Source organism: Nocardia salmonicida (assembly GCF_036142455.1).
Classification (GTDB): domain Bacteria; phylum Actinomycetota; class Actinomycetes; order Mycobacteriales; family Mycobacteriaceae; genus Nocardia; species Nocardia salmonicida.
The window spans coordinates 4,536,754-4,594,424 of the sequence record NZ_CP108014.1; the positions used below are offsets into that span (position 1 = coordinate 4,536,754).

Here is a 57,671-nt window from a genome sequence, read left to right on the forward strand (position 1 = left end):
GCGCCGAAGGATTGCCCGCGTTCGCGTTTGAGCCGCAGCACCGTGGACAGCAGCTTCTGGGCTGGCACCGTGCCGTCCCAGGTTTCGGGTGGGTTCAGGCACACATCGCAATTGCCGCAGGTGCCACCGGTCTGGCCGAAGTAGTTGAGCAGCCGCGCGCGACGGCAACCGACCGTTTCGCACAGGGCGAGCATGGCGTCGAGGTGTAGTTGCAGCTGCCTGCGATGCGCGGCGTCGCCCTCGCTGGAATCGATCATCTTGCGTTGCTGCACAACATCATTGAGGCCGTAGACCATCCAGGCCGTCGACGGCAGACCGTCGCGGCCCGCGCGGCCGGTCTCCTGGTAGTAGCCCTCGACCGATTTGGGCAGGTCGAGGTGGGCGACGAAACGCACGTCGGGCTTGTCGATACCCATGCCGAAGGCGATGGTGGCCACCACGATCAGGCCGTCTTCGCGCAGGAATCTGGACTGGTTGTCGGCACGGGTCCGAAAGTCCAGGCCCGCGTGATAAGGCACCGCGCGGATGCCGTTCTCGTTGAGCATGGCCGCGGTCTTCTCGACCGAGTTGCGTGAGAGGCAGTAGACGATGCCCGCGTCGCCGGGGTGCTCGGCGCGGATGAAGTCGAGCAGCTGACGGTCGGCGCGGTTCTTCGATTCGATCCGGTATTGGATATTGGGTCGGTCGAAGCTGGAGATGAACTGCTTCGCGGCGCCCAGATCGAGCCGTTCGACGATCTCAGCGGCGGTCTTCTCGGTGGCGGTCGCGGTGAGCGCGATGCGCGGGACATCGGGCCAGCGCTCGTGCACCAGCGACAGCGCGAGGTAGTCGGGCCGGAAGTCGTGGCCCCACTGCGACACACAGTGCGCCTCGTCGATCGCGAACAGCGCGATCTTTCCTCGGTCGAGTAGCCGCAGCGTCGCTTCCAGTCGTAGGCGTTCCGGCGCCAGATACAGCAGGTCCAGATCGCCTGACACGAACTGCGCCTCCACGGTCCGCCGCTGATCCGGCGACTGGGTGGAGTTGAGGAACCCGGCCCGCACGCCGAGCGCGCTCAGCGCGTCGACCTGGTCCTGCATGAGCGCGATCAGCGGAGAGACGACGACGCCGACGCCATCGCGCACCAGCGAAGGGACCTGGTAGCAGAGGGATTTGCCACCGCCGGTCGGCATCAGCACCAGCGCGTCGCCACCGCCGACGACCTGTTCGACGATGGCCGCCTGGTCGCCACGGAAGCTGTCGTAGCCGAAGACGCGGCGTAGTACTTCGTCGGCGGTCTCACCGCGGTCGGGAGCCGCGACCCGGCCGGGGGTGGCCGGGGCGAGATCGTCGAAGTGGAAGCCGCCGGTATCGGCGAAGTCGTGCTCGGAGACGTAACCGCCATCGGACGGATACGCGTCGTCGGGTGGGAAGTCTTCGGGCGGGAAGTCGTCGACATCGGGGGCTGTGGCGCCGGAATTGCTCACCGGGCCATCCTACGAGCGAGCGCCGGTACCGCAGCCCGTCGACCGGAGCCGACGGCGGCGGATGCGGAAGTTGCTCACCTGTGGATAACTCGATTCATCCACGCAAACGGGGCAGGACCTCGTCGTGGAGCAGCCCGTTCGTCGCCACGGCGTCGCCGCCGTGCGGACCGGAGCGCCCGTCCAGGGAGGTGAACGTGCCGCCCGCCTCACGGACCAGGATGTCGAGGGCTGCCAGATCCCACAGGGAGACCTCCGGCTCGGCGGCGATGTCCACCGCACCCTCCGCGACCAGGCAATAGTTGAAGAAATCGCCGTAGCCGCGAACCCGCCAGACCTCGTCTGTGAGGTCGATGAGCTTCTCGCGCAGGCCGCGCTCGTGCCAGCCGGACAAACTCGAGATGGCCAGGCTCGCGGCGTCGAGGTCGGCGACCGCGGACACCGAGATCGGCTTGGGCGCCCCCGGGTGGACCTGCACCCACGCGCCCGACCCGGCGGCGGCCCACCAGCGCCGACCCAGTGCGGGCGCACTCACCACGCCGACCACCGGAACACCGTCGTCGAGCAGGGAGATCAGGCTGGCCCACACCGGCACGCCGCGGACGAAGTTCTTGGTGCCGTCGATCGGGTCGACTACCCACTGCCTACCGCTGAACTCGGCGTCTCCACCGAATTCCTCGCCGAGAACGGCGTCGCCGGGGCGCTCCTCGGCGAGTACGCGGCGGATCAGCTGTTCTACCGCGAGATCGGCATCGGAGACCGGGGTGAGGTCGGGCTTGGAGTCGACTTTCAGGTCGACGGCGCCGAAGCGCTCCTGTGAGATGGCGTCGGCCTGGTCGGCCAGTCGCAGGGCAAGGTCCAGGTCAGCGGAGTAGGCAGCCACGCGGAGAGTGTATTCGCCGAGCTGTGCGAGAACGGTGGTCAGGCCACGACGTCGGCTGTTTTCGCCGCGACCAGGGCGCCTGTCCACCAGTGCAACTGATCGAGCAGCGCCGCGGCGGCGCCTTCGGGCTCCTGCGGGTCCCGGAGCCTGCCGTTCTCGTCGAAGAGCATGTAGTAGCGCGGGAACGAGACGTAGTTGCGCACGGTGTGGGCGTTGAGTTCGTTGAAGACCTGGCGCAGGTGCTCGATCGCCAGGAGTCCACCGGAGCCGCCGCTGTAACCGACGAAGCCGATCGCCTTGGCGTCCCACTGGGTGAAGTGCCAGTCGATGGCCGCTTTGAGAGCTGCCGGGTAGCTGCGGTTGTAGTCGGGGGTGACGATCACGTAGGCGTCGGCAGCGGCCAGGCGGTCGGTGAGGTCGCGCATGTCGGCCGGGCGCACGGGGTCGGGGTCCAGCGCGGGCGGCACGGCGGGCAAGGCTGGCAGCGCGGTGTCGGCGAGGTCGATGATGTCGACCTCGAAGCGGTCGTCGACCTGCTCGGCGAACCAGTTCGCGACCACGGGGCCGAATCGGCCTTCGCGGACACTGCCGATGATGATCGCGAGCTTCAGTGTGGACACGATGTTCTCCTCGTCGTCGAACCGGCCCGATCGGCCGGTGCGACCAAATCTCGCGGATCGCGAGCCTCGCAGGGAGACCACGCTGAGAGTGGTAGTGGCACGGCCACTCTCCGGTGCGCCGAGCTGGGTACCGTCGATGAGGTGAGCGACAACGAACTCGGGCTGTTCCTGCGGACCCGCCGCGAGGCGGTCTCCCCCGCCGAGGTCGGACTGCCGGTCGGCCAGCGCAGGCGCACGCCGGGTCTGCGCCGCGCGGAGGTCGCGATGCTCGCGGGAGTGAGATGTTGGTTACACACTCTCTAGTCAAGTAATCGAGCAGATGGCTGAGTGCTGCTGCGCAGGTGGGGCACTCACCTGGTCAGGTTCATGGCATGTGGAAATGAACCTTGCAGGATACAAAGGAGCACGAAAGTGACCGACAACGAGTTGGGCCTGTTCCTACGCAGCCGACGCGAGGCGGTCTCCCCTGCCCATGTCGGTTTGCCTGCCGGGCCGCGACGCCGCACGCCCGGTTTGCGTCGTGCCGAACTCGCCACCCTGGCTGGGGTTAGCGTCGAGTACCTCATTCGTCTCGAGCAAGGCCGTGACCGTCGCCCGTCCCCGCCAGTGCTCTCAGCCATCGCCAACGCACTACATCTCGCGCCGAGCGAACGCATTCACTTGTACCGACTGACCAAATCGGCTGACGCGGGCTTCAGCTGCATGGGCACCGCAAGACCGGCCCGGACCGTTCGTCCCACGGTCCGCGCCATCCTCGACCATCTGGAACCAGCGGTCGCGGTGGTCGTGAACCGCCTCAGCGATGTCCTGGCCTATACCGAGGGCTATCACCGCCTGATGGCACCGACCGGTGTGCTCGACGATCCGACCACAGCCAACCTCGCCCTCTTCATCTTCGGCGACCCCCGGGCTCACGACTTCTACCCCGATTGGGAACACATCGCCGACCTACAGGTCGCCACCCTCAAACAAGGCCCCTTCCGCAAAGATCCGGCGACCGCCGCCCTGGCTGATCAACTCGAGATCGTGGCCGGTGAGCAATTCAAGCGCCGTGTCGCTACCGTCCCCAGCCTCCCCGCCGCGACCGGCACCACCCGAGTCGAACACCCCGAGGCCGGTCCGCTACGCCTCGTCTACGAAACCCTCGATCTCCCGGCAGATGACGACCAACAGTTGTTCATCTATCTCCCGGCCGATGAAGCCACCGCGACCGCATTGGACAAGATCGCGGGCCGCCGCCCCGGCGCTCTGCGTGCGATCTCAATCTGAATCAGGCCAGGCACACACCTTTCGCAGCAAGGAACGACTAGGTGTTGCGGGTCAGAACGAGCGCGGGAAGGGCGATCGCGGCTACTGCCATACGGAGTGCGGAGGTGGCATGCCTCACCCAGGTGAGAAATTACTGGACATTTTGCCGGGGTTGGATCGACGGCACAAAGGTCGACTTCACCAGCAGCGCCTTCGCCCCGCAGCCGTTGCTCTCCCACCGCAGCTGCTGGAAGACACATTCAGGGAGTGACGATCGGGAAAGCCGGATCGAACTCGTCGAGCAACGAACCATAGGTGTCGAGCACCGTCGTGTCGCCATCCAGCGTGATCTTGACGCCTTCGGCCAGTTTCGCCGCCGAATCAGGGTCGAGCAGCACCGAGACCAGGAACGGCTTCGGCCCAGCCACCGTCAGTTGCGCCTGGCCGGATTTGCCGCGCCGGGCGTTGAGTACACCGCGGCGGATCCACATCGTCCATTGCTCGGCGGCATCGGTGAAGTCCAGGTCGATCCGCAGATCCACGTGCGCCGCCTTCTCGCCGATGATGTGCACCGAGACGAAGTCGAACAGGATATCGATCGGCATCGCCAGAATGCTGTCCTGGCTGGCCGTCACATACGGGGGTGGCTGGGCGCCCTCGCGTAGTTCCAGTGCCGCGGACAGGAAGATGCCGCGCCATTGTGGGCCTTCGGCCTGGTATCCCATCTGTTCGTAGGCGTCGGCCTGTAAATCCTTGGCGCGCTGGTTGTCCGGTTGCGCGAAGACCAGTTTGTGCAGGATCTCCGTGGCCCATCGGTAGTCGGCGGCGTCGATAGCGCGCTGACCTTCGGCGAGAATCTTGTCGGCACCGGCGAACTCGACGAACCGCGCCGCGGCCTCGACCGGCGGGTGCGGGTGCAGTGAGACCGGGTCGCCGTCCCACATACCGAGCTCTTTCGTGTACACCGCGCGCACGTCGTGATGCAGGGTGCCGTGATAGCCGCGGTTGGCCCAGTTACGTCCCAATTCTTCCGGCAGCTCGATCACCTCGGCCGCCTCGAGCGGGGTGTAGCCCTTGTTGGCCAGGCGCAGCGCCTGGTCGTGAATGTATTTGTAGGTGTCACGTTGGGATTCGAGGAAACCGGTGACATTGTCGTTGCCCCACACCGGCCAGGTATGCGGACCGTAGTGCACCTCGGCCTCGTCACCCCAGCGTTGCAGGGTCTCGTCGAGGTAGCGGGCGAAATTACGGGCGTCGCGGGTGCGGGCGCCGCGCAGCGTCTGGATGTTGTGCAGCGAATGGTTCGCGTTCTCCGCGCAGGTGAGGGCCTTGAGCTGTGGAATCCAGATGTGCATCTCCTCGGGCGCCTCGGTGTCGGGCGCGTAGAGGAATTCGAACTCGATACCGGCGATCTCACGGCGTGTGCCGGTTTCGGTGATCAGGTCGGTCGGCGAGATATAGGAGATCTGCGGGCCGTGCGTGGAGGCGATACCGATACCGCAGGTGACAAACCCTTGTGGACCAGGCGGCAGCAGGGAGCCGAAGGCGTAGAAACTGCGGCGCGCCATCGCATTTCCGGCGATGACGTTCTCCCCGATGGCGTACTTGTCGAACTGCATACCCGGCGCGATGATCGGCACTTTGCCCGAAGCTACATCCTCCGCTGACACCACACCTTTCACACCGCCGTAGTGATCGATATGGGTGTGGGTGTAGATGATCGCCTTCACCGGTTTGTCGGTGACGTGTTCACGGATGAGCGCCATTGCCTGCCTGGCGGATTCGACTCCGGCCATGCAGTCGATGACGACGATCCCGTCCTCACCCTCGACCACGGTCAGGTTGGCGATATCGTTGTTGCGGGCCTGGTACACGCCTTTGGTCACCTCGTACAGTCCGCCGAGGCTGATCAGCTTCGACTGTCGCCACAGGCTGGGATTCACCGAGTCCGGGGTCGGTGGGTCACCGCGCAGGTAGTCGAACTCGGCGGGATCGAAGACCACCTGGGAGCTGTCGACGTCGGAGTACACCGGAGCGGGCAGCGCAGCGATCAGGCCACGTTGCGCGTCGATGAAGTCGTCCCGGTTATCCATGTCATAGCTCTGCGTCGCCGCACGGTTGATAGCAGCGGTAGCCGAACTGGCAGGTTTGGGAACCTGGCACATGCGCGCTCCTGTGAACTCGGGTGGACTGTCTCCCGACAATCACCCCGCGCGCGCCACCGCGCATCACCCGTCCGGGGTGACTTCGACCCGCTGGGCCGCGCACCGCCACAACTCTGAGGCGCCATGACGGATGAGCGCAGCACCCACCCATCACCAAGTCGGTATAAGCATCCCGAAATGCCGATTTCAGGATGCTTGCGGTACCTCGAGGAGTCCGTCGGTCAATCCAGCCGCATGAGCCGAACACCTATGCTCCTCGGTCAGCGCGCGGCAATGACCCTGACCGCATTTCATCCCCTGTGGGTGAGGACTCCGGCCGCGGCCGAAGGTTGTGTGGTCAGCGAACGGACTTTCTGGAACGGAGGAGCCCGAGCGTGGACCATTATGATGAGCTCGCCAACGCCGCGTTCCAGGGCGGTTTCCCGACTGCGCAGACCACCCGGAGCTTGCGTGACGAACTGCTCTTCCAGCGTGCGGTCCAGAGCTACCTGTGGGCCCTTCCCGCCATCAATATCTGGGCGATGAAAGAAGCCTCGGAGGCTACCTTCGGCGGCGGCTACAATGTTCTGCCCATCTGGCAAGACCGCATCGACGCCAAAACCTTGGTGACCACACCGAACTTCGACGTCGTCTACGCCATGGGATACCTCGATCTCGGCGAATACGGTCCTTTGGTGGTCGAAGCCCCCGCCGGAGTACAGGGCATGTTCGACGACTTCTGGCAGCGCCCGATCGTCGGCCCGACAATCGACGGGCACACCTGGAAAGGCGATGTCGGCCTGGCCGGGCCGGACCGAGGGGCCGGTGGCACCTATGTCCTGCTGCCGCCCGGCTATCAAGGTCCGCAACCGGAAGACGGCTACGTCTACCGCTCGCGGACCAACAACGTCTTCCTGTTCTGGCGTGCCTTCTTCACCGACCCTGCCGATCTGTCGGACGCCGTGACCCGCATCGAGCAGACTGTCGTCTACCCCCTCGGCGCTCGCGACGACGCGCAACCGATGCGGTTCCCGCACGCCTCGGGTGTCGCCTGCGACATGCTGTTCCCCAGCGACGGAACGTATTTCGAGCTGCTCGATCGCTACATTCAGCAGGAGGCCGTCGATCCCTACGACTTGGACCTGCGCGGGTTCCTGCACACACTGGGAATCGAGAAGGGGCGAAAGTTCGCACCGACTCCGCCCGACCGTGAACTTTTGGACAAGGCGGCTCGCACCGCGTTCAAACTCTCGAAGGTGACGGTGACGAGTCTGTTGCCGCTCGAGCCCGGTGGGACCTACTATCCCGGGCAGCCATGGGTCAACACCTTCGCCGGGCAGAACACCGAATTCCAGTCCAGCGCAACGTTCACCAACCTCGAACAGCGCAGCGCGTTCTTCACAGCCGCGTACTCCGACTCACCTGGGATGGTCGTCGACCTGGTCGGCAAGGGCGCGAAGTATCCGGCGACCATGAAAGACGCCAATGGCGACTGGCTCGACGGTGGCCGCGCCTACGTCCTGCGCTTGCCGCCGGACATCCCGGCCGCGTTGTTCTGGTCGATCGCGGTCTATGACAGCGTTACTGCCTCCGGCCTCGACAACGGTCAGCGTTTCCCCTCGATCAACGCCATGGACAAGCCGATCGCGAATCCCGACGGCTCCCACGACATCTACTTCGGCCCGGACAAACCCGCGGCAGCCGATGACAGCAACTGGCTACGCACGGTGCCCGGCAAGGGATACTTCGCGATCCTGCGCCTGTACGGACCTGGACAAGAGTTCTTCGACCAGACGTGGAAGCCCGGTGATCTGCAACCGATCCAGTAGCGCTTCCCCCAAGACGACGGACCTCAGCTGCTCTCACGCCACCGCTGGCCAGTCCCCTAGCACAGCAGCTCGGCCAACAGCCCAACCCGCGACAATGCCACCTACCTCGCGACTGGCCGGCCTCTCCGACACTTGCAATGCCGCCTGCGCGCAGGTCTTGATCAGCTGACGGGGTCGGTGGTGGAACTGAGCGAGGAATTCGGAGGTGTCTTTGCGCAGCTCAGGCGACCTGAAGTACATAGTGCGCACATCTGGCGGGGGTCAGTGTCGAATACCTGATCCGGCTCGAGCAGGGCCGCGACAGTCATCCATCCGCCCAGGTGTTGTCCGCGCTCGCCGAGACGCTGCGGCTGAGTCCTCGCGAACGCGTCCACCTGCACCAACTCACCAAAGGCGCGTCCGGTTTCAGTTGCGGCGCCGCCGAGCAGGGGCCGAACCGCACGGTGCGCCCCACGATTCTGGCCGTCCTCGCCCAGCTCGAACCCGCACCGGCCGCGATCACCAACCGCTTCACCGAGATCCTGGCCTGTACCGAGGGCTATCGGAAGCTGATGGCGCCCAGCGGGCTGTTCGAGCAGGGCGAACCCGCCAATGTCGCCCGATTCGTGTTCACTCATCCGGGCGCCCGCGAGCTGTACCCGGAATGGGACGCCGCCGCCGACAAGCTGGTCGCCTCGCTCAAGCAGGGCCCGTTCCGCGCCGACCCGATGGTCGCCGCCCTGGTCGACGAACTCACCGTCACCGCGGGCAGCGCCTTCACCGATCGCCTCGCGACCCTGCCCGGCCTCCCGCCTTCGGGTGGGATCAACCGGCTCAGCCATCCCGAGGCGGGCAAGCTGCGGCTGGCCTACGAATCGCTGGATCTGTCCATCGACGACGACCAGTCGCTCTACGTCCTGCTCCCCGCCGACGAGGCCAGCGCGACCGCCCTCGACCAGCTGGTCGGACGCCGCCCCGGCGGCCTACGGTCCATCGCAAGCTGAGCCGATTGGGCGCGGTGTCGGAGGCGACCGGTAGCCTAGGAAATCGTGCATCCTGACGTTATCGCCGACCTCGCAGAACTCGACACCACGCTCAAGACGGTCGAGTCGGTCCTCGATGTCGAGGAGCTACGCCGCCGCATCGACGAACTCGAGCACCAGGCCGCCGATCCCGAGCTGTGGAACAACCAGGAACACGCCCAGCAGGTGACCAGTGAGCTGTCACACGCGCAGAGCGAACTGCGCCGCGTGGAGGACCTACGCCAGCGCTTAGAGGATCTGCCGGTGCTGTACGAACTGGCCGAGGCCGAAGAAGACGCGGCCGCCGTCGAAGCCACCGCCGATGCCGATGCCGAGCGCGCCGCACTGCGCGTCGACGTCGAGGCGATGGAGGTGCGCACCCTGCTCTCGGGCGAGTACGACAAGCGCGACGCGCTGGTCAACATCCGTTCCGGCGCCGGCGGCGTCGACGCCGCCGACTGGGCGATGATGCTGATGCGCATGTACATCCGCTGGGCCGAGCGGCACAAGTTCCCCGTCGAGGTCTACGACACCTCCTACGCCGAAGAGGCGGGCCTCAAGAGCGCCACCTTCGCGGTGAAGGCGCCCTACGCCTACGGCACCCTGTCGGTGGAGATGGGCACGCACCGCCTGGTCCGGATCAGCCCGTTCGACAACCAGGGCCGCCGCCAGACCTCCTTCGCCGAGGTCGAGGTCCTGCCCGTCGTGGAGACGACCGACCACATCGAGATCCCCGAGGGCGAGATCCGGGTCGACGTGTACCGCTCGTCGGGCCCCGGCGGCCAGTCGGTCAATACCACCGACTCCGCGGTGCGCCTGACCCACATCCCCACCGGCATCGTCGTCACCTGCCAGAACGAGAAGTCGCAGCTGCAGAACAAGATCTCGGCCATGCGCGTGCTGCAGGCCAAGCTGCTCGAGCGCAAGCGCCAGGAGGAGCGCGCCACGATGGACGCGCTCAAGACCAACGAGGGCGCCTCGTGGGGCAACCAGATGCGCTCGTACGTGCTGCACCCGTACCAGATGGTCAAGGACCTGCGCACCAACCACGAAGTCAACAACCCCACCGCGGTGCTCGACGGTGACATCGACGGGTTCATCGAATCCGGAATCCGTTGGCGGATGCGCGATCAGGACGACGCGTAGCCAGCGATTCGCTCACAAACCGTGCGCTTCAGCACGTTTGACCGCACGCCGTGACCGACCTGTAACCTTTCTGGTGTGCGTTCGACCGAACCGAAACTGTGCCTGTGCAGGTCCATGAAGGAGACGCGATGACCGACGTCCTCGCGGCCAGCAGCGGACCCGAGATCAGCGACTGGATGCGTTCCAGCGGACTCGAAATCGTTCTGCTGATCGTCGGCGCGATGCTGTTCGGCAGATTCGCGGCGTTCCTACGCGACCGGGTGACCACCAAGATCGACTCGGGCTTCCAGACCAGCGATGCCCTGGTGCGCACCGAAGCGGCCAAGCATCGCCACGCGCTGGCCCAGGTGGTCACGTGGGTGGTGCTGACCATCGTGTACGTGCTGGTCGGTATGGAGGTGCTACGCAGGCTGGGCTTCGCGGTGACCGGACTGGTCGCGCCCGCGGCGGTGCTCGGTGCCGCGCTCGGTTTCGGCGCGCAGCGCATCGTCCAGGACATCCTGGCCGGGTTCTTCCTGATCACCGAGCGCCAGTACGGCTTCGGTGACGTGGTGCAGATCTCGGTCACCGGCTCCGCCGAGGTGGCCGAGGGCACCGTCGAGGACGTGACCCTGCGCATCACCACGCTGCGTAATTCCGACGGCGAGGTGATCATCGTCCCCAACGGGCAGATCGTGAAAGTCACCAACCTGTCCAAGGACTGGGCGCGCGCCGCGATCGACGTCCCGGTATCCGCGCAGGCCGACATCACCAAGATCAACGAGATCCTGCACGCGGTCTGCACCAAGGCCTACGAGGATCGTCGCCTCAAACCGCTTCTGCTCGACGAGCCGTCGGTGATGGGTGTCGAGGATCTCTCGCTCGAGGTGATGAACATCCGGATGGTTGCCCGCACATTGCCAGGCAAACAATTCGAAGTGGGTCGCGAACTGCGCGTACGCGTCGCCGCGGCCCTGCGTAAGGAAGGAATCAGTGAAACCAGTGAAACCACGTAAGTCCACAGCGATCCTGATGGCGGCGTGGCTGTCGACGTTCGTCGTGTATCTGTTCGTCAAGCCCACCGATACCACGGCCGAGGGCCCGACGACGTTCCTCAATGCCGTCCCGACCTGGGTGAATTCCGAACCCGAGCGCTGATCGGCGCGTCGCGTCCGGCCGGGACGCCCCCATCGCTGGTTACACTGGCTCCCCGTGATCACCATGCGCAACGTCAGCAAGTCGTACCCGACCTCGACGCGACCGGCGCTGGACAATGTTTCCGTCGATGTGGAAAAAGGCGAGTTCGTCTTCCTCATCGGCCCGTCCGGTTCGGGCAAGTCGACTTTCATGCGACTGCTGCTCAAGGAAGAGGCGCCGACATCGGGCGAGATCCGGGTCGCCGACTTCCGGGTCGACAAGTTGCCGGGGCGCAAGGTGCCCAAGTTGCGGCAGCGGATCGGCTGCGTGTTCCAGGATTTCCGGCTGCTGCAGCAGAAGACCGTGGAACAGAACGTCGCGTTCGCGCTGGAGGTGATCGGCAAGCGACGTCAGTTCATCGAACGGACGGTGCCCGAGGTGCTCGACATGGTCGGGCTCGGCGGTAAGGGGCAGCGCTTGCCCTCGGAGCTGTCCGGCGGTGAGCAGCAGCGGGTCGCGATCGCTCGCGCGTTCGTCAACCGGCCGCTGGTCCTGCTCGCCGACGAGCCGACCGGCAACCTCGACCCCGACACCAGCGCCGACATCATGGCCCTGCTGGAACGGATCAATCGCGTCGGCACCACGGTGCTGATGGCCACCCACGACAACCACATCGTCGACGCCATGCGAAGGCGGGTGGTCGAACTGGACCACGGCAGACTCGTGCGTGACGAAGCGACCGGCGTCTACGGGGTGGGTCGATAATGCGACTGAGTTTCCTGTTCACCGAAATCGTCGACGGCCTGCGCCGCAATCTCACGATGACCATCGCGATGATCCTGACCACGGCGGTGTCGCTGATGATGCTCGGCGGCGGCATGCTGTCGGTGCGGATGGCCGACAAGACCGAGAACTTCTTCATCGGCCGCCTCGAGGTGCGCTTCTACCTCGACGACGCGGTCTCCGACACCGATCCCGACTGCGCCGCCGACCCGTGCAAGTCGCTGCTCGCCGACCTCAAGCAGACCTCGGGCGTGGAGAGCGTGCAGTTCCTCAACCGCGCCGACGCCTTGGAAGAGGCGAAGAAGCTGTTCGCGGACCAGCCCGAGATGGTGCAGTACATCTCCGACTCACCGCTGCCCGCCTCGTTGCGGGTGAAGATGACCGACGCCGATCAGTACCAGCACATCTACGACAGCTTCGCGACCCGGCCGGGTGTGCGAATCGTGGCCAATGACAAGGAGTTCGTCGACCGGCTGACCAGCCTGTTCGACGGATTACGCAATGCCGCGTTCGGTTTGGCGCTGGTGATGGCGCTGGCCGCGATGCTGCTGGTGTTGAACATGGTGCAGATCGCCGCGTTCACGCGACGCACGGAGGTCGGCATCATGCGACTGGTCGGCGCGACCCGCTGGTATACCCAGCTACCGTTCCTCCTCGAAGCGGTCGCGGCCGCCTTCGTCGGCTCGGTACTCGCGGTTCTCGGCCTGGTCATCGCCCGGCCGCTGGTGATCGACCGGGCGCTGGGGCCGCTGTTCGACAGCAATGTCTTCCCGCGCATCACCGGCGACGACATCGCGGTGGTGGCCTTGACGATCGCCCCCGTCGGCATCGTGTTCGCCGCCGTCACCGCCTACCTCACTCTGCGCTACTACGTGCGCGAATAGAGCCTGTGCGCGGGACGGCCGATGCGCGGGTGCTACGTCAGGTCCGGCAGCGGCTGTCCCCCCGCATGGGCGAGGCTCGCGCCGAGTTGAGCGGCGAGTTCGGATCTCTGGCGGTCCAGGTCGGCGATGCGCCGTTCCAGTTCGGCGGTTCGCTCGGCCATGATTCGCACCGACATCTCACAGGCTTGCACCGGCCCCGCCTCCTCGGCGCACGGCATGAGCAGGGCGATGTCATCGGTGTTCAGTCCCGCGGCCAGCAGTTCCCTGATCCGGGCGACCGTGGCCACCGCCGACGCGGGGTAGCTGCGGTACCCGTTGCCGTCGCGGCGAGGGTGCAGCAGACCTTGCTCCTCGTAGTAGCGCAGCAGCCGGGTGGCAACCCCGGTGCGTCGCGCCAATTCACCGATCAGCATGTGATCACCGGCATCTTCGGCTTGACCTTCACACCCATGTCAATCCCTAACGTCGCTGCCATGAACACGATTCCCCTGCACACCACCGTCCACGGCTCCGGTCCCGGCATCGTCCTCGCGCACGGCGCGGGCGGCGGAATCGAGAGCAATTTCGGCACCGTGATTCCCACGCTCGCCGCGGCGCACACCGTGGTCGCGTCGGACTACCCGGGCGACGAAACCCCGTTGGATCTCGACGGCCTCGCCGATGCCCTGGTGGCGGCAGCCGTCGACGCGGGTGTCGAGACCTTCACTATCGTCGGTTTCTCGCTCGGCACCGCGGTGGCCGTGCGCGCCGCCGCGCGCCACCCCGACCGCGTCACCGGCCTGCTGCTCACCGCGGGCCTGGCCGCTCCCGACAATCGCGCCCGGCTGGCCGTGCGGGCCTGGCAGGACCTGCTCGAGCGCGGCGACCACGAATCCTTCGCCCGGCTCACCGTGCTCACCGGCTTTTCCACCGGCTTTGTCAACAATCTGCCCGCGGCCACCGTCGACGACATCGTTCGTCAGACCGCCGCCTCGATTCCCGGCGGCACCCGCCAGCAGGCGGTGCTGGTCGAGTCGGTCGACACCACCGCCGACCTCGCCGCCATCGCGGTGCCCACCCTTGTCGTGGCCACCACCGCCGACCTGCTGGTCGATCCGGCGAACTCGCGGACGCTGGCCGCCGCGATCCCCGGCGCCGAATACGCGGAGATCGACGCCGGCCATGTCGTCATGGTCGAGCGCCCCGACGAATGGGAGAAACTCCTGACCGGTTTCCTCGACCGGCACGGTCTCTAGATCTCCGCGACGACCAGGACCGGACGCTCCCGCACACACACGACGACGGTGGCCGCGGCGACGGCAGGCAATCTCATGACACATAACGAATCGGGATCGACCGCAGCCATGAGTCTGGCCAGAAACGGCGACAACGGCGGCTGATCAGGGTAAGACCAGTCCAGACGCCGACCCGCGTGACAGAAACCGGCATTTCCACCTCGGGTCGGCACACTTCTTACTCCAGAGTAAGATAGTCTTACCGAAGAGTAAGATGGTGGGGTCGAAGGCACCCCGACAGCCGAGGAAATCAGGTGATGATGAGCACTCGAGACAGCGCGACGAAGCGACGTCCGAACGACACGTCCGCGGTCGGCCTCAGCCAGCCCAAACGGGACTGGATGGGCGCCGCGATGCGCGCTTTGACGACCATTACCGGGTCGGAGCTCGCGGAGAAGTACAACCTGCGCAAGCCGATCGAGCGAGTCACCTACGAGGGCACCAAGACCGGGTTCCGCACCCTGGGCGCGGCCACTCGGACCTTCGCGAAGGTGGCGGGCAGCGGTGAGCCCAAGCGTCTGGTCGACAACGAGGCCAAGACCAAGGGCTACTTCGATCTCACCCCGACCGACGAGCAGCAGATGATCGTCGAGACGGTGCGTGACTTCGCGGGCGAGATCCTGCGCCCCGCGGCCTACGACGCCGACAATGCCGCCAAGGCCCCGCGCGACCTGCTCGAGCGCGCCGCCGAACTCGGCATCACCCTGATCAACGTCCCCGAGGAGTTGGAAGGCGCGGCTTCCGAGCGCGGCGCCGTCACCAACTCCCTGGTGGCCGAGGCTCTCGCGCACGGCGACATGGGTCTGGCGCTGCCGATTCTGGCGCCCAGCGGCGTCACCGTCGCGCTCTCGCAGTGGGGCACCGACGCGCAGCAGCAGACCTACCTGCCCGCCTTCACCGGCGACGCGGTGCCGCAGGCGTCCGTGGTGATCAACGAGCCGCGCGCGCTGTTCGACCCCTTCGCCCTCCAGACCAAGGCCGTTCGCTCCCCCAGCGGCTACAAGCTCACCGGCGTGAAGAGCCTGGTCCCGGCCGCCGCCGATGCCGAGCTGTTCATCGTGGCGGCCGAACTCGACGGGCGCCCCGCGCTGTTCATCGTCGAGTCCGACACCGCCGGGCTGTCCGTGGAAGCCGATCCGAGCATGGGCCTGCGCGCCGCGGGCCTGGGTCGACTGATCCTGGACAACGTGGCCGTCGGCGCCGATGCCGTGCTCGGCGACAGTGACGCCAAGACCCGCGCCGCCGAATACGGCGACGCGGTGCAGCTCGCCCGGCTGGGTTGGGCCTCGCTGGCCATCGGCACCGGTCAGGCCGTGCTCGACTACGTGATCCCGTATGTGAACGAGCGCGAAGCGTTCGGCGAGCCGATCTCGCACCGTCAGGCGGTGGCCTTCATGGTCGCCAACATGGCGATCGAGCTCGACGGACTGCGTCTGGTGACCCTGCGTGGCGCCTCGCGCGCGGAACAGGGCCTGTCGTTCGCCCGTGAGGCGGCGCTGGCGCGCAAGCTGGCCACCGACAAGGGCATGCAGATCGGCCTGGACGGCGTGCAGCTGCTCGGCGGTCACGGCTTCACCAAGGAACACCCGGTCGAGCGGTGGTACCGCGACCTTCGTTCCGTCGGTGTCGCCGAAGGCATCGTGCTGGTCTAGGCCCGTTTCTCACCTTCCAGGAGCCCCCCAATGATCAATCTCGAACTCCCCAAGAAGCTGAAGGCGAGCGCCAACCAGGCCCACCAGGTCGCCTCGCAGATCTTCCGTCCCATTTCCCGCAAGTACGACCTCGCCGAGCACGAGTACCCGGTCGAGCTCGACACGATGGCCGCCATGATCGAAGGGCTCGCCGACTCCGGCACCCAGAAGATCGGTGGCGCCGCGGGCGGCCGTAACGACGAGGCCGACGCGGATCTGACCGCGAATGCCAACGGCGGCAACATGTCCGCGCTGCTCAACTCGCTCGAGACCTCGTGGGGCGATGTCGGCCTGATGCTCACCATCCCCTACCAGGGACTGGGCAATGCCGCGATCGCTGCGGTGGCGACCGACGAGCAGCTCTCGCGTTTCGGCAAGGTGTGGGCCGCGATGGCGATCACTGAGCCGTCCTTCGGTTCCGACTCCGCCGCCGTCACCACCACCGCTGTGCTCGACGGCGACGAGTGGGTGCTCAACGGCGAGAAGATCTTCGTGACCTGCGGTCAGCGCGCCACCCACATCGTGGTGTGGGCCTCGGTCGACAAGAGCCTCGGTCGCGCCGCGATCAAGTCCTTCGTCGTCCCGCGTGACGCTCCGGGTCTGTCGGTGGCGCGGCTCGAGCACAAGCTCGGCATCAAGGCCTCCGACACCGCGGTGCTGCTGCTGCAGGACTGCCGCATCCCCGCCGACAACATTCTCGGGTCGCCGGAAGTCAACGTGGAGAAGGGTTTCGCCGGGGTCATGCAGACCTTCGACAACACCCGTCCCCTCGTGGCGGCGATGGCCGTCGGCGTCACCCGCGCAGCGCTCGAGGAACTCCGTAGCGTCCTCACCGAGGCGGGTGTCGAGATCTCCTACGACACTCCCGCGATGAACCAGTCCGCCGCGGCCGCCGAATTCCTGCGCATGGAAGCCGACTACGAAGCGGCCTACCTGCTCTCCCTGCGCGCCGCCTGGATGGCCGACAACAAGAAGCCGAACTCGCTCGAGGCCTCGATGTCCAAGGCCAAGGCGGGGCGCACCGGCACCGATGTCACCCTCAAGGCAGTGGAACTGGCCGGCTCCATCGGCTACTCCCAGCGCACCCTGCTCGAGAAGTGGGCCCGCGACTCGAAGATCCTCGACATCTTCGAAGGCACCCAGCAGATCCAGCAACTGATCGTGGCTCGCCGCGTGCTCGGAAAGACCAGCTCCGAGCTGAAGTGACCTGGTAGACAACGGAATCCGGTGCGAGTCGACTTGCTGACTCGCACCGGATTTCTGTTTTCCGGAAGCCTTCCGATTCGGGCTCATGGTCTCTCAGGCCGCTTCCAGGCCGTTCTCGGTGGGTAGCTCCCAGATGTGGGCCGACTCGTCGACGGCCTGGCGGGCGCGCTCGTGGCTGGACGAGAGCAGGTGCGTGTACACCCGAAGCGTGAAGCCGCGGTCTTCGTGGCCGAGGTAGTCGGCGAGCTCCTTGACCGAGACACCGCGCGAGAGCAGTTTCGAGGCGTAGAGGTGACGCAAGCCCGAGTGCATCCCGTCCGCACGGTTCACGTACTCGAGGTCCGCTTTGCCGAACGCAGGCTTCCACACGATCTTGCTGAACAGATCGCCGCTCATCGCCTCCCCCTTGTCGTTGGTGGTCAGCAATGGCACCGTCACCATCTCGCCATCGGCAGTGCCCCATGGCAACGTGACCGGCTGGGCGGGAAAGGTCTTCAGGTGGTCGTCGATCGCCTCGAGCAGAGCCGTGGACAGTGGCACGTAACGGGTCTTCTCTCGCTTCGGAAGCGCGAACATGAGCGCGCACCTTTGACGTACTTCACCTGACGCTGGACATGCACCGTCATGGCTTCCCGGTCGATATCGGCCGGCGACAGACCCAACAGCTCGCCCTGTCGAAGACCCAGCCCGACCCCGATCGGGATCACGATGGAATAGCGCTCGTCGATCTTCGCCCGTCCCGAGCACACCTGTGAAACGCGATCATTTTGCCAGACAACGACTTTCGGACTCCTGCGTACCGGCCGACGAATCGTCTTGGCATGGCAGGGGCTGGTCCGGATCAGTCGGTCATCGACCGCGGTGTCCAGCACGCCGACGACGATGTCGAACAACACTGCCTATCCGCCATCCAAGGACTCGCTCGAGCGAATCGTCGATGCCGACGGTGGGCGGGACGAAGCAGAGAATTCGTACTACGAAGCGTGTGCTGACCCTGACTACGTTCGTCAGGAGACGATGCAGCGTCGGTTCCGCGGCCACATGGAGAAAACCGACCTGTTCGGCCGGGGGATGCGCTACCGCGCTCGCTATGTGGACCCTGATGGTGCGGAGTCGGGGAACGTGACGATCCAATTGGTCTTCGATGCTTCGTCGTCCGCCACTTGATCAGTATGGCGGCACTGGCACTGGTGGCATTCTGGACCACCCGTCACCGGCATGACAGCGCCTCCGCCGCAGCGTCGGCCTGGGCCGCGCCGCCGAGCGCTCAGCGGCATTGCCGGATGTCTCGGGCCGCAGCACATTCCGCACCGCGCAGTTGCGTGCCCAGCGGCAATCGCGGGACCTCCTGAACCCCAGATGGTTTCACTCGTACGTGGGAAGTCGTGGTTCCGCGTCGGGTGAGAGCCGTTCGATACCGGGAGCGTCGATCGGCCCGGGGCGAGTGATGACCAAACGGCCGATGGCGTCCAGCCACGCGTCTTCGGGTGAAAGCGGTTCGCTGCCGGGAGGATAGATCGGCTCCGGGCGAGTTCCGAACAAGTAGTCGCGGAAGGCTCGCAGGTACTCGTCCAAGTCCCGCTGATCGGCGAACCTGGTTTCGGTCGGGTCGAACCACTCGTCCGGTGTCGGGTGCCACGCGATCACAAAGTCGAGCGCTTCGCGCACCAGGTCCCCATAGGTCGAATCCTTGGCGCATACCTCGCGCAACGCCGGGGCGCTCGAACGCATTTCGCGGCCGTGCTCTGCCCGGTGCATGTTCACCAGCGGCCACAGCAGGTCCTCGATATGCGGGATTTCGTCCCACCACGTGGCATCAGAACCCAGGGTCTCACTAGCGCGCTTCGGGGGCGATGGTGTGACAGGTGTCGGATAGTCGCGGGGCGCACCTCTTCGGTCGATGCTGCGGGTCGGTCCGGTCTCGAGGTTCGCGGGTGGATACCACACACCGCGCCACACCGAGACGCCGAGATAGCGGCGACTCACCGGAAGTGGCTCGGCCAGTGAAATGTCCACGGTAATTCGGCGCACGGGCGGCAACGGTCGGTCGCGGTCCAGATCCGCCACCATCGACAAGCAATCCCGCACATCGAAACCGGACACACCGACGCGCTGCCAGAACCAACTGTCGGACCCCTCCTGCGCGTCGAATTCGATCCAGAACCGCCGCAAAGTGGTCATCTGCGGGCTCCTCTCACCGGCACCGATGTCGAACGCCGACCCCGATGATCCCAAAGCTGATCAGCATCCACCACTCGATATTCGGCAGTTGAGTACATCTCGTCGGGTGGTGCCGCAGCCCTCGGGATCGCGCGGGTCGCGGCATGAGCGGACATTCGGTGCAGTAGGCCAGTCCACCTCGCGCGGTCCCTATGATGGCGTCGTGTTCATCGCAGGCATCGGACCGTTCACAGCTCGACCAGGGCCCGAAGGCGAGAGCATCTGGTCTCCACCGGCCGCGATCAGCAGCAGCCTGTTCGACGATCCGGTCGAGGTGAATGTACTTCTCCCAGAGGGGCGGTCCGCCGATTCGGCGCTCATCGCGACGGTGCTGGGCGACATGGACCACTACCTGCTAGTCGGCCTGCGATTCCTTCACACCGAGCTGATCGCCGACCCCGCGTCCTTCGGTTCGACACCCGCGGGCGTGCGTCGATTCGAGCGGTTCGATCCCACGACATTCCCGGTCGACCGCCCCCAGCTCAACTTTTACGACGGAATCGAATGGCTCCTGCGCTTCGCCGAGGGCGGGTTGCCGATCTGCGAACCCTACGGCGTGGCAGTGGTTTTCGTGAACCATGAACCTGTCCGGGTCGAGGATCTGCGCGACTCGACACCGATCTGAGCGGTTGCCATAGTCCGCCGCTGCGCTCACACGCCCGCTTCGAGGTCGCCGTTCACCTTTGCGCATGCGCACGAAGACGCCCCTGTGTCATGAAGGTTGCGCTGTGCCGTCAAGGCGCTGACATCGGCATGAGCTGACGTTCGATTGCCTGACGCTGCCGTCCGCGTGGCGTCGCCTACCCCACGCGGACGGCAGTGCACCAATCCGCCAGCTACTGCTCCTCGGCGTCGTCGACCTCGTCCAGGCCGTGGGTAGGCCGTCGGAGGTCAGAAACGGCCCAGTATTGGCGAGAACTAGCAAGCACATAAGGAACAGCTCAGAGCCACTTTTCAGGGTGTTTCGCCAGAGCGCCGGATTCACCCCGCAAGATCTCGACATCTTCGAAGGCACCCAGCAGATCCAGCAGCTGATCGTGGCTCGCCGCGTGCTCGGAAAAACCAGCTCCGAGCTGAAGTGACCTGGTAGACAACAACAAATCCGGTGCGAGTCGACAGCTGACCCGCACCGAATTTTCTGTTTTCGACGCATTCGCTTGCCCGGCAGCAGATCTCGTCGCATGCAACTTCTCTTCATGGTGTTTGAACCTCACGGTGCGGGCATTACCGCAGGGGAAGAGATAGGGAACATCATGAGCGTATTTCGCAGTGCGAACAGATATCGGCGACGTGATCGGGTCCGAACCGACCGGCGCGGATGGCGGTCGGGCCGGAACCGGGGCTGGGGCCGCCGGTCCTATGAACGGGCGCCGCGCAGGTCCGCCAGTTCCGGCGGAGTGGAAGCAGTCGCCCGTTTCGGTTTCGTAGCGCGTGGCGTCGCCTACGTCGTGATCGGCATTCTCGCTTTCATGCTGGCGATCGGAACGGCCGAGCACGAGCCGGATGCCGGTGGGGCGCTGGCCGCGATCGCCGCGAAGCCGCTGGGTTACCTGCTGCTGTGGATTCTCGTGTTCGGCTTCGCCGCGCTGGCCGTGTGGCGCGCGGTGCAGGTGGCCGGTGCGGGGCGGACCTATTCGGGCGGACACCGCGCCTATGCCGTGATCTCCGGGATCGTCTATGCCCTGGCCTTCTGGGGCACCCTGCGGTTCGTGATGCACGGGCGCACGCCGACGCCGAGCGACGCGGTCGCCCGCGATCTGACCGGGCGCATCCTGAGCTGGGACGGCGGCCAGGTGGTCGTGCTGCTGATCGGCATCGCCATCCTGGCCTTCGGTATCTGGCAGACGGTGCGCGGTCTGCGCCTCGACTTCGCCGAGGACCTTCGGATGGGCTGGATGACGCACGGTATGCGGGAGGCCGCGATCTGGCTGGGCCGGATCGGCTATCTCGCTCGGGGCGCGATCGTGATCAGCATCGGTTTCGCCGCCATGGTCGCAGCGGTCAACTACGACGCCGCGGCCGCCAAGGGTATCGACGCGGTACTGCACGATTTCGCCGGAAATCCCTTCGGCCCTTGGCTGCTCATGCTGATCGCGCTCGGCCTCATCGCCTTCGGTGGGCTGTCCTTTCTCGAGGCCAAGCACCGCAGGACCTACGGCGGCGTCCCGGTCTGACCCGCGGACCCGTTCGAATCCCATCCTCGGCGTTTGCCGGATCAGCCCGGATCGGCTCTGTGCAGCGATACGGTGATGGTCGAATCGTCGCGCGCTGTCACCGACTCCGCGCGACGGCAGACGACGGTGATGGGATTCGTGCGTTTTGAAGATCGACACAACGCTGACCGGCGGGCTCGCCACGATGGGCAAGGACGCCGCCGCCGCGGAGGCCGCGGGCTACGCGGGCATCTGGACGTTCGAAGGGGCCCACGACCCGTTCCTGCCGCTACTGCTCGCCGCCGAGCACACGGAGCGGGTCGAGCTGGGCACCTCGATCGCGGTGGCGTTCGCCCGCAATCCACTGTTGCTGGCCACCATCGCCTGGGATCTGCAGGCCTACTCCCGCGGCCGGTTCGTTCTCGGCCTCGGCAGCCAGATCCGCGCGCACATCACCCGGCGCTACTCGATGCCGTGGAGCCGACCGGCCGACCGGATGCGCGACATGGTGATGGCGGTGCGCGCGATCTGGGCGAGCTGGGAGCAGGGCGGGCGACTCGATTACCAGGGAGAGTTCTATCAGCACACCCTGATGCCGCCGCTGTTCCGCCCCGCGGCGGCCGAGGTCGCCGGGTTCGGCCCGCCGCCGATCTATCTCGCGGGCGTGGGACCGGGGATGACCGCCGTCGCGGGAGAGGTCGCCGACGGATTCATGTCGCACCCGTTCTGCACGCCGAGATTTCTGCGTGAGGTGACCCTGCCCGCCCTGGAGCGGGGCGCGGAGCGCGCGCGGAAACCCGCAGACGACATCGTGATCCACCATTCGGCGATGGTCGCGGCGGGCCGGTCCGCGAGCGAACTCACTGCGGCGAGGCAGGCCATCCGAAAGCAGCTCGCCTTCTACGGATCGACACCGGCCTACTGGCCGATTCTCGAACTCCACGATCGGGCCGAACTCGGACCCCGGCTCACAGAGATGTCCAAGAGCGGGGAATGGGATCGGATGGCCGAGCTCATCGACGACGATTTCCTCGACGCCGTCGCGATCACGGCCACCGACCCCGCCCGCGCGGCGGCGCAACTGCACGAGCGCTACGACGGAATCGTCGGGCGGCTCGGCTTCAATACGCCCTATCGGGTCGACCCCACGTTGCTGACCGAACTGTTGCGGGAGTTCTGATTTCGCGCCGACCCTGTGCTCAGAACTCGGTCGTGTCGGCGAGGTGGAGTCGGCGGTCGAGGCGGTGCGGGTCGACTTCTAGGTGGGGCCGGTCCCAGTCGGCCAGATCCGCGGCGGCGGCGTAGGTGGTCTCGAGGAAGTTCAGGAGGGTGGCGTCGGGGTCGGCGGAAGTTCGGACCGATTCGTAGGGGAGGACGAATTCGCCGAGGGTGGTGTCCCAGCTGGCGCCGTCAGGGCCTGCGGGACGGGCGGCGTAGCCGTCGGGAGCGGGGTAGGAATAGGCGTAGAAGGTGCCCTCGGTGCCGCCGGGCCAAAAGCCTGCGCTGGCGCATTCGCGGGAGTACGCCTCTTCCATCACCCAATCGGCGCAGTTCGGGGCGCCGCCGGGGTGCGTGGGCGCGAGACGCCCTGAGAAGCGGGTGCAGGCCAGGTCGAAGGAACCCCAGAAGAATTGCACCGGACTGGATTTCCCGGCGAAACCGGCACGCCAGAGCTGGAATACCCGCTCGATCTGGACGAGCTGTTGCCAGAACAGGTGGACGGCGTCCGCGTCGTAGGACTGGTGGTCGGTGTCCTCGGCGAACGGGATGGCCGGATCCACCTCGTTCGGCGACGCCTCGATGTCGACCACGACGTCGAGCCGACCGAGCACGTGGCCGAGCTCGGCGTAGAAGTCGGCGACCGTGCGCGGGCGCAGGGCGATCGCGGCGCGGCGGCCGTCGCTGCTGCGCAGCACGAGTTCGTGGTCGACGAAGTCGAATTCGATATCGAGCAGGCGACCGTCGACGGGAATCGCACCGGTCGCCATTCCGCGCGCGCTCACCGCGAACGTGACATTCCACCAGTGATTGACCAGCGGTGTCCCCGCCATTTTCAGCTTGCCGATGATCTGCGACCACATGTGCAGGGTGTCGCGGGTATCGGACCAGGAATCGACGAGCAGAGTCGGCCAGACGGCCTCGGCGGGAGTGGAAGGAGCCATCGGATTCCTCGCTCTCTCGGTGCGCGACCGACAGGGTCGCGCCCATTCACAGCCAGGTGCGCTGGCTGACCGGTCAACCGTGTCCTGCGACGTTTCATCCTACGTCGGCGCAGGTAGATCGTGTCGCAAGGACGAACCCGACCGGCGGCGGGGTTGTGTGGGACTCCGAGTCTCATATAACGTAGGGGTGCGCCACACCGAAGGAGACACCGCTGATGCTGTCGACAATCAAGAACACCACCACCGATCCCGAGTACCACGAGATCCTGCGCAACCTGTCCGAAGGTTCGGTCAACCGGCACTTCGACCCCTACGTCGACATCGACTGGGAATCGCCCGAGTTCGCCGTGCACAGCGACGACCCGCGCTGGATCATGCCCGACGAGGACCCGCTCGGCCGTCACCCCTGGTACAAGGCCCAGCCGATCGAGAAGCAGATCGCCATCGGCATGTGGCGCCAGGCCGGTATCGCCAAGGTCGGCCTGGATTTCGAGCAGTTGCTGATCCGTGGGCTGATGCAGTACCTGGTGTCGGTCCCCAACGGTGACCCCGAATTCCGGTACATCACGCACGAGGCTGCCGAAGAGTGCAACCACACGATGATGTTCCAGGAAATGATCAACCGCATCGGCTATCGCGACGTGGTCGGCATGGGCACCATCGATCGCAAGCTGACGATGGCCATCTGGCCCGCGGTGAAGTACTTCCCCGAGCTGTTCTTCACGATGATCCTCGGCGGCGAGGAGCCGATCGACCACCTGCAGAAGTCGCTGCTGCGCGCGGGCGTCGACCTGCATCCGATGGTCCAGCGGGTGATGCAGATCCACGTGGCCGAGGAAGCCCGGCACATCTCGTTCGCCCACGAATACCTGCGCCGGAACGTGCCCGGCATGAACCCGATCACGAAATCGGTGCTCTCCGTGGCTTTCCCGATCGCCATGCGAGTGATGCTCGACATGATCATGACGCCGCCGAAGGAATTCGTCGAGAAGTTCGACATTCCGGCGGAGGTCATGCGGGAGGCGTACTGGAGCAGCAAGGAATCGCAGACCACGATGCGCAATATCTTCGGTGACGTGCGCGCCCTCGCGACCAACAGCGGCCTGATGAACCCGGTCGCCAAGCTCACCTGGCGCCTGCTCGGCATCGACGGCCCGGTGACCCGCTACCGCAGCGAACCGGCTCGCAAAGTCGCCTGAGTGATCGAGTGAGTACGACGGCCCCTTGCGGCGAAATCATCGATCGGCTGTACACCGCCATGTACAGTTGACTATGGCCGATTACGATAGCGTGCCCCTGACCGAGTTACGTGGTCAGCTGGGCAGTGTTTTCGACGGGGTGTCCGCGAGCGGACGGCCGGTGATCGTGACGCGGGAGGGGAAAGAATTGGTCGCGGTGGTACCTGCTGGGGTGTTGCGGCACGGGGCGTTGCCCCCCGCGTACTTCAACGATGATCTCCGCGAACAGATCCTGGGCAAGCTCGACGCCAGGATCACCCAGCATTCCGCGGAGGACATCGCCGAGGCACAAGCCAAACTGAGCAAGCTGATGGGCGCGCTGGACAGTCAGCAGTGAGCGTCGCCGATCACACCGCGCTCACCTCGCTGGCCTTGTCGCCGCTGTTCGGGCAGGTGATCATGCGCCAGTTCACCCAGCAGCGCCGAATCCTGGTGGTGCCCACCGTGAGCCTGATGGCCGCGATGCGCGCCGTCGACAACATCGACGAACTCGGGCGCCTGCTCGACAATCGCGTCGCCGTGCGCTGGGCCGAGCTCGACGCGCCCACCGCCATTCGCATCGGCACCACGGTGCCGATCGTCGACGACCACCTCGACTGGCCGCTGATCGCGCCCGTGGTGTTCACCGCGCAGAATCTGGACATGCCGATCCTCACCGCGAAACCCGAGCTGTATCGCGGTTACAAAGTAGAGATCGCGAACATGCCATAGCCCATTCCAGAGGTCCTGAATTCAGCTTTCCCGGGGTAGTGACGGAGCCCACACCCGCTGTCGGTACGGTGCACAGCGGACGAATTACCAGGGAAAGCTGCACCAGAACACTCGAGGAGAGCTGGTTATGCATCATCTGAGTTTCATGCGTCGCTTCACCACCGCGGTAGCCGTCACGTCGGCCGCCGTCGCCGTCGTCTTCGCGGGCCCCGCGGTCGCGGAACCGAAGCCACAGACTGTCGATGTGGCCTCGGCCGTCTCGCAGCTGCGCACCTCGGTGGCGAACAATCCGGGCGCACTCGCCGCCCTCGACCAGCTCACCGCAAAGGGCAAGGTCGACGTCGCACTGCCCGCGCAGCCGTTCCAGATTCCCGCGACCTCCGATGTCGGCCAGAACGGCAGCGGACCCGGGGTGTACGGCTCGGGCATCGCCCTCGATATCGACGGCTTCCGCTTCGGCTTCTTCGGCGGGCCGGGCACCATCTCGCCCAATCAGGGTGCCGCCAAGCTCGAGGTCATGTGGCTGAATCTGTCCAACGGGCAGAGCGGCACCGCGGTCCTGACCGAACACCAGGACGTGCCAGTAGACACCACCATCCGCACCGCACCGCTGAACACCGGCGGCGGGCTCATCGTGGCCGCGGTCTACGGCAACCTGTGGCACCGCTGGCCCGTGCCCGTCGACGAGGCGCACCCGGACGGGTTCGCCTACCAGCTCGGCACGATCCAGCAGCCCTCGTTCGGCGCTGTCACGCGTTGACTCTGGTCCACTCGCACCCCGGGCCCACTCGGTCCCGGGGTGCGTTGTCGTTTCGATGATGCAGCGCAACAGCTTCGGTGTGGCGTAGGTTGACCGACGTGGAGGATCTGGTCGACCGACTCGAAGAACTGGAACGCCGTGTTGCCGCGCTGGAGAGCGTGCGGCCCGAGGACGCGCAGCTGCCGTGGGCGGTGGCACGCCTGCGGCAGGAATTCGCCGATGCGGGCAAACGCACCGGCGGTGTGCTGCTGGCGGGTGCTCTGCAACTGCCAACCGGCGAGCGATTCGATTGGCAAGCGCAGTACCCCACCGACGCCATCGTCGGTGACGTCTGGACCATCGAGGCGGCCAATTGCCTTGCCGCACTTGCCGATCCGGTTCGATTGCGGCTGCTTCAGGAAATCGTCTACGGACGCAGAACCGCCGCCGATCTCGCCGCCATCGCGGAATTGGGCACTTCGCCCGAGATCTACCAGCACCTGCGCCAGCTGGCCGCCGTCGGCTGGTTGCAGACCGCGGGCTTGGGCCGTTTCGAGGTGCCGGAGGGCAGGCTCGTCCCGCTCCTCGCGGTGCTGGCGGCGGCCCAGCGCTGATCTTGTGGAGATGTCCCAATTGCCCGGTTAGACTACTGTGACGCAAGGCACATCGACTGCTACGGTGAGCGTCGAGTGATCACATCAGCGGAGGTAGTCGAGTGAACGTGTCACATCTGCTCGAAAGCGTGAAGGCGCTCGGCGTGCTGCGCGCGCGGGGGGTCTCCGACCCCAAGACGCCGCTCGAGACACTGCGGACGATGAAGGAATCCAAGATCTACGGCCCGCAGGCCACCCTCGTGCGCCATTCGGCCCGGATCGCCCCCGATCAGGTGGCCCTCGTGGACGAGCGCGGTGAGCTCACCTACCGCGAACTCGACCAGCAGTCCACCGCCATCGCCCGCGGCCTGCGCGAAAAGGGCATCAGCGAGGGCACGGTCATCGCCGTGCTGGCCCGCGACCACCGCGGCCTGATCATGTCGATGATCGCGGCGGGCAAGCTGGGTGCGCGGATCGCGCTGATGAACACCGGCTTCGCCAAGCCGCAGTTCGCCGAGGTATGCGAACGCGAGAACGTGCGTGCGGTGCTGCACGACAGCGAGTTCCTCGGCCTGCTCGACGCCTTACCCGACGATCTACCGCGCTATCTCACCTGGGTCGACGAAGGCACCGAGCTTCCTTCTGGTGCGACGACATTCGACGACCTCATCGCAGGAAATTCCACCGATGATCTGCCCGCGCCGAGCAAGCCGGGCGGCTTCATCATCCTCACCAGCGGCACGACCGGCCTGCCGAAGGGCGCACCGCGCACCAAGGTCACGCCGATGGCCACCGCCCAGTTCGTCGACCGCATACCCTTCCCCCGGCGGGGCACGGCGATGATCGTGTCGCCGATCTTCCACAGCACGGGCCTGGGCACCTGGCTGGTCAACACGATCCTGTCGAACAAGATCGTCATGCGCCGTCGATTCGACGCCGAGGCCACCCTCGCCGCGATCGCCGAGCACAAGGTCGAGATGCTCGTCTGCGTGCCGACGATGCTGCACCGGATGACCGAGCTGCCGCCGGAGGTCCACGCGAAATACGATCTGTCGTCGCTGAAGGTGATCCTGTTCGCCGGTTCCGCGCTCACCCCCGAGCTGTGTATCCGCGCCACCGAGGTCTTCGGACCGGTGCTCTACAACCTCTACGGGTCGACCGAGGTGGCTATCGCGACCATCGCGAACCCGGCCGAGCTGGCGGAAGCGCCGGGCACGGTCGGCCGGTCGCCGATCACCTGCGAGGTCCGCCTCTACGACGATCAGGACCAGCCGGTCCGCACACCCGGCACCCGCGCCCGGATCTTCGTGCGCAGTGGCGCGCCGTTCGAGGGCTACACCGACGGCAGGCACAAGCAGATCATCGACGGTTTCATGTCCAGCGGCGACATGGGCCATTTCACCGACTCCGGGCTGCTCATGGTCGACGGCCGCGACGACGACATGATCGTCTCCGGTGGCGAGAACGTGTACCCGCAGGAAGTCGAGAACCTGCTGGTCGAGCGGCCCGAGATCTTCGATGTGGCGGTGGTCGGCGTCGACGACCCGGAATTCGGAAAACGCTTGCGCGCCTTCGTCGTTCTCGAAGAAGGTCACACCGTCGAGGCAGCCGAACTCCAGGCGCACGTCAAGGCGAACCTGGCCAGGTTCAAGGTGCCGCGCGAGGTGGTCTTCCTCGACGAACTGCCCCGCAACGCCACCGGCAAGATCGTGCGCCGCACGCTCATCGACTATGAGGTCTCACAGGGATAGGCCCGCGCTACCACGGAGTAGACAGCACGGCCGGATCGCTTGCTAGTGTTAGCGACAGCACTGGATCTCGAAGACGCGGTCCGGCCTGCGGTTCTGCGTGGGCTCGGTCTGCCGGAAGGCTGTTCGATGTCTCTGTCTCTGCCCGCGCTAGGTTCCTCCGCCCGACGTGCCGGTGACTTCGCGCTCGGCGTCAAGGTCATGGTGGATCGCAAGCTGTTCAACCCGCTGCGCCTCGACCACGCCGCCCGTTCGTTCCGCAATGTCTCGAAGTTCGGCCCGTTCGCCGGCGTCGTCATGCATGCCGCGCAGAGCAGGCCGCAGGCGGGCGCGATCGTCGACGAACTGGGTGAGATCACCTTCGGCGAACTCGACGCACAGTCCAACGCTTTCGCCCGCGGCCTGCGCGCGAGCGGGATCAGCGAGGGCGACGTGATCGCCGTGCTGGCCCGCGACCATCGCGGCATGGTGTTGAGCCTGCTCGCGGCGGGCAAGCTCGGCGTGCGCGCGGTGCTGATGAACACCGGGTTCGCCAAGCCGCAGTTCGCCGACGTGGCCGCCCGCGAGAAGGTCAAGGCGGTGCTGCACGACAGCGAGTTCCTCGACCTGATGAGCGCCATCCCCACCGAGATCCCGCGCGTACTCACCTGGGTCGACGAAGCGCACGGCGCCGACCCGTCGATCCCGACCGTGGCCTCGCTGTCGGCGGACCGTTCGACGGCCGCGATCACCGCGCCGAGCAAGCCCGGCGGCATGGTGATCCTGACCAGCGGCACCACCGGCACCCCCAAGGGCGCACCGCGCGACAAGGTGAGCCCGTTCGCCTCGGCGCAGTTCGTGGATCGGGTGCCGCTGCCCAACAACGGCACCATGATCATGGCGGCCCCGATCTTCCACGGCACCGGCCTGTCGCAGTTCACCCTCGGGCTCGCCCTGGGTAACCGGGTCATCTTCCAGCAGCGCCGGTTCGATCCGGAGCAGACCCTGGCCAATGTGGTGAAGTACAAGGCGGATTCGCTGGTCGTGGTGCCCACGATGCTGCAGCGCATCCTCGATCTGGACGAGCAGGTCCTGGCGAAGTACGACCCGTCGACGATGAAGGTCATCTTCGCCGCGGGCTCGGCGATCGCGCCCGACGTGGTGACCCGCACACTCGACTACTTCGGTGATTCGCTCTACAACCTCTACGGCTCCACCGAATGCGCCGTGATGACCGTGGCCACCCCGGAGGATCTGCGCAAGGCGCCGACCACCGCGGGCAAGGCGCCGGTCGGCATCCGGATCGTGTTGCTCGACGAGAACCGCAAGCCGATCACCGCGCCGAATGTCACCGGCACGATCTTCGTCGACAACGGTTTCGCCTTCACCGGCTACACCGACGGGCGGACCAAGGAGATGGTCGACGGGATGATGTCCAGCGGCGACGTGGGTCATTTCGACGCCGACGGCCTGCTCTACATCGACGGCCGCGACGACGACATGATCGTTTCCGGCGGCGAGAACGTCTTCCCCCTCGAGGTGGAGAACCTCATCGCGGGTCGCGCCGACGTCTTCGAGGCGGCAGTGGTCGGCGTCGACGACCACGACTACGGCAAACGCCTGCGCGCGATCGTGGTGCCCGGCCCGGATTCCAAGCGTGACGCCAAGGAGATCAAGGACTACGTCCGCGAGAACCTGGCCCGCTACAAGGTGCCGCGCGAGGTGATCTTCGTCGACGAACTGCCCCGCAACGCGACCGGCAAGCTGCTGCGCAAGCCGCTCACCGACATGGCAGTCGACGCCGACTGAACTCGTTTCGACCGTCTGACCTGGGCCGGGTATCCCGGTCGACTACTATCAGCGCGTGATCATCGGGTTCGAGCGGGCGTCCGCGCCGTCGCGTGCTTTCGGCGCGCGGCTGCGCGGTGCCTGCGCGGGCTCGATGTCGGGTGCGCTGTCGCTGGCGGCGCACGGGGTTGCCGCCGGTGGGGCGCTGCCGGGTAGCACGGCGATCGTGTTGCTGGCGGCGGCCTCGGCGGTGGTCGGCGCGCTCGTCGCCGGGGTCGGGCCGCTGCGCGACGGTGCGCTCGGTCTGGCGGCGGTGTTGTTGGGCGGTCAGCTGATCGGCCACACCACGATGAGCTGGTCCGGGCACTCGCACTCGGCCGACGATTCCCTCGGCCTCGGCATGCTCACCGCCCACACCGTCGCGGCGCTGCTCGCCGCCGTCGTCATCGTCGGCGCCGAGGCCGCGTACCGGATCGGCAGTGCCGCCCTCGCGCGCATTCTGCCGCTGCGCTACCGCACTCCCCGCATCCCCGACCCGGCGCCGTTGCGCCTGGCCCACCGCGATCGCGTCGTCCTGCGAATCTTCGCCACGACCTCGCTGCGCACCCGCGCTCCCCCGCTCGCGATTCCTTTCTGACCTTTCCCTCACCCGGTGCACGCACTCGTCGTGCGCTGTCCGCGTATCGAACACGCGCCTCGTTGTCGACCCGATGTGCCGACGTCACCCGCTGAGCCAGATCTCTGGAGATGAGCGAAGCGGTCGACGTGCGGCGTCGGTCGGCCGCGTTCGCCCCGATCCGCGCGCACCGGATTCCAGTACTCCAGAAATGAATCAGCATGAGCATCACGGACACTCGTCCGGTCGAGGAGAATTCCCCCTCGGCACCACCGATCTCCGGTGACAGTCCGCGCTCCGGCGCACGCCGGGGCCGCCACCTCTATCCGCTGGCCATGCGCCTGCACTTCTACGCGGGGATCTTCGTCGCCCCGTTCATCCTGATCGCCGCGCTCACCGGCGCGCTGTACGCGATCGCGCCGACGATCGAAGGGTTCGTCTCGCGTGACCTGTTGACGGTCGAGACGACCGGTCCCGATCAGGCGCTGTCCGCCCAGGTCGGCGCGGCTGTCGCGGCCCGCCCTGACCTCACGCTGGTCGCCGTCGCTCCCGCCCCGAACGCGGGCGAGACCACTCGCGTCCTGTTCAACGATCCGACGCTCGGCGATTCCGAGCGGCTGTCGGTGTTCGTCGACCCGCACACCGCACAGCCGGTCGGCGAGTCCGTGGTCTACGGAAGCGGTGGCGCGCTGCCGCTGCGCACCTGGCTCAGCGAGTTCCATCGCAGCCTGCACCTGGGCGAACCCGGCAGGCTCTACAGCGAACTGGCCGCGTCGTGGCTGTGGGTGATCGCGCTGTTCGGGCTGGTGCTGTGGGTGCATCGGGTCCGTAAGCGGCGCGAGCGCGGATCCGCGCAGTGGTTGCTCAAGCCGGACCTTTCCCAGCCGAAGCGTCGAAAGATGAACTGGCACGGCGCGATCGGGGTCTGGATCCTGCCCGTGGCACTGCTGCTCTCCGCCACCGGCATGACCTGGTCGACCTATGCGGGCGAGAACGTCACGAAGCTGCGCGAAGAACTCAGCTGGACCACGCCCGCGGTGAGCGTCGCCCTGCCGGGCGCCGAGTCCGGTGCCGTGCCCGCGCCGAGCGAACATCACAGCGCTGGCCACACCGCACCCGCACCGGTCGACCCCGCGACTCAGATCGCACAACTCGACCGCGTCTACGAGGCGGCACGCGCCAACGGCATCACCCAGGGCGCCGAAATCGCCGTCCCGGCGACGCCCGCGAAGGCGTTCGGCGTCAAGGAACTGCGCCTGCCCGGCACCTATACGGTCGATTCGCTCGCCGTCGACGGGTCGACCGGCACGGTCACCGATCGACTGGCGTTCGCCGACTGGCCGCTGATGGCCAAACTCACCAACTGGGGCATCGCCTTTCACATGGGTCTGCTGCTCGGCGTGGCCAACCAACTGCTGCTGCTCGCGATCATGGGTGGCCTCGTCACCGTGATCGTGCTCGGCTACCGCATGTGGTGGCAGCGCCGACCCACCCGAAGGGCCGCCCTGCCCGTCCCGCCACGACGTGGAGTGCTGCGCCGCACGTCGCTGTGGATCACCGTTCCGCTGGCCGGCGTCGCGGTCGCCGTCGCGTGGTTCATCCCGCTCATCGGGGTGAGTCTGCTCGTCTTCGGGCTCATCGATATCGCCTTGGGGCTCGCCGCTCGCGCGGACAAGGTGTAACGCATGGCTAACTATCGAGGAAACATCCCATGTAACCCATGACACTCGATGATCGGAGCTCGTCTATGAGAACCTCAGCTCGCGCAGTGGCGATGTGCCTGGCCGCTCCCGCCGTCGCGATCGCCTTGTCCGGCGTCGCCGCGGGTACAGCCGCCGCTGATTCCGGCTGCCAGGGGTCGATGAACGGCCCGTGGGCGTTCAACGGTGGGTGTTACGGCGGCGAGGGCACCTACCGGCTCGAGGTCGATTGCATCGGATACAACATCGCGCCCTTCGCCGTCGGGCCGTACACGATCCGTCAGGACCTGCCCGTCGGTCAGGCAGGCACGGTGGCGTGCTTCGGACCGAACTGGTCCAGCGCGGGCTGGGCGGTGGGTTCGCGGATCTTCCGGCTCTGACACCGCACCGTTCGGACGGGGCACCTAGGATCCGATGATGCCGCTGTCCCGTCGACAACTCCTGCGCACCGGCGTGGCCGGATCGGTCGCGGCGCTGGTGGGGGTGTCGGCGGTGAGCAGCGCGAGGTTCGCCGCGCCACGGTGGCTCGGCGAACCGTTCTCCCTCGGGGTAGCTTCCGGCGAACCGACTCCGGACGGGGTGGTGTTGTGGACACGCCTGGCCCCCGATCCGCTCGCACCCGATGGGTACGGCGGGATGACGGTCGACCCGGTGACCGTCGACTACGAGGTCGCCGAGGACGAACAGTTCACCAATATCGTGGTCCGGGGTTCGGCGGTGGCCACCCGCGCACTGGGCCACAGCGTGCATCCCGAGGTTGCCGGGCTGGCGCCGGATCGCTGGTACTACTACCGATTCCGGGCCGGCTCGGCGATCTCCCCGATCGGCCGCACCCGCACCTCCCCGCCACCGAACAGCCGGACCGAGCGGCTCCGGTTCGCTTTCGCGTCGTGCCAGTCGTGGAGTTCGGGCTACTACACCGCCTATGAACACCTCAGCGCCGAAGATCTCGACCTCGTCGTCCATCTCGGCGACTACATCTACGAATCCTCCTGGGTACTGGCCCGGCGCGGTGCGCACATGCCGCCGCAACTCGCCGGCGAGGCAGTGGATCTGGCCGGCTACCGATTGCGCTACGCCCAAGCCAAAGGCGAAGCGCCGCTGCAGGCCGCGCACGCGGCGTTCCCCTGGCTGGTCACCCTCGACGATCACGAACTCGACAACAACTGGGCCGGTGACAGTCCCGGCCTCGGACTCGACGTGTACCGCGTCCCGGCGCTGTTCCGACGCCGCAAAGCCGCCGCCTTCCACGCCATGTACGAGCACCAGCCGATGCGCCTGGCCCAGCTCCCCTCCGGCCCGTCGATGCACCTGCACCGCCGCTACCGGTTCGGCGATCTGGCCGAGTTCACCATGATCGACACCCGGCAGTACCGAACCCCCCAGGCCTGCGGCGACGGCTCCGCGGTGATCGGCTGCGCCGAGCGGTTCGACACCGACCGCACCCTTCTCGGTGCGGCCCAACGTGATTGGCTCGTCGACGGCTTCGCCACCTCGACCGCGCGCTGGCAGGTACTCGGCAACCAGGTCGCCATGGCCCAGTCCGACTACGACCCCGGCCCCGACCTGCTCCTCGGCACGGATGCGTGGGACGGTTATGTCGCCGACCGCAATACCGTCCTGGCCGCGGCGGCTGACCACGCGGTCGACAATCTGGTCGTGATCACCGGCGACCGCCACGAGAACTACGTCGCCGACCTACGCCGTGACTACGCCGATCCCGAATCACCGGTCGTAGCAACCGAGTTCACCGGAACCTCGATCAGCACCGGCAGCGACGGCGCCGACCTCACCGACGGGGGGCGCGCGCTGCTCGCCGGCAATCCGGACCTGAAGTTCTACAACCGCCAGCGCGGCTATGTCCGCGTCGACCTCGATCATCGGCAGTGGCGCAACGACTTCCGCGTTGTCCCGTATGTCAGCCGACCGGGCGCGCCGATCAGCACGCGCGCGAGTTTCGTCGTCGAGAACGCCGTCCCCGGCGCGACCCCAGCGTGAGATCCGACGCACACGCGTCATGGATCCGGGGTGAATTCCTCCATGGTCATCGCCGTCACCTCGGGGACCTGCACCGGGCGCAGCAGCGCCCAGCCGATGAACACGACAGCGACCCCGAGCATGCCGAGGCCCGCCCACAGGTTCACATCGATCCCGCCGGTCTTGGCTTCCTGGGCCGCGCTGTCCTGCACCAGCGAGGTGATCACCAGGACCGCGCCGTAGCTGCCGAGTAGCGCACCGATGATGGTGCGGATATCGAAAAGCATTGTGCTGGCTCCTTATCCGACGATGATGTTGAGCGCGATCACCAGGACGAGCGCGATCCCGGCGAGCAGGACCGGCCGCTGATACCAGGGCAGCGAGTCGGCATCGGCATCGGTGAGAATCGCCTTCGGCGTCTCGGAATACACCAGGCCCACCAGTTCGGCGGCCGGTTTCGGCTGGGTCACCACGGTGACCGCGACGCTGACGACGATGTCGACCACGAACGCGGCGCCCGCGGCGACGAAGCTGGCGCCCTGCCCGGACAGGTTGGTCACCCCGGTCTCGTTGAGCAGGAACACGAACACGGCGGCGAGGGTGCCGCTGACCAGGCCGACCCACCCCGCGGTCGGCGTCATCCGCTTCCACATCATGCCGAGGATGAACGTCGCGAACAGCGGCGCGTTGAAGAAGCTGAACAGGGTCTGCAGGTAGTCCATCATGTTGCTGAACCCGCCCGCGATGAACGCGGTGAAGATCGCCGCCACCGTCGCACCGACCGTGGCCAGCCTGCCCACCTTCAGGTAGTACCCGTCGGGACGACCCTTGCGGATGTACTGCTGCCACAGATCGAAGCTGAACACGGTATTGAACGCCGAGACATTGGCCGCCATACCCGCCATGAACGCCGCGAGCAGACCCGCGAGCCCGACTCCGAGAAGTCCGTTGGGCAGCACTTCTTTCATCAAGAACAACAGCGCCTGGTTGTAGGTGACATCGCCCTCGAAATCGGGGTTCGCGGTGACCTGCTGTTTGTACTCGATCATCTGCGGCACCAGGACCGCGCTGATCATGCCGGGAATCACCACGATCAGCGGGATGAACATCTTCGGATAGGCGCCGATGATGGGTGTGCGCTGCGCGGCTGAGATCGAGTGAGTCGCCAACGCGCGCTGCACTTCTACGAAATTGGTGGTCCAATAGCCGAAGGACAGCACGAAGCCGAGACCGAACACGATGCCCATGATCGAGGCGAAGTTGTCGGTGAACCCGCTCATCGCGTTGCCCGGCCAGGTCTGCAACTGGTCGGCACCACCCGGCGAGGCGGATACCTTGTCCTGCAAGCCCTCCCAGCCTCCGACGCGGTGCAGACCGACCAGGGTGAGCGGCAGCAGCGCGGCGACGATCACGAAGAACTGCAGCACCTCGTTGTAGATCGCGGCCGAGAGCCCGCCGAGGGTGACGTAGGACAGCACGATCACCGCGGCCGCGACCACCGAGATCCACAGCGGCCAGCCGAGCAGCACGTTCACGATGGTGCCGAGCAGGTAGAGGTTCACCCCCGCGATCAGCACCTGAGCCACCGCGAAACTCAACGCGTTCACCAGGTGGGCGCCGGTTCCGAAACGCCTGCGCATGAATTCGGGCACCGAACGCACTTTGGAGCCGTAGTAGAACGGCATCATCACCACGCCGAGGAACAGCATCGCGGGTACGGCGCCGATCCAGAAGTAGTTGAACGTGGGGAAACCGTATTGGGCGCCGTTGGCCGACATTCCCATGATCTCCACCGCGCCGAGGTTGGCGGAGATGAACGCCAGACCCGTGACCCACGCGGGAAGCGAACGCCCGGACAGGAAGAAGTCGACACTCGATGACACCCGGCGCCTGGCGATCAGGCCGATGCCGAGGACGAAGACGAAATACAGGGCGACCAGCGCGTAGTCGACCGGCGCGGCGTCGAGTCTCAGGGTCGATGAGGCCTCGTGCGTGACAGACGAAAAGGCAAGCGGCACAGCATGTCCCTCCTGACCTGGAGCCGGACGGCACACGAGCCTCGTTCACACGGCGCGAAATGCGTCGTCCGTCGAACTGTTTCGGGTGCTTCCACTGTGCGCGTCGTCGCCGTGCCTCACAGCGAAATCGCGCTGAACAAAATTCACTCCAGTTTGTGCGCACCCGCGGCGGGCTCGACGGCGAAGACGCGGGGCGGGGCGAAACCTGATGCGGCGAAACGGTCCGTGATGACCCCGGCGACCTCCGCGTCCCGGTCGACCAAGGCGATAACGCTGCCGCCGAAGCCGCCGCCGACCATTCGCGCACCGTGCGCACCCGCGTCGAGGGCCGCTTCGACCGCGAGATCCAGTGTGGGCGCTGACACTTCGAAGTCTTGTCGCAGCGAACGATGTGAGGCGGTGAGCAGCTCACCGATCGTCCGCGGGTCCGCACCGGCGCGTAGCCGGTCGACGACAGCGAGTACTCGCGCGTTCTCGGTGACTACGTGGGTCGCGCGGCGTCGAAGCAGCGGATCCTTCAGGCGTAGAAGGTCTTCGGAGGTGGCGTCGCGTAGAGCAGGCAGGCTCAGCGCATCGGCGGCGGCTTCGCATTGCGCTCTGCGCTCGGCGTATCCGCCGTCGGCCAGGTCGTGCGGGCTACCGGTGTCGGCGACGAGCAGGGCCAGTCCGGCGGCATCGAGATCGAACGGAATCTGTTCGGCGGCAGTTGGTTCCGCGCCGGTGAAGGCGCGGATGTCGAGGAACAGGGCATGGCCTTCGGTGCACAGGATCGAGGCCGACTGATCGAGCAGGCCGGTCGGCACTCCGGCGAAACCGTTCTCCGCCGCCCTGGCGATCTCGACCATGTTCCGATCGGTGAGTTCGGGCGCGAACAGATCGCGCAGCGCGATCGTCACCGCGCAGCACAGGGCCGCCGACGAGGACAGCCCGGCCCCGATCGGCACCGCACCGTCGAGTTCGAGGGTCACGCCGTCGACTCCATGACCCCCGCGGACGAACTCGTCGACGACGCCGAGCGGATAGCGCGCCCAGCCCGGCAACCGATCCCGTTGCGCCACAAGCTCATCGATCCGCACCTCGACGACCTCGCCCGGCCGCTGCGCCGAGATGAGCCGCACCAGCCCGTAGCCGCGCGGCGCGGCCCCGCAGACCACACCGAGCGACAGCGCGATCGGGAGCACGAACCCGTCGTTGTAGTCGGTGTGCTCGCCGATGATGTTGACCCGGCCCGGCGCGATCCACTTGTCCACCCGTTCTTCCCTTCCGCTTCCTGCGACGATGCCATCACCGAACACCGCGGCGGGCGATCGTGCGACACCGGGTGCCGAATCGGTATCCGGCAATGCTCACAACGCATCGACAGCAGGGCCGTGGACGTGTCATGATCGACTGGGTTGTAAAGGTTTTGAGCGTCGGCGCCTGCCGGCCGGGGATAGTGCTCGAACAACAACACTCGGTGCTCTCGGCCGATACTTCGAGTGATTCACCGGCCTCCCATTCGATCGACGCTCGTCGCGTGCGCAGCAAGATCGAGGGGGGCTGATGACCATCAGCGAGACACGCTACGGGAGCCTGCGACGATGCGTGGTGCTGATCGGGGCGGCGGGGGCCGTGCTGATCGCGCCGTTGGCGGGTGGCCGGGCGCTGCCGTTTCTGCTGCTCATCGTGATCGTCGCCGGCTCGCTGGCGATGATCGGGTACGGCATGTACAGCCACCGACCCGCGCACCGGCTGCCGTGGTACCTGCTGGCAGCCTCGGTTCCACTGTTCGCCGCGGGCACCGCGATACGCGCGCTCGGAGTGCACCCGAGCTGGCACCCGGTCGACGATCTGTGCACCTTGGCGGCGTACCTGTGTCTCGGCCTCGCCGCCGTCGGCTGGCTACAGCCGCGCAGACTCCGCCACGCCCGTGACCTGTGGCTGGACTCGACGCTCATCGGACTCAGCGCGCTGCTGGCCTCGTGGACCTTCCTGATCTCGCCGATTCTGCGACACTGCACCGGGTTCGTCGATACCGCGTTGGCCGCGAGCTATCCGGTGATCCACGCCTTGCTGGCGACCGTGCTCGCGCATTCGCTGGCGACAGTGGTTCGCTCGGAGACCTCACTGCGGTTGTTGCAAGCGGCGCTGATCACTGTGCTCTTCGGCGGATTGATCGAAAGCCTTACTGCCGCAGGCACGTTCACGATAGATCCCGAGTTCGCGTTGGTGCCACAGCAGTGGGCGTATCTGCTGGCCGGGCTGGCCGCGGTACAGCCGACGATGGGGGCGCTGCGTGACGCCGAGGATGTGGGACCGCATCGTTCGCGGCAGCGGGCCGGAATGATCGCGGTGGCACTGGTGGCGGCCTCGCTGGTCAGCGTGCTGGGCGCCGATCTCGCGGTCGTCGACCGGGTGGTGATCTGTTCGCTGCTCACGCTGCTGCTGGTCGGCGTGCTGGTGCGCAGCGAACGCGCCATCACCCGCAGCATGCGCAGCGAACGCCGAGCCCAATACCAAGCCGACCACGACCTGCTCACCGGCCTGTTCAACCGCGCCGCCCTACTGCGCGCACCGCACCGCTACCGCGAGCAGTGGGCCGGAAAACCGATGTGCCTGCTGTTCATCGACCTCGACGGCTTCAAGATGGTCAACGACAGCTACGGACACGCCGTCGGCGACGAACTCATCGCCAACGCCGCCTCCCGCATCCGCCGCACCACCACCAGCGCCGACCTGACCGCCCGCTATGGAGGCGACGAGTTCGTGGTGCTGGCGCCCCGCACCCGCACCGAAGCCGCGGTCCTGGCCGAACATATCCTCGGCGCGTTCATCCGCCCCTTCGAACTGAGCTGTGGCGAAATCCCCATCACCGCCAGCATCGGCGTCGCCTGCCTGACCACCTGCCCCACGGAGAAGACGATCTACGACCTCATCCGCACCGCCGACGCCGCGATGTATCACGCCAAGGAATACCGCCTCGGCCTCACCTTTCACGATGAATTGAGTAAGCCCTCGATCCGTCGCCTGAGCTCCGCCGCCCCGCGAATTCAGCGAGTCGCGCGGTAGCTCGACGGTTCGCTCAATCCCCCAACTCCTCCAACAGCTTTCGAGCGGCCTCCAGCTCGGCCTGCAACTGCGCGACCTTCGCCTGCTGAACGCCCCGGGCAGCCTCCAGAATCCCGGCCACCACTTCCTCCACCTCGGGATGCAGGATCTTCGCCGCCTGGGCAACAGCCGCGCTACTGACGGCCATCCCTTTCACACTGCGCTTCTTGCCGTTGACCACATCGACGGTCCACTCCCCGTCGGCGGTACCGGTGAGCGTGACGGTTACCTCGGGAGCCTTCGCCTTGCGCGCCGCAGCGGTTTTCGCGGGCCGCGGTGCGGCCGGAGCGGTCTTGGCGGCGTCATCGGATACCGGGGCGAGCGACCTCGGCGCGGGCGTAGCAGCGCTCGGCAGGGTCGACGGCTGGGTCACAGTGTTGTCCTTTCGGTTGCTCGGGGCGGGGGTACTTTCCGGGCGGGTCTTCGCGGAACCACCCGGCGTTACGGTAGTCCCGCGGGCCGGCTTGGTGAGCGTCACCTCGCTCGGGCCGAACGAGAGCACATCTTTGGAACCGGTCGGCCGCACCTGCAGGAAGTCGCCGGCGGACGGATCGTCGAGCGCGACTACCTTGCCCGACTTCCCCTCGGCGACGCCGACAGCGGCGGCGGTGAACCACACCATCGGCGGTTTGCCCTCGGCGAGCTCGCCTGCGATTCGCGCGAGCTCGGCGTCGGACAGTACCGGCGGTGCTGATCGGCGGGATGCGGACTTGGTGCTCGGCGAGGACATCGTGGACTCCGGGGGTTGGTGCTACAGCGTGGTCTGTGGCACCGATGATGCCCCACAGCACCGACAAGTTCTCCCCCGAGCCGCCCACACGGCCCGAAAACCCCTCCCGCACGGGTATTCCGGACCGCGATACGATCAGCCGCGAGTGGCGTTGCCGCGCGTCGTGGGCCGAATGTTCTCGCGCACCGCGGCCACATCCCGATAGCCGTTGACCGCCATCAACAGGTCCGCTTCGGCGGCGTAGCTGCGCAGCAGATGCACCAGACCGCGCACCCCGCCCAGTGCGAGCGCGTACACATAGGGCCTACCGAGCCCGACCATCGTCGCCCCGAGTCCGAGCGCCTTCACCACATCGGCGCCCGAGCGCACCCCGGAGTCGAACAACACCGGCACCCGGTCATCACAGGCGGCCACGACCGCGGGCAAGGTCTCCAGCGCGCTCAGACCACCGTTGGCCTGGCGCCCACCGTGATTGGAGCAGTAGATGCCGTCGGCGCCGAGGTCGATCGCCTTGCGCGCGTCGTCGGGGTGGGAGATGCCCTTGAGGATGAGCGGCAGGTCGGTGATCGAGCGCAACCAGCCGAGGTCGTCCCAGGTCAGCGAATTGCCGAAGGTCGCGATCCAGTGCAGGACAATCATTTTGGGGTCGTCGGAGCCCACCATCTGCTGGAAGACCGGGTCGCTGGTGTAGTTCTTCAGCACATGCCCACGCAACTGTGGAAAGTTGCCACTGGCCAGGTCGCGCGGCCGCCAACCGGGTACCCAGGTGTCGAGGGTGACGGTGATGCCCGCGTAGCCGGCGGCCTCGGCGCGGTGCACCAGGCTCTCGGCGAGTTCCCGGTTCTTCGGCGTGTACAGCTGGAAGAAGGAGGGCGTATCGCCCGCGTGCGGACGCACGTCTTCGAGCGGATCCTCCATCAGCGTGGAGTACATCGCGGGCACACCGGTCTGCGCCGACGCCTCGGCCACCGCGATGTCACCGTGGCCCTTCTCGCCGACCAGACCGATCACGCCCACCGGCGCGAGGAACAGCGGGCTGGCGAAGGTGTGGCCGAACGCGGTGACGGTGAGGTCGCGCTCGGTGGCGCCGACCAGCATCCGCGGCACCAGACCCCAGTCGGCGAAGGCTTCGGCGTTGCGCCGCTGTGTGAGCTCGTCGCCCGCCCCGCCTGCTATATAGTTCAGCAACGAATCCGGCAGTGCCGCAGTGGCTTTGCGCTCGAGGGTCGCGTAATCCATGGGAAATTCGGGCTGGATCCCACCGAGCGCGGCCAGGTAGATCTCGTTCTGATAGTCGGCGAACTGACTCATTGCTGCACTTTCGCACGCCGACCGGCGTTCACCGACCGCAGGGGGGATGTAAGGTGCGTCATACTCGAAAATACGAGATTGTGAGTGCCCCTGTCGTGACCGTCGTCGAACACTCGGCTGCGTCCGCCGATCCGGACGCCCTAATCGCCGACCGCGTCCATTGCGATGCCATCCGTCACTTGACCCGCCTCGCGCTCGGGCTCTCCCAGGATTCGATGGATCTGCTGACCTCGGTCACCGATCGACTGCGGGCCGCCGAGGGCGCCCTGCGCGATCCACTCACCAGCGACCTCGGCTACGACTGAAGCTCGTCACCGCCGCCGCGCGGTGAGCGCCGCCAGATCGGCGAGCCGATGCGCGCGGGCGATCTCCGCGGGTGTGAACGGTTCGTCCGGGCGCACGAAACCCCAGCGACGGTCGTCGCGGTCCAATTCCAGCAGGGTGCCCTCGCCCGGTTCGGCCACCTCCGCCGTGCCCGGCGCGAGGTAGCGCGCACCGAGTAGTTCGGCGACGGCCAGGGGCAATTCGTCCGGATCGCCGACGATGCGGGCGGCGATCGCGAGCGCTTTGGTCTGCCCGTCGATCAGCGACAGCACCGTCGCAGGCCACACCCGGACCCCCGAACCTCCCGCGTGCTCCACGGCGACGGTGATCGCCTGCGCGGTGATCTCGGCGGGCGCGGCGACGACGAGTTCGTCGAGTACCGCGTCCTCGAGTTGGTGCACGTGCACAGTGAGAATGTTGGCGTCGCGGTGGGCGAGATGCTTGGCCAGCGTCTCGAGCGCGCCGGGTCGGTCGGCCAGGCGCACACGGATCCGCCAGAGCGCGGGCGCGGCGTCGATGCGGTCACGCGTGCGGAGCTCCGGGCTGTGCAGCCAGCCGCCGAGCATCCGCATCGCCGACGGTTCCACCACCCAGATCACCAGGATCGTGGTGGTGATCGTCAGCAACGTGACAGTGAGCAGGTACGGCGGGTGCAGGTGGACCACCAGCGCGTGCAGCGCCAGTTCCACCGGGAACACCGCGGCGAGTTTGGCGAGGGTGAGCCTGGTTCGCCCCGGATGCGGCAGTCTGCCGCAGACCTCGCAGGCCAGGACCGTGACACGGGGACGCACTGCGAATCGCCTCATGTGGGTCAGCGTCTCCGGCATTCGTGTCGATCTTGGACGACGTGCGTAACGGCGATGTGAAAGCCGACGCGAAAACTGTTGACCTGCAAAGACTTCCCCGGTGATACCGAACACCCGCGAGTCTCGACTGTGACCGTCAGCACCCTTTACTCGATAGTCCGCGGCAACGATTGTGACTCGCATCACCAGAAATCATTGACAAACCAACACAAACGGGCATAAAACAACATAAGTACAGATTCGCTGAGACCGGAGGAAACCATGTACGCCGAGGAACGGCAGCAGGCGATCGCGACCCTCATCGGGCATCGCGGGCGCGTCTCCGTCGCCGAACTCGCCGACCAGTACGGAGTCACCACCGAAACCGTGCGCCGCGATCTCGCGGTGCTGGAGCGGCTCGGGGTGATCCGGCGGGTACACGGCGGCGCGGTGGGTTCCGGCGCGCTCACCACGTTCGAACCGGGGACCGCCGAGCGCGAGAGCACCCGCGCCGCGGAGAAGGACCGGATCGCCGAATTCGCGCAGCGGTACCTGCCGAGCTCCGGGGGCAGCGTGCTGTTCGACGCGGGCACGACCACCGTGCGAGTGGCCGCGGCCATGGCGATCGACATCGATCTGGTCACCGTCACCAACTCGCTGCCGGTCGCCGCGCGGCTCACCGGGTTCGCCGGTGTGCGGTTGCATCTGCTCGGCGGACGGGTGCGTGGAATCACCCAGGCCGCCGTCGGCGCCGAGACCCTGCGGCTGCTCGGCGAATTGCGGGTCGACGTCGCGTTTCTCGGTACCAACGCGCTGACGGTGCGGCATGGGCTGTCCACCCCCGATCCCGAGGAGGCGGCCGTCAAACGCGCGATGATCGCCGCCGCCGATCGGGTGGTCGTGGTCGCCGACGCGAGCAAGATCGGGCGCGAGGACTTCGTGCGCTTCGGCGATGCCGCCGATATCGACGTCCTGGTCACCGATGCCGACATCCCGGCCACCGCGCACGCGGAACTGGTCGCCGCGGGAATCGAGGTGGTGCTCGCATGATCGTCACACTGACCGCGAATCCGAGTGTCGACCGCACGGTCACCCTCACCGAGCCGTTGCGGCGCGGGCAGGTACATCGCGCGGCGAGCGTCACGTCGCATCCCGGCGGTAAAGGGGTCAACGTCGCACGGGTGGTGGCCCGAGGCGGGGCGCCGGTGCTGGCTGTATTACCAGGGTCCGACGACGACCCCGTGGTACACGGATTGCGCACGGCGGGAATCGCATTCCGCACGGTGCCGGTGGCGGGCGGGCCGAGGGTGAATCTGACCATCGCCGAAGCCGACGGCACCACGACCAAGATCAACGAGCCCGGTCATCCGTTGACCGCGCACGATCTGGCCGCGCTCACGGCGCTGCTCGTCGAGTCGGCCGCGGGAGCGGAGTGGATCGTGCTGTCCGGGTCGCTGCCGCCGGGGGTGCCCGTCGGCTGGTACGCGGAGCTCGTCGCGACGGTGTCATCCAGCCGAACTGGGCGTACCCGCGTCGCCGTCGACACCTCGGATGCTCCCCTGCTCGCCCTGTTCGACGAATCAGTAGGCGCCGCACCGGATCTGATCAAACCGAATTCCGAGGAACTGGCCCAGCTCACCGGCCTGGGCCCGGTCGACCTCGAAAACCCCACGGCCGCGGCCGAAGCCGCCGCGACTCTGATCGACAGCGGCGTCGGCGCGGTCTTGGCCACCCTCGGTGCGGCGGGCGCGGTGCTGGTCACCGCCGATGGCGCGTGGTTCGCCGCGGCCCCGCCGATCGTCCCGCGCAGCACCGTCGGTGCGGGTGACTCGGCGCTGGCCGGCTACCTGCTCGCCGATCTCGCGGGCGCCTCCCCCGCGGATCGACTCCGCACCGCCGTCGCCTACGGCAGCGCCGCCACCGCGTTGCCCGGCACCGAACTACCAGGCCCCGCCGACGTCGTCCTCGAGGCCGTGACGGCCCACCCACTCACCGCCTCCGAACACCCCGCGCCATAAACACCGCCCCAGCCTGCTCCACCCCCACTCCGGAAAGACACGACGATGGCCGATTCGATCATCACTCCCACCTTGATCGCACTGGACGCCGACCTCGGCGCCGACAAGAGCGCGGTGATCACCGCGCTCGCGGGCCGACTCGCCGCCGCGGACCGCGCCACCGATGCCGCCGCGGTCGCGGAGGCCGCCTCGGCCAGGGAGTCGCAGTCGGCCACCGGCCTCCCCGGCGGCATCGCGATCCCCCACTGTCGATCGGCCGCCGTCTCTACGGCGTCGCTGGCCTTCGCCCGCCTCGCCCCCGCCGTCGACTTCGGCGCCCCCGACGGGCCCGCCGACCTGGTCTTCCTGATCGCCGCCCCGGACGGTGCGGGGGCCGAACACATGAAACTGCTGTCCTCCCTGGCTCGTGCGCTGGTCCGGCCCGCGTTCGTCGCCGACCTGCGTGCCGCCGCGACCCCGGCAGAGGTGGTCGCCCTCGTCGACGGCGTCATCAATCCCCCACCGGCCGGATCCCCCGCCGCCGCGGGTTCGGCGAGTCCTGCTGGGTCTACGGTTGGGTCCGGTTCGACCGCAGACGGCGCAGGGTCGTCCGCCGCTACCAGCGAGCCCGGCGGGGCTCCCGCCGAGGATGGCGTCAGTGCGGCAACCGTCGCCGGTGTGGCAACCGGTGTGGCCGTTTCCGGCGCAAAGGCCGGTGATGGCACGGCTGCGCCCCTCGGGGACGCGGGCGGAGCCGACAGTTCGGCGTCAGCCGGGGGCGCCGCCAGCGGTGCGTCGGCAGACAACGCGCCGAAGAAGATCGTCGCCGTGACCGCCTGCCCCACCGGTATCGCCCACACCTACATGGCCGCCGACTCGCTGGTCGCCGCGGGCGAACGCGCCGGAGTCGACGTGGCAGTGGAAACCCAGGGGTCGAGCGGCGGCGACACACTCGACCCGTCGACGATCGCCGCCGCCGACGCCGTCATCTTCGCCACCGATGTCGGGGTGAAGGATCGCGGTCGGTTCGCGGGCAAGCCCGTGATCGAGTCCGGCGTCAAACGCGCCATCAGCGAGCCCGATCAGATGATCGCGGAAGCCGTCGCGGCGAGCGCCACCGCCGGCGCTGCCACGGTAGGCGGTACCGTGCCCGCGGCCTCGCGGACAGCGGCCAAGGGCATCGGCTGGGGTACCCGCCTGCGCCAGATCCTGCTCACCGGCGTCAGCTACATGATCCCGTTCGTCGCCGCGGGCGGTCTGCTGATCGCGCTGAGCTTCCTGCTCGGCGGCTACGAGATCTCCGACAGCGCGAAAACGATCGTGCTCGACAACTCGATCACCGACCTGCCCGACGGTGGTCTGGCCACCTATTTCGGTGCGGTGCTCTTCCAGATCGGCTCACTCGCCTTCAGCTTCCTCGTTCCGGCACTGGCCGGATACATCGCGTTCGCGATCGCCGACCGTCCCGGTCTGGCACCGGGGTTCACGGCAGGCGCGATCGCGATCTTCGTCGGCGCGGGCTTCCTCGGCGGCCTGGTCGGCGGTCTGGTCGCCGGATTCGCGGCCCTGTGGGTGAGCAAGCTGCCGGTCCCGACGTGGGCTCGCGGGCTGATGCCGGTGGTGGTCATCCCGCTGCTGGCCTCGGCGATCGTCGGCATCTTGATGTTGGTCCTGCTCGGCAAGCCCCTCGCCGCCGTGACCAACGGGCTCACCGACTGGCTCAACGGCCTGTCCGGCAGCTCCGCTGTCGCGCTGGGTGTCATCCTGGGCGTGATGATGTGCTTCGACCTCGGTGGTCCGGTCAACAAGGCCGCCTACGCGTTCGCCGCGGCGGGCCTGTCGGTGACCGACACCGCCACCCTGCGGATCATGGCCGCGGTGATGGCCGCGGGCATGGTCCCGCCGCTGGCGATGGCACTGTCGACCGTCCTGCGCCCTGGCCTCTATACCGAGGCCGAACGCGAGAACGGCAAGGCCGCCTGGCTACTCGGCGCCTCGTTCATCTCCGAGGGCGCGATCCCGTTCGCCGCAGCCGACCCGCTGCGCGTGCTGCCGTCGATGATGGTCGGCGGCGCGGTGACCGGCGGGCTGATCATGGCCACCGACGTCACCCTGAGCGCGCCGCACGGCGGCATCTTCGTGTTCTTCGCGATCGGGCACCTCGGCTGGTTCCTGGTGTCGCTGGTCGCGGGCACCCTCGTCGCCGCGGCCTGCGTCACCCTCGCCAAGCAGTTCACCCGCAAGCAGTCCGTCGCCCCTGTTCTCACCACCGCGTAATCCGTTCGCACACAAGGAGATATCCCATGGCAAGCACCACCGTCACCGTCGGCTCCTCGGTCGGCCTGCACGCCCGCCCCGCGGCCCTGATCGCCGAAGCGGTCGGCGCAGCAGGTGTTCCCGTCACCATCGCGGTCACGGGCGGCGACCCGGTAGACGCCGGCTCAGCGCTCATGATCATGACCCTCGGCGCAGGCCAGGGCGCGGAAGTCGTGATCAGCAGCGACGACCAGCCGACCCTGGACAAGATCGCCGAACTCGTCGCCAGCGACCTCGACGCCTAGTCTCGAATAACGCGAAAGGCCCGGAACCACTGGTTCCGGGCCTTTCGTTTTGTAGCGGGGACAGGATTTGAACCTGCGACCTCTGGGTTATGAGCCCAGCGAGCTACCGAGCTGCTCCACCCCGCGTCGGTGTGAACACAACATTACACACAGGTGCGCGCAGGCGCCAAATCGTGAGGTCAGCATGCGTTTTCCGGCAGATTCGCGCAATCCGCGCCGAGTAATGCCACAGTTCGAGGCCATCGAATGTGGCAGCCATCACACACTTCGGCAACCGCACGCGTCGGGGCCGAGTTTCGGTGAGCGGCGTCACTATCACCTCGTGATCCCGAACACATAACGGTGCAATTACAGACCGCACGGAATCTAGGTATTCCCACTGGTTATGCGGCGTAAACATCGAAAAGACAGCTATTCCATTCATAGAATCTGCCCGTTATCAAGATGTGATCGGCATCGATTCATTGGTTAGCGTCTCCTCCATGACTGAGACCCGGAAATTCAGCACCCGCGCCCTTGGCGTCGCCGCCATCGCCGGCGCCCTTGTTGCCGTTCCGTTCGGCCTCGCCACCGGTACCGCCTCTGCCGCCGCCTACAACTGGGACGGCGTCGCCCAGTGCGAGAGCGGCGGCAACTGGGGCATCAACACCGGCAACGGCTACTACGGCGGGCTGCAGTTCTCGCAGAGCACCTGGGCTGCCAACGGCGGCCAGGGTTCGGCGCACAACGCCAGCAAGGACGAGCAGATCCGCGTCGCGGAGAACGTGCTCGCCAGCCAGGGCGTCGGCGCGTGGCCGCACTGCGGCAAATTCCTCCAGTCGGGCGCGTCCGAGCCCGAGGTTGTCGAGGAGCCCGCCGTCGAACTGCCGGTCGAGCTGCCCGCCGAGGCGAAGACCGATGTCCAGGCTGCCGTCGACCAGGCTAAGGCCGCGGGCCAGGCCCTGGCCGACCAGTACGGTGTCGCCGGTCAGTACCAGGACCTGCTCACCGCCAATGCTCCGCTGATCGCCTCGATCGGCGGCTGATCCACCGTTCCCCCTGCACAAGAAAGGCCCCGTCATCCAGACGGGGCCTTTCTTGCTGCTGCGCGGATCGGCTAGCGGCCGCCTGCGTCCTGATACGCCTTCACCGCGGCGTCCAGTTCTTCCAGCGCCTTACCGAAATCGGTGAAGTTGCCCGTCCGCATCGCCGTGCGCACCGCCTCGATCTTGCGGCTGAGTTCGGCAGCCGCGGCCTCCCCGCCGGTCGATCCCACGGGGGGTGTCGTCCCCGGCTGCGGCGTCGTGCCACCGCCGGGCGGAGTGACCGTGCCCGGGTCGACCGGTGGGGTCGCTCCTGGTTTCGGCTTCACCGACGGATCGCCACCGAACGGTGTCGCCAGCGAACCCGCACCCGGCATCACCTGGTTCAGGGCTTCGGCCAGCGTCGGCGCGTACCCGACCTTCACACTGCCCGCCGCGTCGCGGTAGCTCACCAGCACGCGCAACAGCTGCGGGAAGGTCGACGAACCGGTATTGCGTTCGTTGTAGAACGGTTCGACGTAGAGGATGCCGCCGTCGGCCACCGGCAGGGTGAGCAGGTTGCCGTAGCGGATCTTGTTCGAGTTCGACAGCAGGGTCTTCTCTCGCGACACCGCGTCGGCGGTCGTCATCGAGTTCTGTGTCTGTTGCGGACCCTGGGTCTGGGAGTCGGTCGGCAACTGCAACACGGTGAACTTGCCGTAGTTCTCGGGATCCGAGCGGACCGAGATATAGGCCGAGAGGAACTGCCGGTTGTAGCCGACCATCGCCGAGGTCAGGTTGAAGACCGGTTTGGTGGTCTTCGGATCACCGAGCAGCACGTAGTACGGCGGCTGGTTGAACGTGCCGCCCTCGATCGTCGGATCACTGGGCACCGACCAGAACGCGTTGTTGGTGAAGAACTCGCGCGGGTTGTCCACGTGGTACTTCGTGAGCATGTCGCGCTGGACCTTGAACAGGTCCTCCGGGTAGCGGAAGTGCGCGCGCAGCTCGGGCGAGATCTCGCTCTGCGGCTTCACCGCGTCGGGGAACACCCCACGCCAGGCCTTGAGCACCGGGTCGACGGTGTCGGTCTCGTACAGGGTGACGGTGCCGTCATAGGCGTCGACGGTGGCCTTCACCGAGTTACGGATGTAGCTGACCTCCTTGCGCGGGATCACGCGCCCGGTCTTCTTGTCGATGCTGTCCTCGACCGCGCCGTCGAGCGAGGTCGGCTGGGCGTAGGGGTACTTGTCGAGCGTGGTGTAGGCATCGACGATCCACTTGACGCGACCATCGATCACCGCCGGGTAGGCGTTGCCGTCGGTCGTCAGCCACGGCGCGACCTTCTGCACCCGATCACGCGGACCGCGGTTGAACAGGATCTTGGAGTCCTCGCTGATCGCGGAGGAGAACAAGATATTGCGCTCGGCGTACTTGGCCGCGAAAGCGAGCCGGTTGAACCAGTTCCCGATCGGCACGCCGCCGCTGCCGTCGTAGGTGAACTGCGCCTCGTCGGAGTCGTACTCGCGCGGGGCCTGACCCTCGGCGGTACCGACGATGGCGTAGTCGGGGTCGGTCTGGGAAATCAGCTCGCCGTAGTAGATGCGCGGCTGGTCGACCTTGATCTGCTGGTCCTCGACCTTGGTGAACAGGTCGCTCACCATGAACAGCGGATAACCCGAATCGCTGCCGCCCGCCGCGCTCTGCGCCTCGGACTGCGGCTTGTTCACCCGGTTGGCGGGCGCGGCGACGAAACCGTTGCCGTGGGTATAGACGGTGTGCTGGTTGATCCAGTCCTTCTGGTTGCCCGACAGCGCCTGGGGATGCAGCTCGCGCGCGGCGACGATGTAGTCCTGCAGGTCACCGTTGAGGTTGTAGCGGTCGATGTCCAGCGACTCCGGGAAGCCGTAGAAGTTCTTGCGCTGCTGCAGCTGGGTGAAGGTGGGCGAGAGGATATTCGGGTCGAGCAGGCGGGCGTTGCCGATGGTCGCCGCGTCCGCGGGGACCTCGAGCGGGCTCTTGGTCGAGCTGCCCCGGTAGTTCTGATACTCGACCTTGTCGTCGGTGATCCCGTACGCTTCGCGCGTGGCCATGATGTTGCGCTCGATATAGGGGCTCTCCTTCTCGGCCGCGTTGGGGCGCACCGAGAACTGCTCGACCACCATCGGCCACACCGCACCGACCAGGATCGACGACAGCACGAGCAGCGCGGCCGCCATCGCGGGAACCCGCAGATCACGCAGCACGATCCCGGCGAAGAACGCCACCGCGCAGATCACCGCGATCGACAGCAGGATCAGCTTGGCGGGCAGCACCGCGTTGATGTCGGTGAACGACGGACCGCCGAAGGTCGGCTCCTTGCGCGTACTCGACAACAGGTCGTACCGGTCGAACCAGTACGCCACCGCCTTGAGCAGCACGAAGATTCCGGCGATCACCGCGAGCTGCACGCGCGCGGCCCTGGTGAGCGTGCCCTCACGCCCGGCCAGCCGCAGGCCGCCGAACACGTAATGGGTAACCAGGTTCGCGAAGAACGCGATCACCACCGCGACGAACAGCCAGTTCAGTACCATCCGGTAGAACGGCAGGTCGAAGGTGTAGAAACCGATGTCGAGGTGGAACTGCGGGTCTTGCTGACCGAACTCGCCACCGTGCAGGAACAGCTGCACCGTCGCCCAGTTCGACTGCGCGACCAGTCCCGACAGCACGCCGAGCAGCACCGGGATGCCGACGCCGAACAGCCGCAGCTTGCTCATCACGGTCGTGCGGTAGCGCGCGATCGGATCGTTGGGCCCGGCGACCGGCACGAAGACCGGACGCGACCGGTAGGCCAGCAGCAGCGCCGCCCAGACCACGAGACCGACGAGCAACGCGACGACCACGAACAGGATCAGACGCGTGCGCAAGACGCCGAGATACACACTGCGATATCCGACCTCGCCGAACCACAACCAATTGGTATAGGCATCGGTGAAGCGGGGCCCGAGCAGCAGCAACGCCGCGAGGACGACTGCTGTCACCAGCAGCACACGGCTGCGTCGGGACAGCGAAGGTAAGCCGGTGGGGGGCCGCATGCCCACGGTGCCACTCTCCATGTTCCGGCGGTTCCACACCGTGATCGGCGCAGTCACCGCAGTCCGAATGTTGCGGGTGATCCGTTACCGGACCGTTGGCGCCCACTCTACGGAAATCGGACACCGTGCAGGCGTCTGGGCCGAAAATGATTGGATGTGCGGGTGACCGAAGACGAGCACGCCGAAGTTCTCCTCGCCCGCTGTGTGCGCGAGGTCGTCGAGTTCGCCGACGCCGAGGGCTGGGGAAACCCGCCGCAGATGTTCGCGTTGGTGCCGACCGCCGACCTGGCCGCAGCCGAACCCGACCTGCAGGATCAGCTCGACGACGGCAGCGAGCTGACCCCTGTTGCCCAGGAGGCATTTCCCGACGACATCACCGGCGGGTCTATGGCGCTCGACGAGTTCCTGGCCACCACCACCTGGCCGCCCGCGGTCGAGGGCTGCGTGCTGGTGCAGGAGATCGTGGTGCTGCCGCCCGACGCCGAGAGCGATCTCGACGAAGCGTTGGTTCCGCTACTCGCCGACGATGAAGCCGCCGACGCGGCCGGGCGTGCCGCCGCGCACGCGCATCCGGGTCGCCGCGACGCGCGACTCATCGCGGGCGTCCTGCGCCAGGGCGCCACCTTGTGCCTGCTACAGATCCGCCCCGAGGACGACGACGGCTTCGGCGATCTCGATCTGCGCACCTACCCCAACCTGGCGCCGGGCCTGATCGAGGCCCTGCACCACACGCTGGAGTGAGCTACCCGCAGCCGATCGCCTCGCGGCCGGCGTTGATGTCGGCCAGCCCGGTGATCGCGCTGTCGAGGGTGTCGACCTTCACCAGGCGAAGGCCCTCGGGCGCCCGCTGACCGGCCTCGTTGCAGTTGTCGGCGGGAACGAGGAACGTTTCCGCGCCTGCCTCGCGCGCGGCGATCATCTTGTACTGGATGCCACCGATCGGGCCGACCTTGCCGTCCTGGTCGATGGTTCCGGTGCCCGCGACGAACTTGCCGCCGTTGAGTTCGCCCGGCGAGAGCTTGTCGATCAGCGAGAGGCTGAACATCAGTCCGGCCGACGGTCCGCCGATATCGGCGAGGTTGAACTCGACCTGCAGCGGCGGACGCCCACCTTCACCGGGGGTGATGCCGAGGTAGCCCTTGGCCTCGTCGCCGGGACGTGGCGCGAGGGTGATCTGGCTGGTCTGCTCCGCGTCGCCGCGGCGGTAGACCACGGTGATGGTGTCGCCGGGAGCCTTGGTGCCGACGATGTCGATCACATCCTTGGGCGTGGTGATCGGGGTGCCGTCGATGCTGATCAGCTCGTCGCCGACTTCGAGCACGCCCTTGGCCGGACCCTCGTCACCGAGTCCGCGCACCAGCACGACGGTCGGCATCTTCAGGTAGTGCAGCGCGGCGACCTCGGCATCGCTCTCGGAGTCCTTGAAGTCCTGCTGATTGGACTTGTCCACCTCCTCGCGCGACACGCCAGGCGGGTACACCTCGGCGCGCGGCACGAGGCCGTGCTCACCGCTGACCCAGAACCCGAATGCCTCGAACAGGTTCAGCCCGTCGCGCACCGACACGGTCGTCATATTGAGGTGCCCGCTCGTGGGATCCAGTGGCGCGCCGGTGACATCGACCACCTGTTTGCCCTCGACCTGGCCGAGGGTGTCGAAGGTGGGGCCGGGGCCGAGGGCGACGAACGGCACGGTGACCACGCTGCCGGCCACGCCGAGCACGAGTACGGGAACGAGGGCGACGATCAGGGTGAGGATCCGACGATTCACTCGGACCACAGTAGTGATCAGCGACCGGGACCGACGGTAGTGGCACGCTTTTGCGGCGTGGCCGTTGTCGCGCGATTTCGCGATGCGCGAACACCGTGGGCCCGGGGGTCCCGCGTAACGTAAGAAGTATGAGCGATCTCCCCTTCGGCTTCTCGACCGGCGACGACGACGATTCCGGCAAGCGTCGCGACGAGGGCAACGGACCTGGCGGAAACGATCCGTTCGGGTTCGGAGCGGGCGGCGTCGGCGGCGCGGGCGGCTTCGATCCGTCGCAGCTGGGCCAGATGCTGAGCCAGCTCGGGCAGATGATCAGCGGCATGGGCCAGGGCATGGGTCCCGGCGGCGCGCAGTCCGGCCCGGTCAACTACGACGTCGCCAAGCGACTGGCCCGCCAGCAGCTCGGCTCCACCATCGCTCCGATCGCCGCTGGCACCACCACCGCGGTGACCGACGCGGCACATCTGGCCGAGCTGTGGCTCGACGGCGCCACGGTGCTGCCCGCGGGCGCCACCAAGACGGTCACGTGGACCCCGAACGACTGGATCGAAGAGACCCTGCCCACCTGGAAGCGCCTGTGCGACCCGGTGGCAGAGCAGATCTCGGGCATGTGGACCGCGCAGTTGCCCGAGGAGGCCAAGCAGTTCGCCGGGCCGATGGTCGGCATGCTCGGCCAGATGGGCGGGCTGGCGTTCGGTTCTCAGCTCGGTCAGGCGCTCGGCCAGCTGGCCAAGGAGGTGCTGACCTCCACCGATATCGGCCTGCCGCTCGGCCCGGCCGGTACCGCGGCGCTGCTGCCGACCGCGATCGCGGCGTTCAGCGAGGGGCTCGAGCAGCCCGAGAGCGAGATCATCGTCTTCCTGGCGGCACGCGAGGCCGCCCACCAGCGACTTTTCGCACATGTGCCGTGGCTGCGTCAGCAAGTGCTCGGTGCCGTCGAAGACTACGCGCGCGGTATCAAGATGGACTTCTCCGCGATCGAGGAAGCCGCGCAGGGCATCGACCCGATGTCGCTGAGCGACCCGTCCAAGCTGGAGGAACTGCTCTCCCAGGGCACGTTCGAGCCGCAGACCACGCCGGAACAGAAGCAGGCGCTGGAGCGACTCGAGACCCTGCTGGCGCTGATCGAGGGCTGGGTCGATGTCGTGGTCACCGATGCGGTGGGTGAGCGCCTGCCGGGCGCGGGCGCGCTGTCGGAGACGCTGCGTCGCCGCCGGGCGACGGGTGGGCCCGCCGAGCAGACGTTCGCGACGCTCGTCGGACTGGAGTTGCGTCCGCGCAAGGTTCGTGAGGCGTCGGCGCTGTGGCGGCGGCTGACCACCGATGCGGGGATGGAGCGGCGCGACAAGGTGTGGGAACACCCCGATCTGCTGCCCGATTCCACCGATCTCGACTCGCCCGCCGGTTTCATCGACTCCATTATCGGCGGCGGCACAGGCGCTTTCGACGATCCGCTGGCGCAGTTGGCCGAGACCGAGGCGCGCGAACGCGACGCGGCCGATCGCGACAAGGCCAAGGCTGACGAGTCCGACGAAACCCCGCGCGACGAGGGCGATGCCGACCCCGATTCCGGCGCGGGCAAGTCCTGATCCGCACCGCCATCGAGGTCGGGGAGAAATCTTCCGATCTCGGTGGCGCGACACGGTCGCGTGGCGCGCGTTCGTCGGAAAATGCCGTGACGACCCGCGGTACATCGGCTGTTCACAATTCGTAATTCTCGAACCGACACGCCGAAACCCTGTGGATAACTGCACTTTCGGCGCACGCTGAGCCGCTGCCGAGTGCCGATACTTCAGCCATGACGACCACCTCCCCACTGCGCGGCCCGATGCTCCACCCGCGAGTGACCACCCTGGTTCGCCCGTCCGGCACGGTGCAACTCGGCTGGGACCCCGAACGCGCGCTGCTGCTCCACACCACCGATCACGACACCGGTACCGTGCTCGCCTTCCTGCGCCTGCTCGACGGCTTGCAATCACGACCCCAGATCATTTGGCGTGCGGGCGAATTCGGTATCAGTCCCGACCGCACCATGGGCATGCTCGCCGCGATCGAGCGTGCGGGTCTGCTGCTCGAACCCGAATCCGAACCCGCTCTCGGCAAGATCCGCGCCATCACCGTGCACGGCCTCGGGCCGCTCTCCGATGCCGTGGCGATCGGATTGCGGCGCATGGGTTTTCGGCCGACCCGCTCGCGCGAGTACCGACCGGACACGCCGGTCGGCACCGGCTCGGACGATCTGGTGGTGCTCACCGACGCGTTGATGATCGACCCGGCACTGTCGGTGGATCTGATGTTGCGCCGGGTGCCACACCTGCAGGTGCGGGTCCGCGACGGGGTCGGCGTGGTCGGCCCGCTCGTCCTGCCCGGCGAGACCAGCTGCCTTCGCTGTGCCGATCTGACCCGGGCCGGATTCGATGTCGAGTGGCCGCACCTGGCCGCCCAGCTACTCGGCCGCACCGGACACGCCTCCCCGGCGGGCATCGCGGCGACGACCGCGCTGGCGCTCGGCGAACTCGAGGCGATCATCGCCTGTTCCCCGCGGCGGGAACCGCGCACGTTCGACGCCACCGTGGAATTGGACCTCGACACCCATGAGATCCAGCGTCGGCCGTGGCTGCCGCATCAGGAATGCGGGTGCCGGAACATGGCCGCACACACGTCGGGAACCTCGCGGTGACGGGCGTCGCACCGGCCGGTGTGAGCATTCTTATGGCACACACCCCGCAGGTTCGGCCATGATGGGTACCGTGTCCGAGATCGTGCGCCGCAGTTCCAGCCGCAATGCCAAGATGGCCAAGATTCCCCTTGGCATCGCCGGACGAGCCGCTGTCGGGTTCGGTAAGAAGCTCGTCGGCGGTGACAAGAAGCAGATCAACGCCAATCTGAATCAGAAAGCCGCCGAGCAGCTGTTCACCGTGCTCGGTGAGCTCAAGGGCGGCGCGATGAAGTTCGGGCAGGCGCTGAGTGTGATGGAGGCCGCCGTTCCGGAGGAGTTCGGTGAGCACTATCGCGAGGCGCTGACCAAGCTGCAGGCCGCGGCGCCGCCGATGGCAGCGGAGACGGTGCACCGCGTGCTCGACCAGCAGCTGGGCACCAAATGGCGGGACCGCTTCGAATCCTTCGATGACACCCCCGCCGCCTCGGCCAGCATCGGCCAGGTGCACCGCGCGGTGTGGTCCGACGGACGCGCGGTGGCGGTGAAGGTGCAGTATCCCGGCGCCGACGACGCGCTGCGCGCCGACCTCAAGACCCTGTCCCGGATGACCGGACTGCTCTCGTCGGTGATCCCCGGCGCCGATGTGAAGCCGCTGCTCGCCGAGATCACCGAACGCACCGAGGAAGAACTCGACTACCGCATCGAGGCCGCCAACCAGCGCCGATTCGCGGCCGCGTTCGAGGGCCATCCCACCATCTCGGTCCCGAAGGTGGTGGCCGGATCCCCAAAGGTGATCGTCACCGAATGGCTCGACGGCACCCCGGTATCGGCACTGATCAAGGCGGGCGCCGAGGATCCCGAGGGCACCCTGGCCCAGCGCAACCGGATCGCCGAGCTGATGGGGACCTTCCATTTCAGCTCGCCCGAACTGGTCGGCCTGCTGCACGGCGACCCGCATCCCGGCAATTTCCTGGTGCGCGACGACGGCACCCTGGCCGTGCTCGACTTCGGCGCCTGTGCGCCGATGCCGGACGGCTTCCCGGAGATCCTGGGCCGCATGCTGGCCCTCGCTGTCGCCGACGAGCACGCGGCGCTCACCGAACTGCTCTACGAGCACGGCTGGGTCATTCCGGGACGTGTGGTGACCCACGAGGAGATCGAGGCGTACCTGCGCCCGTTCAGCGACCCGATTCGCACCGACACCTTCCACTTCACCCGCTCGTGGATGCAGCGGGTGGCGGGCAAGGCGTCCGAGTTCTCCAGCCCGGAGATGAAAACCGCTCGCGCCCTACAACTTCCGGCCGAGTACCTCACCGTTTTCCGGGTGCTCGGTGGTTCGGTCGGCATCCTGGCCCAACTCGACGCGGAACTCGGCTTCATGGACCTGGTACGCACCTGGGTGCCGGGCTTCCGCGCCGAACAGGCCTCGTAAGCACAAAGCAAAACG

Annotated in this window: 56 protein-coding genes and 1 tRNA gene (1 of these 57 running past the window's edge); 40 read left to right on the plus strand and 17 right to left on the minus strand. The window is 66.9% G+C overall.

What is annotated here, in order from left to right:
- From recQ to OHS03_RS21335, 3 genes are all read right to left on the minus strand, one after another.
- Positions 1-1,466, minus strand: the 5' portion of a protein-coding gene (gene recQ, locus OHS03_RS21325; RefSeq protein ID WP_328656503.1) for a DNA helicase RecQ. The gene continues 526 nt to the left of window position 1, outside the view; 1,466 of the gene's 1,992 nt are visible here — the first part of the coding sequence; the start codon lies at positions 1,464-1,466; its stop codon lies beyond the left edge, outside the window.
- 94 nt (positions 1,467-1,560) lie between these two features.
- Positions 1,561-2,346, minus strand: a complete 786-nt coding sequence (gene hisN / locus OHS03_RS21330; protein ID WP_328656505.1) for a histidinol-phosphatase — start codon at positions 2,344-2,346, stop codon at positions 1,561-1,563.
- A gap of 38 nt (positions 2,347-2,384) precedes the next feature.
- Positions 2,385-2,966 (minus strand): NADPH-dependent FMN reductase, encoded by a 582-nt coding sequence (locus tag OHS03_RS21335; protein WP_328656507.1) that lies wholly within the window; start codon positions 2,964-2,966, stop codon positions 2,385-2,387.
- 141 nt (positions 2,967-3,107) lie between these two features.
- Between OHS03_RS21335 and OHS03_RS21340 the strand changes: the two genes are divergently transcribed.
- Positions 3,108-3,269, plus strand: coding sequence for a hypothetical protein (locus OHS03_RS21340; protein ID WP_407942400.1), 162 nt, complete (start codon positions 3,108-3,110; stop codon positions 3,267-3,269).
- Positions 3,270-3,377: 108 nt separating this feature from the next.
- A complete protein-coding gene (locus tag OHS03_RS21345) occupies positions 3,378-4,235 on the plus strand; it encodes a helix-turn-helix domain-containing protein (RefSeq protein WP_328656509.1) in 858 nt (285 codons plus the stop codon).
- 239 nt (positions 4,236-4,474) lie between these two features.
- Here the strand turns inward: OHS03_RS21345 and OHS03_RS21350 are convergent, their stop codons facing one another.
- Positions 4,475-6,307 carry an alkyl/aryl-sulfatase gene (locus tag OHS03_RS21350; RefSeq protein WP_328656510.1) on the minus strand — a complete coding sequence of 611 codons (1,833 nt, stop codon included), beginning with the start codon at positions 6,305-6,307 and terminating at the stop codon, positions 4,475-4,477.
- A gap of 446 nt (positions 6,308-6,753) precedes the next feature.
- Between OHS03_RS21350 and OHS03_RS21355 the strand changes: the two genes are divergently transcribed.
- From OHS03_RS21355 to ftsX, 7 genes are all read left to right on the plus strand, one after another.
- A complete protein-coding gene (locus OHS03_RS21355) occupies positions 6,754-8,187 on the plus strand; it encodes a DUF1254 domain-containing protein (RefSeq protein WP_328656514.1) in 1,434 nt (477 codons plus the stop codon).
- 251 nt (positions 8,188-8,438) lie between these two features.
- A complete protein-coding gene (locus OHS03_RS21360; RefSeq protein WP_328664346.1) occupies positions 8,439-9,170 on the plus strand; it encodes a helix-turn-helix transcriptional regulator in 732 nt (243 codons plus the stop codon).
- Between the two features lie 45 nt (positions 9,171-9,215).
- Positions 9,216-10,334, plus strand: a complete 1,119-nt coding sequence (gene prfB / locus OHS03_RS21365) for a peptide chain release factor 2 (RefSeq protein ID WP_328656516.1) — start codon at positions 9,216-9,218, stop codon at positions 10,332-10,334.
- Between the two features lie 128 nt (positions 10,335-10,462).
- The gene (locus OHS03_RS21370; protein ID WP_328656518.1) at positions 10,463-11,329 is read left to right on the plus strand and encodes a mechanosensitive ion channel family protein; all 867 of its coding nucleotides are present in this window, start codon (positions 10,463-10,465) and stop codon (positions 11,327-11,329) included.
- Positions 11,307-11,471 carry an Rv3103c transmembrane domain-containing protein gene (locus OHS03_RS21375; RefSeq protein ID WP_328656520.1) on the plus strand — a complete coding sequence of 55 codons (165 nt, stop codon included), beginning with the start codon at positions 11,307-11,309 and terminating at the stop codon, positions 11,469-11,471. Before OHS03_RS21370 ends, OHS03_RS21375 begins: the two co-directional genes overlap by 23 nt.
- A 54-nt stretch (positions 11,472-11,525) precedes the next feature.
- Positions 11,526-12,215, plus strand: coding sequence for a cell division ATP-binding protein FtsE (ftsE, locus tag OHS03_RS21380; protein ID WP_056812609.1), 690 nt, complete (start codon positions 11,526-11,528; stop codon positions 12,213-12,215).
- The gene (ftsX, locus tag OHS03_RS21385) at positions 12,215-13,117 is read left to right on the plus strand and encodes a permease-like cell division protein FtsX (protein WP_056812613.1); all 903 of its coding nucleotides are present in this window, start codon (positions 12,215-12,217) and stop codon (positions 13,115-13,117) included. The genes ftsE and ftsX overlap by 1 nt, the downstream gene beginning before the upstream one ends.
- A 32-nt stretch (positions 13,118-13,149) precedes the next feature.
- Here ftsX and OHS03_RS21390 read toward each other — a convergent pair whose 3' ends face one another.
- Positions 13,150-13,530 carry a MerR family transcriptional regulator gene (locus OHS03_RS21390; protein WP_328656522.1) on the minus strand — a complete coding sequence of 127 codons (381 nt, stop codon included), beginning with the start codon at positions 13,528-13,530 and terminating at the stop codon, positions 13,150-13,152.
- Positions 13,531-13,590: 60 nt separating this feature from the next.
- On the opposite strand from OHS03_RS21390, the gene OHS03_RS21395 reads away from it, so the two are divergent.
- The 3 genes from OHS03_RS21395 (at position 13,591) to OHS03_RS21405 (ending at position 17,288) form a co-directional block, all read left to right on the plus strand.
- Positions 13,591-14,352 (plus strand): alpha/beta fold hydrolase, encoded by a 762-nt coding sequence (locus OHS03_RS21395; protein WP_328656523.1) that lies wholly within the window; start codon positions 13,591-13,593, stop codon positions 14,350-14,352.
- Between the two features lie 296 nt (positions 14,353-14,648).
- Entirely contained in the window at positions 14,649-16,043 is a 1,395-nt protein-coding gene (locus tag OHS03_RS21400) for an acyl-CoA dehydrogenase family protein (protein WP_063005553.1), read from the plus strand.
- A gap of 30 nt (positions 16,044-16,073) precedes the next feature.
- Positions 16,074-17,288 carry an acyl-CoA dehydrogenase family protein gene (locus tag OHS03_RS21405; RefSeq protein WP_301902675.1) on the plus strand — a complete coding sequence of 405 codons (1,215 nt, stop codon included), beginning with the start codon at positions 16,074-16,076 and terminating at the stop codon, positions 17,286-17,288.
- Positions 17,289-17,381: 93 nt separating this feature from the next.
- Here the strand turns inward: OHS03_RS21405 and OHS03_RS21410 are convergent, their stop codons facing one another.
- The gene (locus tag OHS03_RS21410; protein WP_328656526.1) at positions 17,382-17,864 is read right to left on the minus strand and encodes a tyrosine-type recombinase/integrase; all 483 of its coding nucleotides are present in this window, start codon (positions 17,862-17,864) and stop codon (positions 17,382-17,384) included.
- A 285-nt stretch (positions 17,865-18,149) separates the two neighbouring features.
- Between OHS03_RS21410 and OHS03_RS21415 the strand changes: the two genes are divergently transcribed.
- Positions 18,150-18,455, plus strand: coding sequence for a hypothetical protein (locus OHS03_RS21415; RefSeq protein WP_328656529.1), 306 nt, complete (start codon positions 18,150-18,152; stop codon positions 18,453-18,455).
- A 198-nt stretch (positions 18,456-18,653) separates the two neighbouring features.
- On the opposite strand, the gene OHS03_RS21420 is transcribed toward OHS03_RS21415, so the two are convergent.
- On the minus strand, positions 18,654-19,469 hold the full coding sequence (locus OHS03_RS21420) for a hypothetical protein (protein WP_328656530.1): 816 nt from the start codon (positions 19,467-19,469) through the stop codon (positions 18,654-18,656).
- A gap of 202 nt (positions 19,470-19,671) precedes the next feature.
- Between OHS03_RS21420 and OHS03_RS21425 the strand changes: the two genes are divergently transcribed.
- From OHS03_RS21425 to OHS03_RS21440, 4 genes are all read left to right on the plus strand, one after another.
- Complete coding sequence (locus OHS03_RS21425) at positions 19,672-20,133, plus strand: hypothetical protein (protein WP_328656531.1); 462 nt, start codon at positions 19,672-19,674, stop codon at positions 20,131-20,133.
- Between the two features lie 334 nt (positions 20,134-20,467).
- Positions 20,468-20,590, plus strand: a complete 123-nt coding sequence (locus OHS03_RS21430) for a hypothetical protein (RefSeq protein WP_328664534.1) — start codon at positions 20,468-20,470, stop codon at positions 20,588-20,590.
- A gap of 315 nt (positions 20,591-20,905) precedes the next feature.
- Complete coding sequence (locus tag OHS03_RS21435; RefSeq protein ID WP_062983780.1) at positions 20,906-21,682, plus strand: DUF1206 domain-containing protein; 777 nt, start codon at positions 20,906-20,908, stop codon at positions 21,680-21,682.
- 145 nt (positions 21,683-21,827) lie between these two features.
- The gene (locus tag OHS03_RS21440; RefSeq protein ID WP_328656533.1) at positions 21,828-22,841 is read left to right on the plus strand and encodes a TIGR03617 family F420-dependent LLM class oxidoreductase; all 1,014 of its coding nucleotides are present in this window, start codon (positions 21,828-21,830) and stop codon (positions 22,839-22,841) included.
- A gap of 19 nt (positions 22,842-22,860) precedes the next feature.
- Here OHS03_RS21440 and OHS03_RS21445 read toward each other — a convergent pair whose 3' ends face one another.
- Positions 22,861-23,823 (minus strand): DUF5996 family protein, encoded by a 963-nt coding sequence (locus OHS03_RS21445; RefSeq protein WP_328656535.1) that lies wholly within the window; start codon positions 23,821-23,823, stop codon positions 22,861-22,863.
- Positions 23,824-24,038: 215 nt separating this feature from the next.
- Between OHS03_RS21445 and OHS03_RS21450 the strand changes: the two genes are divergently transcribed.
- The 11 genes from OHS03_RS21450 to OHS03_RS21500 all read left to right on the plus strand — a co-directional run bounded on the left by OHS03_RS21450 (position 24,039) and on the right by OHS03_RS21500 (position 34,933).
- Positions 24,039-25,022: an AurF N-oxygenase family protein gene (locus OHS03_RS21450; RefSeq protein ID WP_328656537.1), complete on the plus strand. Its 984-nt coding sequence runs from the start codon at positions 24,039-24,041 to the stop codon at positions 25,020-25,022.
- A 73-nt stretch (positions 25,023-25,095) separates the two neighbouring features.
- Complete coding sequence (locus tag OHS03_RS21455; RefSeq protein WP_062983772.1) at positions 25,096-25,398, plus strand: type II toxin-antitoxin system Phd/YefM family antitoxin; 303 nt, start codon at positions 25,096-25,098, stop codon at positions 25,396-25,398.
- On the plus strand, positions 25,395-25,772 hold the full coding sequence (locus OHS03_RS21460; RefSeq protein ID WP_056812679.1) for a PIN domain-containing protein: 378 nt from the start codon (positions 25,395-25,397) through the stop codon (positions 25,770-25,772). Before OHS03_RS21455 ends, OHS03_RS21460 begins: the two co-directional genes overlap by 4 nt.
- A gap of 127 nt (positions 25,773-25,899) precedes the next feature.
- Positions 25,900-26,532 (plus strand): hypothetical protein, encoded by a 633-nt coding sequence (locus tag OHS03_RS21465; protein WP_328656539.1) that lies wholly within the window; start codon positions 25,900-25,902, stop codon positions 26,530-26,532.
- A 98-nt stretch (positions 26,533-26,630) separates the two neighbouring features.
- A complete protein-coding gene (locus tag OHS03_RS21470) occupies positions 26,631-27,125 on the plus strand; it encodes an ArsR/SmtB family transcription factor (protein WP_056815846.1) in 495 nt (164 codons plus the stop codon).
- Between the two features lie 101 nt (positions 27,126-27,226).
- A complete protein-coding gene (locus tag OHS03_RS21475; RefSeq protein WP_328656541.1) occupies positions 27,227-28,855 on the plus strand; it encodes an acyl-CoA synthetase in 1,629 nt (542 codons plus the stop codon).
- A gap of 126 nt (positions 28,856-28,981) precedes the next feature.
- On the plus strand, positions 28,982-30,640 hold the full coding sequence (locus OHS03_RS21480) for an acyl-CoA synthetase (protein ID WP_328656543.1): 1,659 nt from the start codon (positions 28,982-28,984) through the stop codon (positions 30,638-30,640).
- 55 nt (positions 30,641-30,695) lie between these two features.
- The gene (locus tag OHS03_RS21485; RefSeq protein ID WP_328656545.1) at positions 30,696-31,256 is read left to right on the plus strand and encodes a hypothetical protein; all 561 of its coding nucleotides are present in this window, start codon (positions 30,696-30,698) and stop codon (positions 31,254-31,256) included.
- A gap of 200 nt (positions 31,257-31,456) precedes the next feature.
- Complete coding sequence (locus OHS03_RS21490) at positions 31,457-32,917, plus strand: PepSY-associated TM helix domain-containing protein (RefSeq protein WP_328656547.1); 1,461 nt, start codon at positions 31,457-31,459, stop codon at positions 32,915-32,917.
- A 65-nt stretch (positions 32,918-32,982) separates the two neighbouring features.
- Complete coding sequence (locus OHS03_RS21495; protein ID WP_131817111.1) at positions 32,983-33,315, plus strand: hypothetical protein; 333 nt, start codon at positions 32,983-32,985, stop codon at positions 33,313-33,315.
- A 37-nt stretch (positions 33,316-33,352) separates the two neighbouring features.
- Entirely contained in the window at positions 33,353-34,933 is a 1,581-nt protein-coding gene (locus tag OHS03_RS21500; protein WP_328656549.1) for an alkaline phosphatase D family protein, read from the plus strand.
- Positions 34,934-34,950: 17 nt separating this feature from the next.
- Here the strand turns inward: OHS03_RS21500 and OHS03_RS21505 are convergent, their stop codons facing one another.
- From OHS03_RS21505 to galK, 3 genes are all read right to left on the minus strand, one after another.
- A complete protein-coding gene (locus OHS03_RS21505; RefSeq protein WP_328656551.1) occupies positions 34,951-35,199 on the minus strand; it encodes a hypothetical protein in 249 nt (82 codons plus the stop codon).
- 12 nt (positions 35,200-35,211) lie between these two features.
- Positions 35,212-36,930, minus strand: coding sequence for a sodium:solute symporter family protein (locus tag OHS03_RS21510; RefSeq protein WP_328656553.1), 1,719 nt, complete (start codon positions 36,928-36,930; stop codon positions 35,212-35,214).
- A gap of 143 nt (positions 36,931-37,073) precedes the next feature.
- Positions 37,074-38,180: a galactokinase gene (gene galK / locus OHS03_RS21515; protein WP_328656555.1), complete on the minus strand. Its 1,107-nt coding sequence runs from the start codon at positions 38,178-38,180 to the stop codon at positions 37,074-37,076.
- Positions 38,181-38,311: 131 nt separating this feature from the next.
- On the opposite strand from galK, the gene OHS03_RS21520 reads away from it, so the two are divergent.
- Positions 38,312-38,473, plus strand: coding sequence for a hypothetical protein (locus tag OHS03_RS21520; RefSeq protein WP_157125161.1), 162 nt, complete (start codon positions 38,312-38,314; stop codon positions 38,471-38,473).
- On the plus strand, positions 38,473-39,978 hold the full coding sequence (locus OHS03_RS21525) for a diguanylate cyclase (protein WP_328656557.1): 1,506 nt from the start codon (positions 38,473-38,475) through the stop codon (positions 39,976-39,978). The genes OHS03_RS21520 and OHS03_RS21525 overlap by 1 nt, the downstream gene beginning before the upstream one ends.
- 13 nt (positions 39,979-39,991) lie before the next feature.
- Here the strand turns inward: OHS03_RS21525 and OHS03_RS21530 are convergent, their stop codons facing one another.
- Together OHS03_RS21530 and OHS03_RS21535 are read right to left on the minus strand one after the other, a co-directional pair.
- Positions 39,992-40,747, minus strand: a complete 756-nt coding sequence (locus OHS03_RS21530) for a DUF6319 family protein (RefSeq protein ID WP_056812705.1) — start codon at positions 40,745-40,747, stop codon at positions 39,992-39,994.
- A 135-nt stretch (positions 40,748-40,882) separates the two neighbouring features.
- Positions 40,883-42,058 (minus strand): alpha-hydroxy-acid oxidizing protein, encoded by a 1,176-nt coding sequence (locus tag OHS03_RS21535; protein WP_328656559.1) that lies wholly within the window; start codon positions 42,056-42,058, stop codon positions 40,883-40,885.
- Positions 42,059-42,138: 80 nt separating this feature from the next.
- Here OHS03_RS21535 and OHS03_RS21540 point away from each other — a divergent pair, with 80 nt between their 5' ends.
- On the plus strand, positions 42,139-42,363 hold the full coding sequence (locus OHS03_RS21540) for a hypothetical protein (protein ID WP_328656560.1): 225 nt from the start codon (positions 42,139-42,141) through the stop codon (positions 42,361-42,363).
- A 6-nt stretch (positions 42,364-42,369) separates the two neighbouring features.
- Here OHS03_RS21540 and OHS03_RS21545 read toward each other — a convergent pair whose 3' ends face one another.
- Positions 42,370-43,188 carry an ACT domain-containing protein gene (locus OHS03_RS21545; protein ID WP_328656562.1) on the minus strand — a complete coding sequence of 273 codons (819 nt, stop codon included), beginning with the start codon at positions 43,186-43,188 and terminating at the stop codon, positions 42,370-42,372.
- Positions 43,189-43,449: 261 nt separating this feature from the next.
- Here OHS03_RS21545 and OHS03_RS21550 point away from each other — a divergent pair, with 261 nt between their 5' ends.
- Genes OHS03_RS21550 through OHS03_RS21565 form a run of 4 tightly spaced genes read left to right on the plus strand, consistent with a single transcriptional unit; the run spans position 43,450 to position 47,725 of the window.
- Positions 43,450-44,217: a DeoR/GlpR family DNA-binding transcription regulator gene (locus OHS03_RS21550; protein WP_328656563.1), complete on the plus strand. Its 768-nt coding sequence runs from the start codon at positions 43,450-43,452 to the stop codon at positions 44,215-44,217.
- Positions 44,214-45,185: a 1-phosphofructokinase family hexose kinase gene (locus OHS03_RS21555; RefSeq protein WP_328656565.1), complete on the plus strand. Its 972-nt coding sequence runs from the start codon at positions 44,214-44,216 to the stop codon at positions 45,183-45,185. Before OHS03_RS21550 ends, OHS03_RS21555 begins: the two co-directional genes overlap by 4 nt.
- Before the next feature lie 45 nt (positions 45,186-45,230).
- Positions 45,231-47,441, plus strand: coding sequence for a PTS fructose transporter subunit IIABC (locus OHS03_RS21560; RefSeq protein WP_328656567.1), 2,211 nt, complete (start codon positions 45,231-45,233; stop codon positions 47,439-47,441).
- Between the two features lie 26 nt (positions 47,442-47,467).
- Complete coding sequence (locus OHS03_RS21565; RefSeq protein WP_056812724.1) at positions 47,468-47,725, plus strand: HPr family phosphocarrier protein; 258 nt, start codon at positions 47,468-47,470, stop codon at positions 47,723-47,725.
- Positions 47,726-47,777: 52 nt separating this feature from the next.
- On the opposite strand, the gene OHS03_RS21570 is transcribed toward OHS03_RS21565, so the two are convergent.
- Positions 47,778-47,851 (minus strand) — tRNA-Met (locus tag OHS03_RS21570).
- Positions 47,852-48,207: 356 nt separating this feature from the next.
- On the opposite strand from OHS03_RS21570, the gene OHS03_RS21575 reads away from it, so the two are divergent.
- Positions 48,208-48,750, plus strand: coding sequence for a transglycosylase family protein (locus OHS03_RS21575; RefSeq protein ID WP_328656569.1), 543 nt, complete (start codon positions 48,208-48,210; stop codon positions 48,748-48,750).
- Positions 48,751-48,821: 71 nt separating this feature from the next.
- On the opposite strand, the gene OHS03_RS21580 is transcribed toward OHS03_RS21575, so the two are convergent.
- Positions 48,822-51,806 carry a UPF0182 family protein gene (locus OHS03_RS21580; protein WP_056815857.1) on the minus strand — a complete coding sequence of 995 codons (2,985 nt, stop codon included), beginning with the start codon at positions 51,804-51,806 and terminating at the stop codon, positions 48,822-48,824.
- A 156-nt stretch (positions 51,807-51,962) separates the two neighbouring features.
- On the opposite strand from OHS03_RS21580, the gene OHS03_RS21585 reads away from it, so the two are divergent.
- A complete protein-coding gene (locus OHS03_RS21585; protein WP_056815859.1) occupies positions 51,963-52,541 on the plus strand; it encodes a PPA1309 family protein in 579 nt (192 codons plus the stop codon).
- 1 nt (position 52,542) lies between these two features.
- On the opposite strand, the gene OHS03_RS21590 is transcribed toward OHS03_RS21585, so the two are convergent.
- Positions 52,543-53,568, minus strand: a complete 1,026-nt coding sequence (locus OHS03_RS21590; RefSeq protein WP_328656571.1) for a YlbL family protein — start codon at positions 53,566-53,568, stop codon at positions 52,543-52,545.
- A gap of 128 nt (positions 53,569-53,696) precedes the next feature.
- Here OHS03_RS21590 and OHS03_RS21595 point away from each other — a divergent pair, with 128 nt between their 5' ends.
- From OHS03_RS21595 to OHS03_RS21605, 3 genes are all read left to right on the plus strand, one after another.
- Complete coding sequence (locus tag OHS03_RS21595; protein ID WP_328656573.1) at positions 53,697-55,154, plus strand: zinc-dependent metalloprotease; 1,458 nt, start codon at positions 53,697-53,699, stop codon at positions 55,152-55,154.
- Between the two features lie 209 nt (positions 55,155-55,363).
- The gene (locus tag OHS03_RS21600) at positions 55,364-56,245 is read left to right on the plus strand and encodes a TOMM precursor leader peptide-binding protein (RefSeq protein ID WP_328656575.1); all 882 of its coding nucleotides are present in this window, start codon (positions 55,364-55,366) and stop codon (positions 56,243-56,245) included.
- A gap of 61 nt (positions 56,246-56,306) precedes the next feature.
- Complete coding sequence (locus OHS03_RS21605) at positions 56,307-57,656, plus strand: ABC1 kinase family protein (protein ID WP_405148077.1); 1,350 nt, start codon at positions 56,307-56,309, stop codon at positions 57,654-57,656.
- Positions 57,657-57,671: the final 15 nt, after the last annotated feature.

Bases quoted from the DNA above. Each gene is read 5' to 3' on its own strand.
- OHS03_RS21350 (WP_328656510.1), bottom strand. From the start codon at position 6,307: ATGGATAACCGGGACGACTTCATCGACGCGCAACGTGGCCTGATCGCT.
- OHS03_RS21370 (WP_328656518.1), top strand. From the start codon at position 10,463: ATGACCGACGTCCTCGCGGCCAGCAGCGGACCCGAGATCAGCGACTGG.
- ftsX (WP_056812613.1), top strand. From the start codon at position 12,215: ATGCGACTGAGTTTCCTGTTCACCGAAATCGTCGACGGCCTGCGCCGC.
- OHS03_RS21390 (WP_328656522.1), bottom strand. From the start codon at position 13,530: ATGCTGATCGGTGAATTGGCGCGACGCACCGGGGTTGCCACCCGGCTG.
- OHS03_RS21395 (WP_328656523.1), top strand. From the start codon at position 13,591: ATGAACACGATTCCCCTGCACACCACCGTCCACGGCTCCGGTCCCGGC.
- OHS03_RS21400 (WP_063005553.1), top strand. From the start codon at position 14,649: ATGATGAGCACTCGAGACAGCGCGACGAAGCGACGTCCGAACGACACG.
- OHS03_RS21405 (WP_301902675.1), top strand. From the start codon at position 16,074: ATGATCAATCTCGAACTCCCCAAGAAGCTGAAGGCGAGCGCCAACCAG.
- OHS03_RS21410 (WP_328656526.1), bottom strand. From the start codon at position 17,864: ATGTTCGCGCTTCCGAAGCGAGAGAAGACCCGTTACGTGCCACTGTCC.
- OHS03_RS21420 (WP_328656530.1), bottom strand. From the start codon at position 19,469: ATGACCACTTTGCGGCGGTTCTGGATCGAATTCGACGCGCAGGAGGGG.
- OHS03_RS21445 (WP_328656535.1), bottom strand. From the start codon at position 23,823: ATGGCTCCTTCCACTCCCGCCGAGGCCGTCTGGCCGACTCTGCTCGTC.
- OHS03_RS21450 (WP_328656537.1), top strand. From the start codon at position 24,039: ATGCTGTCGACAATCAAGAACACCACCACCGATCCCGAGTACCACGAG.
- OHS03_RS21455 (WP_062983772.1), top strand. From the start codon at position 25,096: ATGGCCGATTACGATAGCGTGCCCCTGACCGAGTTACGTGGTCAGCTG.
- OHS03_RS21465 (WP_328656539.1), top strand. From the start codon at position 25,900: ATGCATCATCTGAGTTTCATGCGTCGCTTCACCACCGCGGTAGCCGTC.
- OHS03_RS21480 (WP_328656543.1), top strand. From the start codon at position 28,982: ATGTCTCTGTCTCTGCCCGCGCTAGGTTCCTCCGCCCGACGTGCCGGT.
- OHS03_RS21490 (WP_328656547.1), top strand. From the start codon at position 31,457: ATGAGCATCACGGACACTCGTCCGGTCGAGGAGAATTCCCCCTCGGCA.
- OHS03_RS21495 (WP_131817111.1), top strand. From the start codon at position 32,983: ATGAGAACCTCAGCTCGCGCAGTGGCGATGTGCCTGGCCGCTCCCGCC.
- OHS03_RS21500 (WP_328656549.1), top strand. From the start codon at position 33,353: ATGCCGCTGTCCCGTCGACAACTCCTGCGCACCGGCGTGGCCGGATCG.
- OHS03_RS21505 (WP_328656551.1), bottom strand. From the start codon at position 35,199: ATGCTTTTCGATATCCGCACCATCATCGGTGCGCTACTCGGCAGCTAC.
- OHS03_RS21520 (WP_157125161.1), top strand. From the start codon at position 38,312: ATGATCGACTGGGTTGTAAAGGTTTTGAGCGTCGGCGCCTGCCGGCCG.
- OHS03_RS21525 (WP_328656557.1), top strand. From the start codon at position 38,473: ATGACCATCAGCGAGACACGCTACGGGAGCCTGCGACGATGCGTGGTG.
- OHS03_RS21530 (WP_056812705.1), bottom strand. From the start codon at position 40,747: ATGTCCTCGCCGAGCACCAAGTCCGCATCCCGCCGATCAGCACCGCCG.
- OHS03_RS21535 (WP_328656559.1), bottom strand. From the start codon at position 42,058: ATGAGTCAGTTCGCCGACTATCAGAACGAGATCTACCTGGCCGCGCTC.
- OHS03_RS21545 (WP_328656562.1), bottom strand. From the start codon at position 43,188: ATGAGGCGATTCGCAGTGCGTCCCCGTGTCACGGTCCTGGCCTGCGAG.
- OHS03_RS21550 (WP_328656563.1), top strand. From the start codon at position 43,450: ATGTACGCCGAGGAACGGCAGCAGGCGATCGCGACCCTCATCGGGCAT.
- OHS03_RS21555 (WP_328656565.1), top strand. From the start codon at position 44,214: ATGATCGTCACACTGACCGCGAATCCGAGTGTCGACCGCACGGTCACC.
- OHS03_RS21560 (WP_328656567.1), top strand. From the start codon at position 45,231: ATGGCCGATTCGATCATCACTCCCACCTTGATCGCACTGGACGCCGAC.
- OHS03_RS21565 (WP_056812724.1), top strand. From the start codon at position 47,468: ATGGCAAGCACCACCGTCACCGTCGGCTCCTCGGTCGGCCTGCACGCC.
- OHS03_RS21575 (WP_328656569.1), top strand. From the start codon at position 48,208: ATGACTGAGACCCGGAAATTCAGCACCCGCGCCCTTGGCGTCGCCGCC.
- OHS03_RS21595 (WP_328656573.1), top strand. From the start codon at position 53,697: ATGAGCGATCTCCCCTTCGGCTTCTCGACCGGCGACGACGACGATTCC.
- OHS03_RS21600 (WP_328656575.1), top strand. From the start codon at position 55,364: ATGACGACCACCTCCCCACTGCGCGGCCCGATGCTCCACCCGCGAGTG.
- OHS03_RS21605 (WP_405148077.1), top strand. From the start codon at position 56,307: ATGGGTACCGTGTCCGAGATCGTGCGCCGCAGTTCCAGCCGCAATGCC.